Source organism: Halorussus halobius, from assembly GCF_004765805.1.
Taxonomy (GTDB): Archaea; Halobacteriota; Halobacteria; order Halobacteriales; family Haladaptataceae; genus Halorussus; species Halorussus halobius.
Window position 1 is genome coordinate 994,935 of record NZ_ML219773.1, and the last position, 51,628, is coordinate 1,046,562.

Sequence of the window (51,628 nt, forward strand, 5' to 3'; positions counted from 1 at the left end):
CGGGCTCACGGTCGAGGAGAACCTCCGGGTCGGACACCTCGGCGGCGGGGCGACCGACGACCGGCCCGACCCCGACGAGGTCCTCGAGGAGTTCGAGAACCTCCGGGAGCACCCCGACCGGCTCGGCGGCGCGCTGTCGGGCGGCGAACAGCAGATGCTCGCCATCGGCCGTGCGCTGGTGGCGGGCGCGGACCTGCTGTTGCTCGACGAACCCACCGAGGGGCTGGCCCCGTTCGTGGTCCGCCGGGTCGAGGAACTCGTCGCCGACCTCAACGACGGCGGCATCTCGGTCCTGCTGGTCGAGCAGAACGTGGAGGTGGCGCTCGAACTCGCCGACCGCCACTACGTGCTCGACCGGGGCGAAATCGTCTACCACGGAACGAGCGACCAGTTACGCGACGACGAGGACGTGATGGACCGCCACCTCGGCATCACCAAGTGAGTCGCTGGCGACCGAATCGCCCGCGCTCGGCGAAACTACCCACCTTTAATTCCTCGCGCCCCGTCGGTTCGCGCATGGACATCGCGTGGCGGCAACTGCTCTCGCAGTTCCTGATAATGATGCTCATCTACTTCGTGGGCGTCCTCGCGCTGGCGGCGGCGGGCGTCGAGGGGTTCGTCCCGCGCATGGTCGTCGCGCTCGGGGTCGCGTTCGGCTACCCCGCCGCGCTCCGGCGACTGGGTCGGGCACCCCCGGCGTGGCAGCGCCCGGAGTAGCGACGACCCGGCCGCCGTTCGGCCCGCCATCCCCGTCAGGTCGGGCCTACTCGCTCGCAGACGGCCCATAACAACGTGAGACCCCGACCCAGGGACGCGCATGCACCATCGAGCCGTGGCGCTGGCGGTCGTCGCGAGCGTCGGGGTCGTCGCGGCGAGTGCCGGCGTCGCCGCCGGGCCGACCCTCGCGGTCGCCCCCGCGACCGGCGATTCGGCGTCCCGAGCATCGCCCGACCTCCCCGAGCAGTGGCAGGGGAGCTACGGCGACGAGGGCGACGACGCGTTCGCCGACCTCGTCCGGACCGACGACGGCGGCTACCTCGCGGTCGGGTGGACCGAGCGCGAGGGCAGCGACGACGGCTGGCTGGTCGCGGTCGACGCCGACGGCGACCGGCGGTGGTCCCGGACGCTGGGCGGGGACGGCACCGACCGCCTGTACGCGGCGGTCCCGACCGACGACGGCTACCTGCTCGCGGGCCGGACCGACGAGGGCGGGACCCCGAACGGCTGGGTCGTCGCGGTCGACTCGGCGGGCGAGGTCGTCCGCGAGCGCGCGCTCGGCCCCGGAGCCGTCCGCACCGCAGTCCGGGCCGACGCGACGCGGGCGGACCCGACCGACCGGGCCGGCGCGAACTCCTCGGGGGACGCGACCGACCAGCCCGGAGACGCGGGCTACCTGCTCGCGGGCTACACCTACGGGGACGCCGGCACCGAAGGGTGGCTCCTGAAGCTCGACGCCGACCGCGACGAGTCGTGGCGGACCGGCGTCTCGCCGCCGGAGGGGTACGACGGCGGCACCCTCCGGGCGGTCGTCCCCGCCGACTCGGGCTACTACCTCGCGGGGAAAATCGAGGGCGATAGCGACGACGGCTGGGCGCTGAAGGTCGGCGGGTCGGGCGAGCGCGAGTGGGCGACCGTCGTGGGCGGCACCGACCGCGAGGACGTGTGGGCGGCCGCGCCCGCCGGCCCCGACCCCGAGCGCGACGGCTTCGTCCTCGCGGGCGAGACCGAGAGCGACAGCGACGGCCCGCGGGACGGCTGGCTGGTGGCGCTCGGTCCCGACGGCGACGTGGCGTGGGAGCGCTCGCCCGGCGGCGAGGGCACCCAGTGGCTCGACTCCGCGGCGCGGACCGACGACGGCTTCCTGTTCACCGGCGGGTCCGACGCGGGACCCCACGGGAGCGCCGACGGCTACGTGCTGGCGACCGACGCCGGGGGTCGGGTCGAGTCCGAGCGCTACTACGGCACGAGCGCGTGGGACAAGCCGTGGCCCGCCGTCCGCGCCCACGGCGGCGGCTACCTCCTCGCGGGCGAGACGGCGGGCGGCGACGCCGGCGGCGACGACGGCTGGCTCCTCAGAATCGGCGGCTCGGCCGGTGACGGGGCGAGCGAGGCGACAGACGCCGGCGTGTCGAGCGAGGGGACCGCCGGCGCGACGTCGACCGGGACCGGTGCCGTCGACTCGGCGACGACCGACGCCACCGACCGGGCCGTCCGGGCGGACACGCCGACGGCGACCGACGCGTCCGGCGGCGTCCCCGGGTTCGGCGTCGGCGCGGCGTTTCTCGCGCTCGCGGCGGCCCTGCTCGCGGCGAGACGGTGACCTGGCTCCGACACGCGGAACTCCCTTCGGCCGGCGTTCAGAGCGGGGCCTCTGACTCCCGGAGCAGCCGTCGGACGTGGCCAACCGAGTATGAGACGCCGTACTCGTGCTCGACGTGCTCCCGGACGAGTTCGGGCGTCCACGACGACGCCTCGAAGCCGTGGGCCCCCGGGGAGTCCGCGAGGGCGTCGAACAGTTCGCGCCGCTCGGCGTCGTCGAGCTCGGCGGGTCGGCCCGGACGGTCGTCGTCCTCGACGGCGTCGGCGATGGGTTCGTCGGCGATGCGGTCGAGCCAGTAGTACAGCGTCGACTCCGGAATCCCGTACCGGTCGGACAGCGTCGAGACCCGGACGCCGTCCTTGTAGGCGATGGCCACCATGAGCCGCTTGGTCGCCTTCGGACTCTCGACTGCGCCGAGTTGCTCTCTAAGAGCCGAACGCGACACGCCGTCGAGTTTGTCCATCGGGTTGAATTTTCACATTTCCGTCCCATAACTGTATCTGTTTCGGTCGGTTCGGCGGGTCGGGACGGGCCGACCGGGGCGCGCTCCCCGGCGGCGTCCGTCGCCGCTCGTCGACCGGCGGCGGACTATTGGAGCGCAGACGAAAGGTATAACATAACGGTCTATTTTGCAGTAAGTATGAGCGTCGAGCGGCTCGCGACCCTCGTCGGGAGCGCACTGCTGGCCGGACTACTCGGATATCTGATCAAGGAACGGCAGATGATGGACCTCGTCGCGGGCTACGACGCCGAGCAGTTCCGGGACGAGGAGGGGCTCGCGGCGTTCGTCGGAACCCACCTCTACTACGTCGCCGCGCTGACGCTCGTGATGAGCGCGGTGGACTACCTCGGGTTCCGTCTGGCGTGGATTCCGTACGCCGTCGTGTTGCTCGCGCTGGTGGTCCGGTTGCTCCGCGGCTCCCGTCAGTTCCGATAACCGACCGGTCCGCGGGCTTGGGGTCGCCCGCCGCCGAGTCGGACGACCGGGAGTCGTCGGTTTCCCCTACCCACACGCTGATACGTCCGGACTGCAACGCTCCCGCCATGACCGACCCCCTCGACCTCGACGACTTCTACGACCTGCGGCTGGTGTCCGAGCCCGCCGTCTCGCCGGCCGGCGACCGCGTCGCGTTCGTCGCCGACGAGTTCGACGCCGCCGACGAGCGCCGGCGCTCGCTGTTCGTGGTCCCGACCGACGGGAGCCACGAGCCGTACCGACTCACCCGGGTCGCGGACGCGAGCGACCCGACGTGGGGTCCCGACGGCTCGAAACTCGGCTTCCGGGCCGCCCGCGAGACCGACGCCGGAATCGCGGTCTCGCGGGCCCCGGACGACGAGTCGGCGGGCGACGAGGCGACGAGCGACGACCCCGAGACGCAGGTCTGGGCCTTCGACCTCGACCGGGGCGGCGACGCCCGTCAACTCACCGACTTCGAGGAGGGCGTCGAGGGGTTCGACTGGGGGCCCGACGGGGAGCGCATCGTGGTCGCCGCCCGCGACCCGACCGACGACCAGCGCGAATACCTCGACCGCCGCGAGGACGGCGCGCCCGTCGAGACCGAGCGCCTCCAGCACAAGTACGACGGGGTCGGCTGGCTCGACGACGTCCGAACCTACCTGTTCGTCGTCGACTGCGAGACCCGGACGGCGACCCGGCTCGACGACGCCTACGGCGGCGGCGCGCGCGAACCCGCCACGGGACTCGACCCGTCGTGGTCGCCCGCGCCGGTGCCGGGGGCCGACGGCCACCGCATCGCCTTCCTCTCGAACCGGACCGACCGTCCGGACGACAACTACGTGATGGACGTCTACACCGTCGCGCCCGACGGGTCGGACTGTCGGAAGCTGACCGACTCGACGCTCACGGCCTCGCGGCTCCGGTGGCACCCCGAGGGCGACCGGCTCGCGTTCGTCGCGCGCGACCCCGAGAACGCTCACGTTCCCTCCGAACCGTACGTCGCCGCGTTCGAGCCGGACGACCAGCCCACCGCCGGAACCGCGACCGTCGAGTCGCTAGCGGGCGACCTCGACCGCACGGTCGCTCGGTACGGCGACCCGGCGTGGCACGGCGACGACGTGGTGGCACCTATCGGCGACGAGGGGCTGACGCGACTCGCGCGCTTTCGGGGCGACGAGCCGCCGGTCCGGACCTTCGGCGAACAGGGCCGGGACCGAACCGTCGAGGGGTTCGACTGTCGCGGCGGGACGGTGGCGGTCGTCCTCTCGCACCCCCGAGACGGGACGGAGCTGTACGCCGTCGACGCCGAGTCGCTCGACACCGACGCGAGCGACTCCGAATCCCACGACCCCGCCGGAGAACCGACCCGGCTCACCGCCGCGACCGACGACCTCGTCGCCGACCACGAGACGCCCGAGTGTCGGCGGGTCACGGTCGAGTCGGCGGGCCACGAGGTCGAGGCGCTGGCGTACCTGCCCGAGGACTTCGACCCCGACGCCCCCGACTCGGAGCCCCGACCCGCGGTCGTCTCGGTCCACGGCGGCCCGGTGTCGTACGACGCGCCCACGTTCTCGTTCCTGTTCGCGTACCTGACCGGGCAGGGGTACGTGGTCGTCCGGCCCAACTACCGGGGCAGTTCCTCGTACGGCCGGGCGTTCAGCGAGGCGATTCGGGGCGACTGGGGCCCCCGCGAGACCGCCGACGTGCTGGCCAGCGTCGACGAGGTTGTCCAGCGAGGCTGGGCCGACCCCGACCGACTGTTCGCGACCGGCTTCTCGTACGGCGGCATCACCACGGCGTACCTCGTGGCCGAAACCGACCGGTTCGCGGCCGCCGCCGCCGAACACGGCGTCTACGACTTCCGGTCGGCGTTCGGCACCGACGACTCGCAGGTCTGGTGGGCCGACGACTTCGGCCTCCCGTGGGAAGCGCCCGAGCGCTACGAGGCGGCCGCCAGCATCGGCGACGTGGGCGAGATGGACACGCCGCTGCTCGTGACCGCCGGCGGCGAGGACTGGCGATGTCCGCCCTCACAGAGCGAGCAACTGTACGTCAGCCTCAAGAAGCGGGGCGTCCCGGCGCGGCTGGTGGTCTACCCCGACGAGCACCACGCTATCGAGGACCCCGACCGGGCGACCCACCGACTCGAGGAGCTCGCCGACTGGTTCGAGCGGTTCGACCCGGCGAGAAGCGAGTCGGGCGGGGCCTAACGCGGTGGGTCGGGTCGGCCGCGTCACGCCGACCGGGCGGCCGGGGACCGCGAGTCGCCGGACGCCTCGGTCGGTTCGAAGACGATGACCTCGCTGTCGCTCCGCACTTCCACCCGACAGCCGCGCAACTCGAAGCTGACCCGGCCGACCGGCCGCTCGGTCCCGTCGTGGCGGTCGTCGAACAGCCGGTCGAGCGCGTCGGGGTCCAGCACGTCGTAGAGCACCGGCCCGTCGTCGAGCGGGTCGGCGTCGGTTACCTCCGTGACCGCGAGGACGACCGCTGTACTCGGGTTCCAGTCGTTCGGTTCGACGCGATGGGCGGCGCGGTCGTCGCGGTCGAGCGACGGTGCGCGCTCCGTCAGTTCCTCCGTGTCGTGTGTCATAGGTTCGAACTGTAATGGCGACGGCCACAACCGATATACAGGGTCGAATCGCCGACGATACAAAAAATTCGGGGAACCGGAAATCCAAATCCATCGACGCGCCGGCTCGAATCCCCACCGCGGGGTCCGAATCACGGAGCGACCGACTCGAGCGCGGTCGTCACGGCGCTCGCCGCGTCGCCCTCGCCGTACGGCTGTGGCCTGTCGGCCGGCAGGTCGAACGCCCCCGTCAGGGCCTCCCGGATGCGGTCGGGGTCGCTGCCGACCAGCACGTTCCAGCCGGCCTCGACGGTCTCGGTCCACTCGGTGGTGTCCCGGAGCGTCACGCACGGCGTGTCGAGGAAAAAGGCCTCCTTCTGGACGCCGCCCGAGTCGGTCGCGACGGCGCGCGCGTCGGCGACCAGCGCCACGAAGTCGACGTAGCCCGCGGGGTCGACGAGCGTCAGTTCCTCGGCGGCGTCCTCGTACAGCCCGTACTCGCGCATCGCGTCGGTGGTTCGCGGGTGGGCCGGGAACACCACCTCGTCGTCGACCGCCGCGAGCGCGTCGAGGATGCCCGCGAGCCGGTCGGGGTCGTCGGTGTTGTGCGCGCGGTGGACCGTCGCGAGGACGTACTCGCCGGCCGCGACCCCGAGGTCGGCCAGCATCGTCGAGCGGGTCGCGGCCCGGTCGCGGACCAGCAACACCGCGTCGTACATCACGTCGCCGGTGACGAACACGCCGTCGGTAATCCCCTCCGCGCGGAGGTTCTCGGCCGCCGCCTCGCCGGGCGCGAGCAGGCAGTCGGCCGCGTGGTCGGTCAGCACGCGGTTGACCTCCTCGGGCATCCCGCGGTCGTCGCTCCGCAGCCCCGCCTCGACGTGGGCCAGCGGGATCTCGGTCTTCGAGGCGACGATTCCGGCCGCCAGCGTGGAGTTGGTGTCGCCGTAGCACAGCACGAGGTCGGGGTCTTCGTCGGCGAGTCGGTCCTCGATGCCGGCGATCATCGCGGCGGTCTGCTCGCCGTGGGGCCCCGAGCCGACGCCGAGGTGGTGGTCGGGCTCGGGGATGCCCAACTCGTCGAAGAACACGTCCGACAGCGCCTCGTCGTAGTGCTGTCCGGTGTGGACCAACACCTCCTCGTGGTCGCGCCGGAGTCGGCGCGAGACCGGGTAGGCCTTGACGAACTGGGGGCGCGCGCCGACGACCGTGAGTATCTTCATACCGCGAGCGTCGACGCGACGGCGTTTCGTTATCCGGCTCGTACCCGGCGTCAGTCGGTGCCTACTCGAGTTACGCCAGGGGCTCCAGCCCGTGCTCCTCGCGGAGCGCGGCGACGTACGCGCGGAAGCCGGCTTCGAGGTCGTACTCGGGGTCGTAGCCGAGGTCCGCTTGGGCGTCGGTCATGTCGAGCTTCTGGGTCCACGGGAGTTCGCCCTCGTCGCTGACCTCGACGTCGGCGTCGGGCACGATGTCCCGGATGGTCTCGACCGCCTCGCGGATGGACGCGACCTCGCCCCGGACGTTGTAGATGCGCTGGCTCAGGTCCTCCTCGGGGGCGAACGCGGCCTTGCGGAACGCCTGGGCCACGTCCTCGACGTACTGCCAGTCGATGACCTGGTCGCCGTACTCCACCGAGAACGACTCGCCGACGGCGGGCTTCTCGACGATGTTGGCGAGGAACGCCGACCCGCCGGTCTCCCGGTAGGGGCCGTACGCGACCGTGGGCCGGAGGCCGACGTGGCTCAGGTCGTGGTCCTCGAAGTAGACCTTCGCCTGGTGCTCGTTGTACTCCTTGGTCGCGCCGTACAGCGTGTCGGGGTAGACCAGGTCCTCCTCGTCGACCCACTCGGAGTCGTAGTTTGCCGGCGGGGCGTACACCGCCGCCGAGGAGGCCCACGCCACGCGCTCGACCTGGTCGTCGAGGGTCCGGGCGGCCTCGAACACGTTGTTCGTGCCCATCACGTTGACCTCGGCCGCGCCGCGCGGGTTGTCGCGCGCGAGGTTGGTCAACAGCGCCGCGAGGTGGACCACGCGGGTCGCGCCCGACTCCTTTATCGCCCGGACGACGCTGGTCGGGTCGGTGATGTCGCCGCGAACGATGTCGACGTCGTCGGCGACGCCGAGCTTCGACAGGATGCGGTCGTCGGTCGAGAGGTCGTATGCGACCACGTCGTGACCCTGTTCGACGAAGCCCCGCGACACGTACGACCCGATGAAGCCGGTGCCACCCGTGACCAGTACCGTCTCTGATTCGGCCATCGTGGGTGTGTGGGTCCGGAACCGTGAAAAAAGTGTGTCACGCCGAATCGTCGCCACCGGAGACTTACGATTCCCGAACCAGCAGGTACGCCAGCACCGCCGCCAGCGCCACCTCCGCGACGATGGCGAGGAACTCGACCGGACCGGCGAACAGGTGGTCGACGAACACGCTGACGAACGGCTCCTGGTGGGTGGTTCCCCGGCCGACGATGAATTGGGGTCGGTGCCCGCCCATGTGCCAGCCGAAGTAGCCCACGACGTAGGTGGCCATCAGCGCGATGCCCCCGGCGTACAGCGGCCGGCGGTAGCGCCCCTGGGCGGCCACCACGAGTCCCGCGAACAGCGCGAGTCCCGAGACGACGAACAGCGGCCACCGCAGGTCCCGGGGAATCAGGAAGCCGGCGTTCGCCCACCGGAACCAGTTGAACAGCCCCATCGAGAGGTGGACGACCGCGACCGCGACCGCGAGGTGGGCCGCGACCAGCGCGACCGGCGAGGGGAAGTCCGATTCCAGCGGCCCGGCCGGGGCGTCGCCCGACGCGTTCTGGGAGTCCATACTGGGGATTCGGGACGACCGCTTCAAGGGTGTCACGGTTCGCTCCGCGACGGTGACGGTCGCGAACGCACCGACGCCGAGCCGCGACGCCGGCGTCAGGGCGTGGTCAGCGAGGCCACGAGGTCGCGGAACCGTTCGCCGTCGAGGTGTCGCGACGCGCCGGCCCACGCGGCGTATCTGGTGCCCCGCTCCGACCAGACGGCCTCCCACGCGCCCCGGGACTCCGAGAGCGCGGCGTAGTGGACGGTCGTCCCGCGCAGGTCGACCGCCCGGCGCGTCTCGGCCGGCTGGTCGGCGGGCTCGGGCGGGAGGTCGGGCGCGAGCCGGCTCCCCTCGGCGGCCGCCACCAGCCAGAGGTGATCGCTCCCGCTCGCCCGGTTCCGGAAGACGGTCTCGACCGCGTCGTCGTCCGGGAACGCGAGTGCCGAGTCGAGCAGGAATCGTTCGCCGGGCGGCACGAGCGCGGGCACGGGCGACCCCTCCGCGAGCGCGAGCAGCGAGAGCGACAGGTTCTCCCCGTAGGGGTGCTCGGGCGCGTAGTCCCACAGCCCGTGCGGGACGACCGGCGGGCGACACCTGTAGCGGGGCCAGTAGGCGAGCCGGTGGAACGGGACCGCTCGCACCCGACCCGCACCCTCCGGGTCGGCCGGCGCGAGGTCGTCGAGGAGCCGGGTCAGCTCCGCGTCGTCGAACGCGCCGGCCAGCACCGAGAGTTCGACCTGCGTGCGCTCGCGCTGGACGCAGGCCCCGCGCCGGTCCTCGTAGTCGGTGCCCAACCAGCCCACCGCGTCGCCGCAGTCGAAGGCGGTCGGCTCGGGCGTGCCCCACAGCGGCGCGACGCTGGCGGCCGGCGGTGCCCAGTCGTAGAGGAACTGCTTGAGCCGGAGCCGACGCCCCTCGCCCGCGACGACGACCCGGACCGTGCAGGGGTTGCCCTCGCTGTGTGGCGTCTGGTCGACGTCGTCGGCGCTCACGTCCGGGGGCCGGCCCGGCGGGCGCTCGGGACGTCGCGTGACCGTCCTCACGCGGCAGTCCTCGGGGAGCCACCCGGGTTCGAAGACGACGAAGTTGACCGCGTCCTGCGCGTCGGCACACGTCGTCTCGCGGGGCGGCACGGCGTCGGCGGCGTCGGTCAGCGCGGCGTCCGGGTCGGCGGTCCGCCAGACCGTCATCGGCCGCTCCCGTCGCCCGGTCCCAGCCCGAAACCGGATTCCGGGCCGCGAGGCAGGTGCGCGCCCGGCCGCCGTTGTCGGTCGCGCCGGGTCCGGGCGTTCCGACGCCCGGCCGGTTCGACCCCGCTGTTCGGTCGGCTCGTGGAGCCGCTCGCCAGACGTGTCGTCATGAAAATCTGTTCGGATGGCTGCAACTAAAACGTTCGCTAAAACTAGTTTATGTACTATCGTTTTCACGTGGTCGAGGAGCCCCGCGAGGACCGCGTCGCCGCGACCGACGGGAACTTTATGCGGTCGCCGAAAACCGGTGGGGCGTGACCGACGACTCGTCGCTCTCCGGGCTGTCCCGTCGCCGCACGGTCGGGCTGGTCGGAGGTCTGTTCGTGCTCTCGGCGGCCGCCGGCGCGTACGAGATAGCGCCGGCGAGCGTCCTGCCGCTGATCCGGGACTCGCTTGGCGTGGGCGAGACGGCGGCCGGGTGGCTGGTGAGCGTGATGTACGCGACCGCCGTGGTCGCCAGCGTTCCCGTGGGCGTCGCGCTCGACCGGCTCCCGGTCCGGCCGGTCGTCGCGGGCGCGGCCGGCGCGTTGCTGGTGGCCGGTGCGTGGGGCTGGGTCGCGGCGGTGGCGGGCGCGTACTGGTGGCTGGTCGCCTCCCGGGTCGTGGGCGGCTTCTCGTACGTCGTCTTCTGGAACGCGGGCGCGAACCTCGTCGGGCGGTCGGTCGGTCCCCGCCACCGCGCGACCGCGGTCGGCGTCTTCACCGCGAGCGCGCCGGTCGGGTTCGCGCTCGGCCAGTTCGGCAGCCCGCTCGTCGCGAACCGGTACGGCTGGCCCGCCGCGTTCCCGGCGTTCACGGCGCTGGCGGCCGTCGGCGTCGCGGTGTTCCTGTTCGCGACCCGGGGCCGGAGCCTCGCGGTCGAGGCCGGCGCGCCCGACCGCGCGGCGTTCCGGCGGCTGTTCGCCAACCGCGCGGCGTGGACGCTCTCGCTCCTGAGCTTTCTGGCGTTCTCGCTGTACCTGTTTCTCAACAGCTGGTTGCCGAGCTACCTGACCGACCAGCTCGGGGTCTCGCTCGCGCTGGGCGGCGCGCTGACCGCGCTGTTCCCCGCGATGGGCGTGCTCTCGCGGACCGGCGGCGGGGTGCTCTCCGACCGGCTGTTCGGCGGCGCGCGCCGGCCGGTCGTCGTGGTGTCGTTCGCGGCGACCGCGCCCGCAGTCGGGGGGTTCGTGGCGTTCACCGACGTCCCGGTCGTGGTCGGGCTGCTCGTCGTCGCGGGCTTTTCGGTCCAGCTCGCCATCGGCCTGCTGTACACCTACCTCTCGGAGGTCGTCGAGCCGGCGGTCCGGGGGACGGCGGTGTCGCTGATGACCAGCGTCGGGCTGTTCGGCGCGTTCGCCGCTCCCCTCGTCGGCGGCGAGGTCATCGGACGGGCGGGCTACCGGCCGGCGTTCGTGCTGGCGACCGCCGTCGCGCTCGCGGGAATCGCGCTAGCGTGGTACGCGCCCGAGGCGGCGTAGCGCGCGAAACTGGCCGCGAAGCGACGAGGAGAGAAGATTTATGTGGATTATCGAATATCCCCCGGACATGCTCCGCCCCTCCCCGCCGTCCCGCACCGTCCTCCCCGCCGGAGGTGACTCCCGGTGAACTGGGAGTCCGACGCGAGCCTGCGTGTCCGGATGGTACTCACGTTGGCGTTCGTCGTGATTCTGCCCTTCGCGTTCGCGTACACCCTGCTGTACCTGCTGAACACGGTCGGACTCGACCTGCTGGAGATGCTCACCGGCGACCCGTGGAACGGCGAGTTCTACGTCCACCCCGGCCTGCTGGCGGCCGGGGTCGGGGTCGGCTTCCTCGCGCAGTTCGCCCTGGGCAAGCGGATGGCGCTCCGGTCGGCCGGCGCGCGCGAGGTCGATTCCGGCGAGTATCCCGAGCTTCACGCCACGGTCACTCGACTCGCCGCGCAGGTCGACCTGCCCGCGCCCGCCGTGGCGGTGAGTTCGAGCGCGGTCCCGAACGCGTTCACCGTGGGTCGGTCGCCCGACAGCGCCACGATAGTCGTGACCGAGGGACTGGTCGACCGCCTCGACGACGCCCAACTGGAGGCCGTCCTCGCGCACGAACTCGCCCACGTCAAGAACCGCGACGTGGCGGTGATGACGCTGGCGTACTTCCTGCCGTCGCTGACCTACTTCGTGGCGATGGCGGCCTACGTCGTGTTACAGGGCGTGTTCCACGTCTTCGGGAGCTTCCGGCACGTCGACGACGACGGCGCGAAGGGACTGGCGGTCGCCGTCGTCGTCCTCGTCGTGAGCGCGGTTCTCACCCTGGCGGTGTCCGCGGCCTTCTGGGTCGGGAGCTTCCTGTTCTTCCGGCTGCTGGCGCGCTACCGGGAGTACACCGCCGACCGGGGCGCGGTCGCGCTGACCGGCGACCCCGGCGCGCTCGCGACCGCGCTCCGGACGCTCGACGAGACCATGGCCGACCTGCCCGACGACGACCTCCGCGAGCAGGACGGCGGGCTCGAAGCCCTCTACGTCGCGCCCATCGACGCGCCCCAGTTCGGCGACGACCGCGAACTCCTCAGCCGGGACCTGTTCCCCGAGACCCATCCGCCGACCGACGAGCGCATCGACCGGCTCCGCGAGATGGACGCCGAACTCGAATCCCGATGACCGGGGACCGAACGCGGACCGACCGAACGACGACCGTCCTCTCGCGCCGGGGCCTGCTCGCGCTCGCGACCGCAGGTCTGGCCGGCCTCGCGGGCTGTGGCTATCGGCCGGGCGGCGGCGACGTCCGGTGGGAGATAGAGACGGGGACCGGCCCCTACAGCCCAGACGACCTGCTGGTCGTCGGCGACCGGCTCGTCACGGTGAACCGGTCGCGACGCGGGTTCGACTTCGAGGCCGAAACGTGGGGCGAGTCGGCCGAGATAGCGGCCTACGACGCCGCCACCGGCCGCGAGCGGTGGGCGGCGAGTGCGCCACCCTGCGGTCGGCCGGCGGTCGGCGACGACTCGCTGTATCTGGGCCACGAGGACGGCGGGGTCACGGCGCTCGACGCCGACGGGTCGACCCGCTGGCAGGGGTCGGTCGAGGGCTTCCCGCGCCGGCTCGCGGCGGCCGGCGACCGACTCTACGCGCTGACCGACGCCGACGACCTCGTCGCGCTCGCGGCGACCGAGAGCCCAGCGGCGTCCGCGGGCGACCGGCTCTGGCGGGCCTCGGTCGCCGCCGAGACCACGAGCGCGCTGGCCGCGACCGCCGATGGGGTGGTCGTCCGCGACGCCGAGGCCGCCGGGACGACGGTCCGGTCGATTCGCCGGGACGGCGAGGGGCGCTGGTCGACGGAGGTGCCGGGCGCGCCCGGCGACGTCCGCCCGGTCGTCGCGGACGGGACGGTGTACGTCCCCGCGGGCGACCGGCTGACCGCGCTCGCACTCGGCGACGGGACGGAACGCTGGTCGCGCGAGGCGGGCCGGCTCCGGGGGTCGCCCGCGGTCGGCGACGGCGCGGTGTACTACGTCGCCGACCGAACCCTCTCGGCGCGCGACGCCGAGGACGGGTCGGTGCTGTGGCAGTTCGACCCCTCGGACGGACGGGGATTCTCGGCCCCGCCGGCGGTCGCGGGCGAGCGCGTCTACGCGGCCGGGCGCGACACGCTGTACGCCCTGGCGGCCGCCGACGGGAGCGTCCGCTGGGCGGTCGAGGCCGATGGCGCGGACGCGGCCCCGCTGGTGGTCGGCCGGACGGTCGCAGTCCCAGTCGAGGACGGCGTCGTCCGGGGCCACCGGCGAGCGTAGTCCGGGGGTAGGTGGGCCCCGCTCGATTCGGTGGTGTTCTGAACGTTCGAGCGCAAGAATCGGGACGGAGACGGGCGAACCACCCGCCGATTGGAACAATCTTCTTTACGGATGGGTTCTTCCGCTACCCATGGATTGGCTCGCCGCGTACAATGGCGTACTCGTCCGCGTGGGTCTGTATCTGTTCGTTTTCTGGCCGACGGTCGGATACTACGTCTATCGGGACGCCACGAAGCGGGAGCTGTCTGCACCGATGCTCCGGGGCGTCGCCTACGGCGTTTTCGGGATAGTCGGGCTGGTGGTGTACGTGGTTCGGAACGAGAACTAACTCCGGGTTCCCGACGCGTCTCGGCAACTACTGGTCTCGAAGTTGTTAGTCGGGAACCGCCGAGGCCGGTCGCGTCTCCGTCGCCGGAAGGGCTTTTGGCGCTCCGGGCCGACTGGTACTCTGGTGGGGAACCATGGCAGAGACAGACAAACCGCATCAGAACCTGGCTATCATCGGCCACGTCGACCACGGTAAGAGTACGCTCGTGGGCCGACTCCTCTACGAGACGGGGTCGATTCCGGAACACATCATCGAGCAGCACCGCGAGGAAGCCGAGGAGAAGGGCAAAGGGGGCTTCGAGTTCGCCTACGTGATGGACAACCTCGCCGAGGAGCGCGAGCGCGGCGTGACGATAGACATCGCCCATCAGGAGTTCCAGACCGACGAGTACTACTTCACCATCGTCGACACGCCGGGCCACCGCGACTTCGTGAAGAACATGATAACCGGGGCGTCGCAGGCCGACAACGCGGTCCTCGTCGTCGCCGCGGACGACGGCGTCGCGCCCCAGACACAGGAGCACGTCTTCCTCGCCCGTACCCTGGGCATCAACGAGCTCATCGTCGGCGTCAACAAGATGGACCTCGTCGACTACGAGGAAAACCGGTACCGGGAGGTCGTCGCCGAGGTCGAGGACCTGCTCGAGCAGGTCCAGTTCGACACGGCCGACGCCAGCTTCATCCCCATCTCGGCGCTGGAGGGCGACAACGTGGTCGAGCCCAGCGACGGGATGCCGTGGTACGACGGGGAACTGCTGTTGGAGGCGCTCAACGGCCTGGTCGAACCCGAACCGCCGACCGACGCGCCGCTCCGGCTGCCCATCCAGGACGTGTACACCATCTCGGGCATCGGCACGGTGCCGGTGGGCCGGGTCGAGACGGGCGTCCTCAACGTCGGCGAGAACGTCTCGTTCCAGCCGTCCGACGTCGGCGGCGAGGTCAAGACCATCGAGATGCACCACGAGGAGGTCCCGCAGGCCGAACCCGGGGACAACGTCGGGTTCAACGTCCGGGGCATCGGGCAGGACGACGTCCGGCGGGGCGACGTCTGTGGGCCCGCCGCCGACCCGCCGAGCGTCGCCGAGACGTTCACCGCCCAGATCGTCGTGATGCAACACCCCTCGGTCATCACCGACGGTTACACGCCGGTCTTCCACGCCCACACCGCGCAGGTCGCCTGCACCATCGAGTCCATCGACCAGAAGATAGACCCGTCGTCGGGCGAGGTCGAGGAGGAAGACCCCGACTTCATCCAGTCGGGCGACGCCGCCGTGGTGACGGTCCGGCCCCAGAAGCCCCTCTCCATCGAGTCGGCCTCGGAGATTCCGGAACTCGGGAGCTTCGCCGTCCGCGACATGGGCCAGACCATCGCGGCGGGCCGCGTGCTGGAGATAACCGAGCGATAGTCGTCGGTGGTCGACCGCCGGCCGACACCGGACGTTTTTACTGTGCGGAACCCCTTCTGTCTAACATGGGTTTTGGTAGCTACGACGAGTCCGAACAACAGGACCAGGACAACGACTTCGACGAGGACGACGGCGTCACCGTCCACGAGAACACCCACGAGGGGAAGGTCTCGTTCGACTCCGACGCCTCCCAGGACGAGCTCCTCGACCAGCTCAACGACATCAAAGACAGCGACGACGAGTCGTAGACCGGTCCGTTCGGGGGGATTCGCGACGGTTTGCACGCCACGTTTTTTCGATGCTCTCGCCCGACCGCCAGTCGCCACGCCGTCCTAGCCGGGGCCCGCGAGTCAGCAGATGGGTTTCGGGTCCAGTCCCATCCCCGCCAGCGTCTCGGCGTAGTCGTCGTAGGCGACCTGCACGACCGCCTCGGCGGTCTCGCGGGCGCGCTCCCGGTCGGCCTCGCCCTCGCAACTGCGCTCCAGCAGTTCCGCGCCGGTCGAGACGGCCCCCTCGGTGTCCGCGCGCAGGTCCCTGAACAGGTCGGCCCGGCGCTCGTCGGCCTCGTTGACGAAGAAGTTCACCACCTGTAGCAGGGTCCGGTCGGCCACCAGCGACCGCCCGACCAGCCCCGCCGCGCGCTCGACGGTGGCGTCGAGGTCCCGAAGGCGCTCGTGCATCGGGTCGACCCCGTCGTCGGACACCGCCGCGACCTCGTCGTTTCCCCCGCCGCCGTCGAGTTCGGCGACCACGCGCTCGTAGTGGTCGGCCTCCCGGTCGGCCAGCGCGGCGAACGCCTCGCGGGCGGCGTCGTCGGACTCGGCGTCGGCCCAGCCGGCGAACGTCTCGCGGGCGGTCGCCTCGCTCCGGGCGGCGGCCCGCAGGACCCGCTCGGCGTCGAGGTCGGCGTCGGTCAGCGCCACGAGCGACTGCTGGGAGCCCAGCCGGTCGAGTTCGGTGGCTTTGGACTCCCTGACGGCGGCCGGGAAGCTGTCGGCGTCCATGGGTGCGGGTAGGTCGGCGCGGCGCTTGAAGGTTTGCGCGGTCGGCGGGACCCGGAACTGTCGGGTCGAGCGGCTGGCTCCTCAGCCGTACCGGTCGGCGTGGTCGTCGCAGAACTCGGGGTCCCGGAGTTGGGCCGCGACCACGCCCGGCTGTCGGTGGGGGTTCGAGAGCCGACAGCCCTCGACCGCACAGAAGCCCTCGCCGGTCAGCCAGCAGTGGACCGCCTGCAGGACGTAGCCCGCCAGCGCCTCGGTGGTCCGGGGGTCGTCTTCCACGAGGAACTCGCCGTCGACCTCGCTTTCGAGCACCTCGCGGGGCGGCGCGTCGCCCGACAGCAGGGCGTGTTTCTGCTGGGCCTCGTAGTACGCCTCGGGCCTGGCGGGCGCTTCGTACAGCCCGGGCACCGACACCAGCGCGGGCTGACCCAGGACGTTCACGCGCTTGTGCCACCGACCGTCGTGGTCGCCCCACGTCCCGAGCGCGCGGTCGAGCACCGCGACGTGGAGCCGGTCGAGGTCGCGCTCGTCGGCGGGCAGCGCGGCGTTCAGCGCGCGCTGGAGGGCCACGCCGTCGTAGAGGACGCCGCCGGCGCGCTCGGGGTCGTCGAGCGCGCGCTCCTCGTACCGGACGACGCCGAACATCGCGTTGCCGGTCTCGCGCTCGCGGGGCGAGCGCACCCGGGCCTCCGCGAACCGCTCGGCGAGGTCGGCGGTGCGGTGGACCCGCGGAAAGCGGTCCCGGACCTCGACTTCGACCCCGTCGGTGCCCGCGCCGTCGAGCCGCGCGCGGAGCCAGTCGGCAATCCCGTCGACGTCCGCGGCCGCGGTCGGCGCGCGGTACAGCGCGACCGTCGGCATCGTCGGTTCAGTCGTCGGCCGACGCCGTCCGCGTCGTCATCTCGACCGGGTCGGCGTCGACGCCGAGTTCGTCGATGGCACACTGGGCGGCGCGCTTGCCCGACACCAGCATCGCGCCGAACGTCGGCCCCATCCGGGGCAGGCCGTAGGTCGTCGCGGTCGCCATCCCGGTCGCGATCAGGCCGTCGTGGACCGGACCGGTGTGCTCGACCACGGCGTCCTCGCTCTCGCCGACCCACATCGAGTCGTGGCCGGGCGAGTCGTGGCCGGGCGCGCCGTAGGAGTCGTCGCCGGTCTGGTCCATGCCGGTCGCGTTCTCCTTGGCGTCGCCGATGCCCGGCGCGTCGAGGACGCCGCGCTCGTCGAGCTTCGAGACCGCCATCGCGTCGTGGCCCGTGGCGTCGATGACGAGGTCGGCCTCGACCGCGATGGGGTCGACGCAGGTTATCTCGCGGGGCAACGCGTGGACCGGCGTCCAGTTCATCACGATGCCGCCGACGCGGTGGTCCTCGCGGATGACGATGTCGGTGAACTCGGTCATGTTCTGCATCTTCGCGCCGGCGTCGCAGGCGGCCTTGATGAGCGCCGAGCAGGCGTGGGGGCCGTTGGCGACGTACAGCCCCTCCGAATCCTGCGAGCGCTTGAAGTCGACGTCGAGGTCGTCGAGGACGCGCTGGGCCGGGTCCCGGACCGTCACCTTGTTCATCAGGAAGCCGCCGAGCCAGAAGCCCCCGCCGAGGTAGTTGTTCTTCTCGACGACCATCGTCTGGACGCCCCGCTCGGAGAGTTCCTTGGCCGCCATCAGCCCGGAGGGACCGCCCCCGACGATGATGACGTCGCTGTCCGAGAAGTCCATGAACTCCTCGGTCCACTCCTGTCCGATGGCGCGCGTGACTTCGGCCTCGCCGACGTCGCTGAACTGGTCGAACTCGCTCATACCACTTAGTAGTAAAACGGAGTAGTTGAAAGGGGTTGCGGTACGGGCAGGCCGGTCGGCGACCCGACGCCCACCAGGGGCAACGCGCTCGGCGGTCGGAACGCTCACGGCAACCGCTAAATGCGTCGGATTGCTACTGCCGGACATGGACGACCGAGCGTGGAGCGCCAGCACGCTGTCGGTCCGCGAGACGCTTCGGGCGTCGCTCGACGGCGGCGACGCGGCGGTCGCCACCGTCTCGGGGGTCGAGGGGTCGGCCTACCGCCGGCCCGGCGCGAAGCGCGTCCTCGCCGGAGCCGACGCTGAGGACGGTGTCGGCGCGATAACCGCCGGCTGTCTCGACGAGCCGGTCGCCGACCTCGCGGCGGCGGCCCTCTCGTCGGGGCCGCTTCGGGAGACGTTCGACCTCACGGGCGAGGACGGCGCGTGGGGGTTCGGTCTCGGGTGCAACGGCGTCGTGGACGTGCTGGTCGAGCCGGTCGACGCGAGCGTCCGACCCGCGCTCGACCGACTCGCGGCGGGCGAGCGCGCCGCCCTGCTGACGGTGGTCGGCGGCGTCCGAGCCGACGACTCCGGGACGGCTCACCCGGAGGCGACCGTCGGCGCGCGAGCGCTCGTCGACGAGTCGGGCGACGCGACCGCGACCGACCCCCGGCCGCCGATACCCGACGCCGTGCTCGACGCCGTGCGCGAGACGGCCGCCGCGTTCGCCGAGACCGGACGGTCGGACACCCTCGCGGTAGGGACCGAACGCGGGACGGTCGAGGTGTTCGTCGACGGCCTCGAACCGGTGCCGGAGCTCCTGATTTTCGGGCACAGCCCGGACGTGCGGCCGGTCGCGCGGCTCGCACGGGACGCCGGCTTCCGGGTCACGGTCGCGGCCGCGCGAGGCGCGCGCGCAGACGCAGAACAGTTTCCCGACGCCCACGAGGTGGTCGCGACTCGACCGTCGGAGGTCGCCGAGGTCGTCTCCCGGCCGGCCGACACCTACGCGGTCGTGATGTCGCACAACTTCGTCGACGACCGGCTGGCGCTCGACGCGCTGCTGGACACCGCAGTTCCCTACGTCGGGCTGATGGGGCCCCGAAAGCGGTTCGAGCAGATGCGCGACGCGCTCGCCGACGAGGGGAGCCGGCTCTCGGCGGCCGACCGCGACCGCATCGCGACGCCGGTGGGGCTCGACCTCGGCGGCGGCGAGCCCACCCAGGTCGCGCTCTCGATAGTGAGCGAGGTGCTGGCGGCGTCGAACGGCCGCGACGGGGGTCGGCTCTCCCGCGGGGAGGGGCCGATTCACCCCCGCGAGTCGTCCGAGCGAGACAACTCGTCCTGATTCCGCCGGAGTGCCCGCAGGTCCCGCTCGGTGTCCACGTCGCGGTGGATTCCGGGGTCGGTCACGTCGACCCACGACACGGGTTCGGACTCGACCAGCCCGCGCCCGCCCCGGTCGCCGGTCACGGCCGCCAGCGCGTCGAAGTGCCGGGCGTCGAACAGCACGGGATTACCCCGCCGGCCCTCGTAGCGGGGCGCGACGATGCCGGGCGCGGGGTCGACGTCGCGGTACGCCGCGACGAGCGCGTCGACGGTCTCGACCGCGATACGGGGCATATCGCCGAGCGCGAACAGTACTGCCGACGCGTCGCGCTCGCGGGCGACCGCGACCCCGCGCCGGACGGAGGCGCTCTGGCCCGCCCCGTAGTCGGGGTTCGCGACGGCGTCGATTTCCTCCGGCAGGGCGTCGGCGACGCGCTCGCGGTCGTGGCCCACGACCGCGACCGACTCGTCCACGCGGGACTCGGTCAGGGTCCGGGCGGCGTGCGCCACCACTGGCCGGCCGTCGAGGGTCGCGAGCAGTTTGTTCGCGGAGTCGGCCCCGGAGTCCGCGAACCGCGACCCGTTCCCGGCCGCCAGCAGGACGCCGAGTATCACGTCCAGTGGGTCGCGGCCGACCGGCTAAAATCCTCGGCCGTGCGGTCGCTCACCCGGTCGAATCGCCGGTCGCGCTCGCGGGACGAGAGGAATCGCCGGTCGCTGTTCACAGGACGAGACGGAGCGCCGTCGTCAGGACGACGCTCGCGGCCTTCAGCGTCAGCAGGACGGATAGGACGGCTCCGAGGCCGAGAAGCCCCCGTTCCCATCGAAACGCGGCGACGAGGAGGATAGGGGTGAGAGCGATTGCCCCGAACAGCGCGCGCCGGTGGTCGTACAGGAGTCGGCTCACGAGTGGCGGTTCTGACAGCAGGAATATATTTTGCCGGGAACAGCGGACGCGACGAGACGCGCCGCTCAGTGCGTTGCTTCCGGAGAAGTGCGTCGGCGGGGGTGAGCGGGCCATCGGCCCGCGAACGTCGGAAGACGAGCGGAGCGAGTCTTCCGGAAATTTGAACCACGCCGAGACGTTCCTGCTCGCTACGCTGCGCGGGCGTGCGACTCGGCTACTTCGAATCCCCGCAGAACGATTTTGCCTCGCACGAAGGCGAGCGACATGGAAGTTGCTCGCCAGTTTGCGTCCGAGAGAAGTGCGCCGGCGGGGATTTGAACCGGGGCCAGACGGTCCGGGATGCTCGCTTCGCTGCGCTTCCGGGCTGCGACTGGCAGGGTTCAAATCCCCGCAAACAGCATTCACCGGAAGCAAGCGGCGCGGCGCGATGAAACGCGCCGCTCAGTGTGTTGCTTCCGGAGAAGTGCGCCGGCGGGGATTTGAACCCCGGTTGCGACCATGGCAAGGTCACGTGATACCACTACACTACCGGCGCGCGTCTGCATTCACCGATAACACCCGGCTACTAAATAAGGCTTCCGAAAGCGGTCGGAATCGGGGGACGGTACCACGGTCGAGGCGCGGTTCGAACCCCCGATTTCGGCCGGCACGGGCTTTGTGATGCCGTCGCACCCGTAGAACGGAAGCGGCACCCTTTTAAGACCGAAGCCGGTACGATTCGCTACAGTCTAGTGACGGGGCGTCGAAGCGTCACGGTATGACTGTCAGCGTGCTCGTGCCGTCATCCCTCGTCCGGGAAGCCGAGGACAAACGCGAGGCGACTCGCAAGCTCGGCTACGTCGCCCGCGCGGCGACCGTCTTCCGGGCCGACCGCCTCGTGGTCTTTCCGGACCGCGACGGCGAGGAGAAGTGGGGTGGCGGGTTCGTAAGTACCGTGCTGGAATACGCCGCGACGCCGCCCTACCTCCGAAAGGAGGTATTCGGCGTCCGGGACGAACTGGAGTACGCGGGCGTCCTGCCGCCGCTCCGCGCCCCGTCGCTGACCGGCTCCGAATCCGAGGGTTCGGGGTCGTTAAGACAGGGAATCGTGACCGAGGTCGGACCTGAAGGGCGCGTTCGGGTCAATTGCGGACTGCAACACCCGATCTCGCTCGTCGCCCCGCCCGAAATGGCGGTCGACGAGGGGGAGCGCGTTACCGTCAGGATCTCTTCGCGAAGTCCGGTCCGCGCGAAGCTCGTAGACGAGCCCCTCTCGGGCTTGTCGGTGACGCGCGCGGACCTCCCGGCGGCACTCGACCGCGACGACGCGGGCGTCCGAATCGCGACGTCCCGCCACGGGGTCGAGCTGACGACCCGGCGGCTGACCGACGTGGTCGGCCGCATCGAGCGCGACGGAGCGACCGTCGCGTTCGGCGCACCGGGTCGGGGCCTGCCGGAGATGCTCGACCTCCCGACCGAATCGCTGGCCCGCGAGTGGCCCAGCGACGACCGGGAGGCCGGGGCGGACGCGGAGTCCCGAGTCGAATCCGGCGCACCCGGCCGGTTCGACCTCTGGGTCAACGCGGTTCCGAATCAAGGCAGCGAGGTCGTGCGAACCGAAGAAGCGATGTTCGCCGCCCTCGCCTGCCTGAACCTCAAAAAGAAGTGATACGATGCCAGAGACAAGCAGACCACGCAAAGGTTCGCTAGGGTTCGGCCCCCGAACGCGCGCGACCAGCGAAGTCCCGCGCTTCAACTCGTGGCCCGACGGAGACGGCAGTCCGTCCCTGCAGGGCTTCGCGGGTTACAAGGTCGGCATGAGCCACGTGGTGATGGTCAACGACGAGTCCGACTCCCCCCGAGAAGGGATGGAGGAGACCGTCCCCGTCACCATCGTAGAGACGCCGCCCATGCGGGCAGTCGCGCTGCGAGCCTACGAAGACACGCCGTACGGCAAGAAGCCGCTCACGGAAGTATGGGGCGACGAGTTCCACGAGGAACTGGACCGGACGCTCGACCTCCCCGAGGACCCCGACTCGACGGCCGGCGCGGACGACCTCCGCGCGGCCGTCGAGGCCGGCGACGTCGCGGACCTCCGCGTCGTCACCCACACGGTCCCGAGCGAGATTCCGAGCGTCCCGAAGAAACAACCCGACGTGATGGAGACGCGGGTCGGTGGCGGGTCGCTCGACGACCGCCTCGACTTCGCGCTCGACCTCGTGGAGGACGGCGGCGTTCACGACATGAACGACGTGTTCCGCGCGGGCGAGTACGCCGACGTCGGCGGCGTCACCAAGGGCAAAGGGACCCAGGGTCCCGTCAAGCGCTGGGGCGTCCAGAAGCGGAAGGGCAAGCACGCCCGGCAGGGGTGGCGGCGACGGATCGGCAACCTCGGTCCGTGGAACCCCTCGCGCGTGCGCTCGACGGTGCCCCAGCAGGGCCAGACCGGCTACCACCAGCGCACCGAACTCAACAAGCGCCTCGTCGACATCGGCGAGGGCGACGACGTGAACGTGGACGGCGGCTTCGTCAACTACGGCGAGGTCGACGGCCCGTACGCGCTGGTCAAGGGGTCGGTTCCCGGCCCGGACAAGCGCCTCCTGCGCTTGCGCACCGCCATCCGACCGAACGACCAGCCGCGCCTCGACCCCGAGGTGCGGTACGTGAGCACCGAATCGAACCAGGGATAAATCATGCAGGCAACCATTCGAAACCTCGACGGCGAGTCCGAGGGCACGCTCGACCTGCCGGACGTCTTCGAGACGACCGTCCGGGAGGACCTCATCAAGCGGGCCGTACTCGCCGCGCAGGCAAACCGAACGCAGGACTACGGTGCCGACGACTACGCCGGGATGCGGACCTCGGCGGAGTCGCCCGGCAGCGGCCGCGGGATGGCACACGTCCCCCGGACGAACGGGCAGGCGGCCCGCGTCCCGCAGGCCGTCGGTGGCCGGAAGGCCCACCCGCCCAAAGAAGAGAAAGACCGAACGCTGGACATCAACACCAAGGAGCGCAAGCAGGCGGTCCGGTGCGCGGTCGCGGCGACCGCCGACGCCGACCGCGTGGCCGAGCGCGGCCACGAGTTCGACGACGACCTCGACCTGCCGCTCGTGGTGAGCGACGAGTTCGAGGACCTCGTGAAGACCAAGGAGGTCGTCGCGCTGCTCGAAGCGGTCGGCGCGCACGCCGACGTCGAGCGCGCGGAGGACAACAAGTCGGTTCGCGCGGGTCGGGGCACCACCCGTGGGCGCAAGTACAAGACGCCCAAGTCGGTGCTGTTCGTGACCAGCGACGAGCCCTCGACGGCCGCCCGCAACCTCGCGGGGGCCGACGTGGCGACGGCCGAGGAGGTCAACGCCGAGGACCTCGCGCCGGGCACCGATGCCGGCCGGCTGACCGTCTGGACCGAGAGCGCGATCGAGGAGGTGGCCGACCGATGAGTACGAGCGACGTCATCGACTACCCGTGGGTCACCGAGAAGGCGATGGACGAGATGGACTTCAAGAACAAGCTCCAGTTCATCGTCCACGTCGACGCCACGAAGGCGGAGGTCCAGGACGCCATCGAGGACCAGTACGAGGTCACCGTCGAGAAGGTGAATACGCAGGTGACGATGAACGGCGACAAGAAGGCGACCGTGACCCTCTCGGAGGACGACGACGCGCAGGAAGTCGCGTCGCGAATCGGGGTGTTCTGACACATGGGACGACGAATCCAAGGACAGCGACGCGGTCGCGGCACGCCGACGTTCCGCGCCCCGTCGCACCAGTACAAGGCGGACCTCACGCACAAGAAACCCGAGGACGTCGACACCGTCTCCGGGACGGTCGTCGACGTCGAACACGACCCGGCCCGGAGCGCGCCCGTCGCGGCCGTCGAGTTCGAGGACGGCGACCAGCGCCTCGTGCTCGCGCCCGAGGGCGTCGGGGTCGGCCAGGAGATTCAGGTCGGCGTCAGCGCCGAGATAAAGCAGGGCAACACCCTGCCGCTGGCCGAGATTCCGGAAGGAGTCCCGGTGTGTAACGTCGAATCGAGTCCGGGCGACGGCGGCAAGTTCGCCCGCGCGTCCGGCGTGAACGCGACGCTCGTCACGCACGACCGCGACGCGGCGGTCGTGGAACTGCCGAGCGGCGAGGTCAAGCGGCTCTCGCCCGACTGCCGGGCGACTATCGGCGTCGTGGCCGGCGGCGGCCGCACCGAGAAGCCGATGGTGAAGGCAGGCAACAAGTACCACAAGATGAAGTCTCGGGGCACCAAGTGGCCCAACGTGCGCGGCGTGGCCATGAACGCCGTCGACCACCCGTTCGGTGGCGGCGGCCGCCAGCACCCCGGCCGACCCAAGTCCGTCTCGCGGAACGCCCCGCCGGGACGCAAGGTCGGCGACATCTCGTCCCGGCGCACGGGACGGGGAGGTAACTGACATGAGCGACAGCGGCTACCGAACCGGGCGCGAGGGTGAGTTCACCTATCGCGGCCACACGCTCGACGAGCTGCAGGAGATGGACGTAGACGAGGTCGCGGAACTGCTTCCCGCCCGACAGCGGCGAACCATCGAGCGCGGTCTGTCCGCCCAGCAGCAGAAGCTGCTCGCGGAGGCCCGCGAGGCCGGCGAGGAGGAGACGGCCAACGACCCGCTCCGGACCCACCTCCGGAACATGCCCATCCTGCCGGCGTTCGTCGGCAAGACCTTCGAGGTGTACACCGGCCAGAGCTTCGAGCGGGTGTACGTCGAGCCCGAGATGCTGGGCCACTACCTCGGCGAGTTCCAGCTGACCCGCCAGTCGGTCGAGCACGGACAGGCCGGCATCGGCGCGACCCGCTCCTCGAAGTTCGTGCCACTCAAGTAAACCATGGGAATCAGCTACAGCGTCGAGACCGACCCGGACACCACCGCCAAGGGGATGCTCCGGGAGCGGCACATGAGCCACAAGCACAGCAAAGCCATCGCCCGCGAGATAAAGGGCAAGACCGCCGCCGAGGCCCGCGAGTACCTCCAGGCGGTCGTCGACGGCGAGCGGTCGGTGCCGTTCAAGCAGCACAACAGCGGCGTCGGCCACCGGAGCGACATCGACGGCTGGGACGCCGGTCGCTACCCCGAGAAGGCCAGCGAGGCGTTCCTCGACCTCATCGAGAACGTCCTCAACAACGCCGACCAGCAGGGGTTCGACGGCGAGGCGATGACGGTTCGCCACGTCGCCGCCCACAAGGTGGGCGAGTCCCAGGGCCGCAAGCCCCGAGCGATGGGTCGCGCGACCGACTGGAACTCGCCCGAGGTCGACGTCGAACTCGTCCTCGAAGACCAGGAGGAGGCCGAATAATGGCGGACGAACAGCAGTTCATCCACGACGGGTTGCAACGCTCCCAGATAGACGAGTTCTTCGCCGACGAACTCGGCCGCGCGGGCTACGGCGGCATGGAGGTCGCCAAGACCCCGATGGGCACCCAGATCGTGCTCAAGGCCGAGAAGCCCGGCATGGTCATCGGCAAGGGCGGGAAGAACATCCGGAAGATAACGTCGCAACTCGAAGAGCGGTTCGACCTCGACGACCCCCAGATCGACGTTCAGGAGGTCGACGAGCCGGACCTCAACGCCCGCATCGTCGCCGACCGACTGGCCAACGCGCTCGAGCGCGGCTGGTACTTCCGGAAGGCCGGCCACACCACCATCGACCGCATCATGGACGCCGGTGCCCTCGGTGCCGAAATCGTCCTGAGCGGGAAGGTCACGGGTGCGCGCTCGCGCGTCGAGAAGTTCAACCGTGGCTACATCAAGCACAACGGCGAGCCCGCCGAGGACATCGTCGACCACGGACAGGGCGTCGCGGTCCTCAAACTCGGCACCATCGGCGTGGACGTGAAGATAATCCCGCCGGGGGCGGACCTGCCCGACGACTTCGAGATTCAGGAGGGCGCGAACCCCGAGGAAATCGTTCCCGAGGCCGTCGAGGCCAACGAGCAGGCCGGCGTCGAGGAACTGCTCGAAGAGCCGACCGACGAGGAACTCGAAGACGACGAGGACGCGGGCGAGGTGCCCGCCGAATCCGACGACGAGTCCGTCGACGAGGAGGTCGTCGAGGAGGTCCTCGAAGAGGAAATCGAGTCCGAGGACGACGCCGAAGAGTCGGACGACGCCGAGGAGTCGGTCGAGGAGGAACTCGACGAACTCGAAGCGGAAGTCGAGCAGGAAGCCGAGGAGCTGATGGACGAGATGGACGGCGAGGAGGGTGACGAGTAATGGCCATCCTGCACACCGAGGAGATTCGGGACATGACGCCGGCCGAGCGCGAGGCCGAACTCGACGACCTCGAGACCGAACTCCTCAACGCGAAGGCGGTGAAGGCGGCCGGCGGTGCCCCCGAGGACCCCGGACGATTTCAGGAGCTTCGGCGGACCATCGCGCGGATAAAGACGATCCAGCGGGAAGAGGGAGACCTCGACGAAGCCGCAACAGAGGCGTAGACGACCATGCCACTGACACCCGAGACGCTGACCCGACACGAACTCAACGGGCTTCCGGTCCGCGTCGTCGACGCGGCCAACCCGGCCCTCGTCGGTATCGAGGGCCGGGTGGTCGCCGAGACGCGGGGGACGTTGAGCGTCGCGTCGGCCGACCGGGTGCGACAGGTGCAAAAGCAGGGCTCGACGTTCGAGTTCGCGCTCACAGATGAACCCGCCGACCGGGCCAACCGGTCGGGGACCGCGTCCGAACGCGGGTCGGAAACTGCCGGCGTCCGCGCCGGTCAGTCCGGGCCGTGCGATGGCGTGGCCTACGTTACGGTGGATGGCGCGCGACTGCTCTCACGACCCGCACTGCGCACCGAGAAGGCAGGTGACTCCACATGGCAATAGGATTAAACGTAGACGAACCGGAGGAGGCCTGCTCCGACGAGAACTGTCCGTTCCACGGAACGCTGTCCGTGCGCGGTCAGACGCTCGAAGGAGAGGTCGCCTCCACAGACATGGAAAAGACCGTCATCGTCGAGCGAGAGTACGACGTTCCGGTGCCGAAGTACGACCGACACATGAAGCGTCGGTCGCGCGTTCCGGCCCACCACCCGTCGTGCATCGACCTCGAAGTCGGCGATACGGTCCGCATCGCAGAGACCCGACCGCTCTCGAAGACCAAGAGCCACGTCGTCGTCGAGCAGTTCGAGACGACGCGCAGCTTCGGAGCCGGCGGCACCGACCACACCGAATCCACCGACGAGGAGTCGGTCAGCGACCTCGGAGGTGACGACTGATGGAAGCGCTGAAGGCCGACGTGACCCAGGGCCTCGAGAAGGGCTCGCTGCTGACGTGCGCCGACAACACCGGCGCGCGCGAGGTCAAGGTCATCAGCGTTTCGGGCTATTCGGGCACCAAGAGCCGTCATCCGAAGGCGGGCATCGGCGACAAGGTGACCGTCTCGGTCACCAAGGGCACGCCCGAGATGCGACGACAGGTGCTCGACGCCGTCGTCGTGCGACAGCGCAAGCCCATCCGCCGGCCCGACGGCACCCGCGTCAAGTTCGAGGACAACGCCGCCGTCGTCATCGACGACGTCGAGGAGCCTCGCGGGACCGAGATCAAGGGTCCCATCGCGCGGGAGGTCGCCGAGCGGTTCGGAAGCATCGCGAGCACCGCTACGATGATAGTATGACCGAACAACCACGCAAACAGCGAACCCAGACCGAGCGCGCCCCGCTCCACGAGCGCCACGAGCAGGTCAAAGCCACGCTGGCCGACGACCTGCGCGAGGAGTTCGACGCCCGGAGCGTCCGGGTCAACGCCGGCGACACCGTCGAGGTGCTGCGCGGTGACTTCGCGGGCGAAGAGGGCGAGGTCGTCGACGTCGACCTGCGCGACGCCGTGGTCCACGTCGAGGACGTCACGCTGGAGAAAGCCGACGGCGAGGAGGTCCCGCGACCCCTCGACGCGAGCAACCTCCGCGTGACCGACCTCGACCTCGACGACGACCGGCGCGAGGCGCGCCTCCGAGGTGACGAACAATGACGAAACACCAGAAGCGACTCTCCGTTCCGAAGTCCTGGCCGGTCGAGCGCAAGACCGAAACCTTCACCGTGAAGGCCGAGTCCGGCCCGCACGGCGAGGACGGCGTCCCCCTGCTCGTCCTGCTGCGGGACGTGCTGGGCTACGTCGGCTCCCGGAAGGAAGCCCGCTACGCGCTCGAACAGGGCAGCGTGCTGGTCAACGGCGACGCCAACGTCGCCGAGGACCGGCCCATCGGGATGTTCGACATCCTGGCGTTCACCGACCGCGAGGAGTTCTACCGGGTGTTCCCCGGCGAGGGCGGTCGGCTGGCGCTGACCCCCATCGACGCCGACGCCGCCGACAGCAAACTCGGCAAGATAGAGGACAAGACCAAGGTCGCCGGCGGCCGGACTCAGCTCAACCTCCACGACGGACAGAACGTCCTCGTGGACGAGGACGGCGAGTACGGCTCGGGCGACTCCGTCGTGGTCGCCACCGACGGCGACGACATCGTCGCGCACTTCCCCTACGAGGAGGGGAGCCTCGTGACCGCAGTTCGCGGTGCCCACTCGGGCGAGATCGGCGAGATAGCCGAGATTCAGGTCACGCCCGGCAGCGGCTCGAACAACGTCGTGGTCGAGCGCGTCGACGGCGAGGACACGTTCGAGACCGTCGAGGAGTACGTCGTCGTCATCGACGAGAACTTCACGGGCGAGACGGACGCCGTCTCGGCCGACGCGAGCGACGACGACGCCGCGTCCGACGAGGACGCCGACGGAGGTGAGGCCGAATGAGCGAAGCCGAGGCCGAGTTCCACGAGATGCGCGAGCCGACCGTCGAGAAGGTCGTCGTCCACATGGGCGTCGGCGAGGGCGGCCGCGAGCTCGCGGACGCCGAGGACATCCTCGAGAGCGTGACCGGCCAGCAGTCGGTCCGGACGCAGGCGAAAGCGACCAAGCCGGAGTTCGGCATCCGGCAGGGCGACCCCATCGGTGCGAAGGTCACCCTTCGCGAGGAGGCCGCAGAGGAGTTCCTGGCGAAGGCGCTCCCGCTGGCCGACGTCGCGGCGAGCCAGTTCGACGAGAACGGCAACTTCAGCTTCGGCGTCGAGGAACACACCGAGTTCCCGAGCCAGGAGTACGACCCGAACGTCGGCATCTACGGGCTCGACGTGACGGTCAACCTCGTCCGGCCGGGCTACCGCGTCAGCAAGCGAGACAAGGTGACGCGCTCGATTCCGTCGAGCCACCAGCTGACGGCCGACGACGCCGTCGCGTACATCGAATCCAACTTCGACGTGGAGATCGAACGATGAGCGAAAGCGAGACAGATTCCGAGGCGACCGGGGAGCACGCCGCCAAGCGCACCGGCCAGATAGAGGAGTGCCAGCGCTGTGGCCGCAAGCAGGGACTCGTCGGCAAGTACGACATCTACCTGTGTCGGCAGTGCTTCCGCGAGATCGCCCGGAGCATGGGCTTCAACAAGTATCGATAACTATGGCAGGAAACGATCCGCTGGCCAACGCGCTCTCGGGACTCGACAACGCCGAGGGCGTCGGCCATCTGGACCACACGGTACAGCCCGCCTCGAACGAGATCGGCAGCGTACTCGAGGTCTTCTACGACCGCGGGTACATCGACGGCTTCGAGTTCGTCGACGACGGGAAGGCCGGTCAGTTCGAGGTCGAACTGAAGGGCGCGATAAACGAGTGCGGCGCGGTCAAGCCCCGGTACTCGACCGGGGCCGACGACTTTGAGCGCTGGGAGAAGCGATACCTCCCGGCCCGCGACTACGGGGCGCTCGTCGTCACGACCAGCCGCGGCGTCATGAGCCACTACGAGGCCCGCGAACGCGGCGTCGGTGGCCAGATAATCGCGTACGTCTACTAACGATGGCACGAACAGAACTCGAAATTCCGGACGACGTAACTGCGGAGATGGACCACCTCGACCTCAGCGTCGAGGGGCCCGAGGGGTCGGTCACCCGACGCCTCTGGTACCCGGACGTGTCGGTGACCGTCGAGGACGGTTCCGTGGTCGTCGAGAGCGACGAGGACGACGCCAAGACGTCGGCGACCGTGGGGACCTTCGAGAGTCACGTCCGCAACATGTTCCACGGCGTGACCGAGGGCTGGGAGTACACCATGGAGGTGTTCTACTCCCACTTCCCGATGCAGGTCCGCGCGGAGGACGAGGAAGTCGTCATCGAGAACTTCCTCGGCGAGCGAGCGCCGCGCCGCACGCCGATTCACGGCGACACGAGCGTCGAGGTCGACGACGAGACGCTGGTCCTGAGCGGCCCGAGCATCGAAGACGTCGGCCAGACGGCCGCCGACATCGAACAGCTCACTCGCGTCCAGGGCAAGGACACGCGCGTCTTCCAGGACGGCGTCTACATCACCGAGAAACCCCAGACGGGAGGTGTCTAACGCATGGCTGACGACGACAACGAATCCGAGCAGCCCGAGTCGCTGGACGACATCAGCGGCGTGGGCGAGAGCAAGGCCGACGCGCTCCGCGAGGCCGGCTACGAGTCGGTCGCGGACGTGCAGGCGGCCAGTCAGGACGACCTCGCCGAGGTCGAAGGCATCGGGAACGCCCTCGCGGCCCGCGTGAAGGCCGACGTCGGCGGTCTCGAAGTCGAAGAGGAGACCGAGGCCGAGATCGAAGAGGACGAGCCCGAAGAGTCCGAGGAAGCCGCCGAGGACGAAGCGGACGTCGAGACCGAACTCCAGCCCCGCGGGCTGGTCGACAAGACGCCCGACCTCACCGACCGCGAGGCGGAACTGCTGGCCCAGCGCAAGCGGGTCGGCAAGCCGCAGTTCAACCGGCAGGACTACCACAAGAAAAAGCGCACGCCCTCCTCGTGGCGGCGTCCGAAGGGGACGCTGTCCAAGCAGCGCCGCGGCATCAAGGGCAAGGGCGACAAAGTCGAGGCCGGCTACCGCACGCCGGAAGCCGTCCGTGGCAAACACCCCAGCGGCTTCGAGGAAGTCCGAGTCCACAACGTCGACGACCTGGAGGGCGTGGACGGCGACCGCGAGGCGGTCCGCATCGCCTCGAAAGTCGGCGCGCGCAAGCGCGAGCGCATCGAGGAACAGGCAGAGGACGACGACATCCGGGTGCTCAACCCGACCTACGTCGAAGTGGAGGTCGAAGAATGAGCGACCTGAGCGCACAGAAGCGACTCGCATCGGACGTACTCGACGTCGGCGAGAGCCGCGTCTGGTTCGACCCGGACGCCCAGGGCGACATCGCGGAGGCGATTACCCGCGAGGACATCCGCGAACTCGTCGACGAGGGCACGATTCGAGCGAAAGACGCAAAGGGCAACTCCCGCGGTCGCGCACGCGAGCGCGACGCCAAGCGCGACTACGGTCACCAGACCGGTGCCGGCACCCGCAAGGGCAAGTCCGGCGGCCGCCAGCAGCGCAAGGAACAGTGGGAAGGAACGATTCGAGCGCAGCGACGGAAGCTGAAGGAGCTCCGCGCCGAAGGCGAGATCACCAGGTCGCAGTACCGCGACCTGTACGACAAAGCCAAAGGCGGGGAGTTCCGCAGCGTCCAGTACCTGCTGAACTACATCGAGAGCAACTACTAACAATGGCAAGTGGACCACGATACACGGTGCCGATGCGGCGTCGGCGCGAGGTCCGGACCGACTACCATCAGAGGTTGCGCCTGCTGAAATCGGGCAAGCCCCGGCTGGTGGCTCGCAAGAGCAACCGGCACGTCAGGGCGCAGCTGGTCACGATGGGTCCGGACGGTGACGAGACGGCAGCGAGCGCATTCTCCGGCGACCTCGAGGAGTACGGCTGGGAGGCCCCGACGGGCAATCTCCCGAGCGCGTACCTCACGGGGCTGCTGGCCGGCAAGCGAGCGCTCGACGCGGGCGTCGACGAGGCGGTGCTCGACATCGGCCTCAACACGGCGACGCCCGGCAGCAAGGTGTTTGCAGTACAGGAGGGCGCGATCGACGCCGGCCTCGACGTCCCGCACAACGACGCGGTGTTGGCCGACTGGTCGCGCACGCGCGGCGAGCACATCGCCGAGTACGCCGACCAGCGCGACGAGCCGCTGTACAGCGGTGACTTCGACGCCACCGAACTACCCGAGCACTTCGACGAAGTGCGCGAGACAATCATGGAGGACTAACACATGAGCGCAAACGACGGTTGGCAACCCCAGACCCGTCTCGGCCGCAAAGTCGCCGAGGGCGAGATCGACACGATGGCCGAGGCCCTCAACTCCGGGCTCCCGCTCAAGGAGTCCGAACTGGTCGACCAGCTGCTGCCGGGACTGGAGGACGAGGTGCTGGACATCAACATGGTCCAGCGCATGACCGACTCCGGTCGCCGAGTCAAGTTCCGCTGCGTCGTCGCCATCGGCAACCGCGACGGCTACGTCGGCTACGCCGAGGGCCGCGACGACCAGGTCGGCGGTGCCATCCAGAAGGCCATAGACGTCGCGAAGCTGAACATCATCGAGGTCAACCGCGGCGCGGGGTCGTGGGAGGACCGCAGCGAACGGCCCCACTCGCTGGCCCGCCGGACGACCGGCAAGGCCGGCAGCGTCGAGGTCGAACTGATGCCCGCCCCGACCGGACTGGGGCTGGCGGCGACCGACACCGTCCGCAAGATTCTGGAACTGGGCGGCGTCGAGAACGCGTGGACCAAGAGCCACGGCAACACCCGCACCACGCTCAACCTCGCCAAGGCGACCTACAACGCTCTGGAGAACGCCGCCGAGTCCCGGGCACCCCGGGGCCGGACGGACTTCAGCGAGGAGGTGGCCGACTGATGAAGGCGGTCGTCCAGATCCGCGGCGAGGTCGACATGGACGGGGTCACGCAGGACACCCTGGAGATGCTGAACCTCCACCGGGTGAACCACGCGACGCTGGTACCCGACACCGACACCTACCGCGGGATGATAACGAAGGTCAACGACTACACCGCCTACGGCGAGCCGAGCCGGGACGTCCTGGAGACGCTCATCGAGCGTCGTGGCGAGCCCCTGGAGGGTTCGGCGACCATCGACGACGAGTGGGTCGCCGACCAGACCGACTACGACGACGTGAGCGACCTCGCGGCCGCGTTGCTGAACGAGGAGACCACGCTCCGCGACGAGGGTCTCTCGCCGGTGCTCCGGCTCCACCCGCCGCGTGGCGGCCACGACGGCATCAAGCACCCGACCAAGGAGGGCGGCCAGCTCGGCAAGCACGACACCGAGGGGATAGACTCCCTGCTGGAGGCGATGCGATGACGGACAAGAAACGACGACAGCGCGGTTCCCGCACCCACGGCGGCGGCAGCCACAAGAACCGGCGCGGTGCCGGCCACCGCGGCGGCCGCGGTCGCGCGGGCCGCGACAAACACGAGTTCCACAACTACGAACCGCTGGGCAAGCACGGCTTCGACCGGCCGGAGAAGGTCAAAGACGAGGTCCTGACCATCACGGTCCAGAAGCTCGACGAGGACGCCGCCCTGCTGGCGGCCGACGGCGTGGCCGAGGAGACCGAGTTCGGCTACCGCGTCGACGCCCGCGACGTCGTCGAGGACGGCTGGGAGGCCGACGCCGTGAAGGTGCTGGGCGACGGCCAGGTGCGGAATCAGCTGGACGTGACAGCCGACGCGTTCTCGGCGAGCGCGGTCGAACTCATCGAGGAGGAGGGCGGCGACGCCGTCCTCAGCGAGCGTGGCGAGGAAGCCGACGCGGACGACGACGAGTAGTCGCGAGTCCCGATTTGGACGCGAGCTCCTGTTTTCCCGGCTTTCGTCCGTCGACCCGGTAGGGACGCGCTCTCTCGACGCCGCCGGGGCCTCGAGCGTCGACCCGCGTTCGGTCGAGCGACGGGCGGATGTAACACTTTTAAGCCCGGGGCTCATTGACGACGTATGACCTACGATACCGTCGTCTTCGACAACGACGGTGTCCTCGTCGGTCGCACGCACTTCGAGGTCCTCCGGGACGCGACCCGGGAGACGTTCACGGAGTTCGACGTGACCGACCCGGACCCCGACCACGTCGAGGACATGACTATCGGAGCGACCCCCGACACCGTGGAGACCGTCTGTGGCGCGTACGGCCTCGAACCGGAGACGTTCTGGCGCACGCGCGACCGCAACCTCTCGCAGGCCCAGCAGGTCGAGGCCCGCGAGGGGCGCAAGACGCCGTACGACGACATTCACACGCTCGCGGACCTCGACGCCGCGATGGGAATCGTCAGCTCGAACCAGCACGAGACGGTCGACTTCCTCGTCGACCACTTCGACGTCGACCACCTGTTCGACACCTACTACGGCCGCGAGGCCACCGTCGAGAGCCTCGACCGTCGCAAGCCGAACTCCCACTACATCGACCGCGCGCTGGCCGACCTCGACGCCGACTCGGCGCTGTTCGTCGGCGACAACGAGTCGGACGTGCGGGCGGCGAACAACGCCGGCATCGACTCGGCGTTCATCCGGCGTCCCCACCGGCGCGACTGGGACCTGAACGTCTGGCCCACGTGGGAGATAGAGGGGCTCGACGACCTCCACGACATCTGCAGCGCCTGAGCGCGACCGCCGGCCGCCACGGCGCTTTCGCCCCGCCCCTCGCCGCGGGCACGGCGAGGGCCGGCTATCCGTCGCCGGCCGGTTTCGGGCCGTCCTCGACGACCAACCGGTCGTCTTCGACGACGCCGAGTCGCTCGCCCGCGGTTTCGAGCGACCCCTCGGCTCGGCGAAGCCGCCCGGGGACGCCGAGACCGAACTCCGGCATGTTGTTGTACACGGTCTCGTAGTCGTCGGGGTCGACAGCGTACGTCTCGTGGAAGATGCCGACGTCGCCAGCGTCGGCGTTCGAGTCGTCGTACGCGGCCCACGCCGGTACGTGTTCGCTCTCGGCGTCGCGAGCGTACTTCCGGAGGCTCTCGAACGAGTCCCAGTACTGGACGGTGACGACCGTTCGCAGGTTGGCCACGGTCTCGTAGTTCAGGAGACCGGACTCCGGGTCGGCGTCGAGTTCGCGGAGCATTCGCGGCATCGCCACCGCCACCGGGAGCCACCGGTGCACCTTCCAGAGTCGGTTGACCCGCATCCCGACGACGAACACGACGAACGACTCGTCCATGCTTGCAGTCACGCGCTCGGTGCGTATCTGTTCGGACACGGGCGTAGTTTTATCGGGTTCGCGGATATCCGTTTCACCAACATGTTGGGTTCAGGGTCGAAACCGGGCGTCGCGGGCACGGTGTCGGGGCGGAGCGGCACGGCGCGGGAGGGGAGTCGGTGATTCGAGCGCGGTTCCGGATGACGCTTCCGCCGGGAACGTGGATTTCCGAGGTGTCGCGGTCGTTCCCGGAGGCGACGTTCAGACTGCTCACCGGCGTCCCCCTCGGAGAACGGGCGATGGAACTGGGCGAGATAGTCGGCGGGGACGCCGCGTCGGCCGCCGCGGCGATTCGGTCCCACGCCGACGTCGTCAGTTACGACTCGCTCTACGCCGGCGACCGGCGCGTGCTCGCTCAGTACGAGTCGACCGAACGGCGACTCTACGCGTTTCTGGGCCGGTCCTCGCTCCCGCCGGAGTTCCCGGTCGTCGTCGAGGACGGGCGGTTCGAGTTCGACCTGACCGCGACCCGCGAGCAGTTCGAGGCGGTCGGGGCCGCGCTGGACGACAGCGAGTTCGAGTACGAACTCCTCTCGGTGGTCGAGGGCGGCGACGGGAGTGCGGTCCTGACCGACCGCCAGCGGGAGTGCCTCGAGGTGGCGCTCCGCGAGGGGTACTTCGAGGTCCCACGCGAGGCCACGCTGGCCGAGGTCTCGGAGGCGGTTGGTATCGACAAGTCGACGGCGAGCGGGATACTCCGTCGCGGACAGAGCCGGGTTCTCAAGCGGTACCTCCTCGGCCCCGACTAGCCGGGTCTCGCCGGCCGGTCTGGCCGTCCGGGGCGTCGCCGGGGGCACTCGGGACTCAGGCGAGCGGTTCCGGCGGTCGCGGCACGTCGTAGGTGTCCCGGAGCGTGTCGGCGAACCGGCCGCCCTTCCGGAGCGCTATCGTGACCACGACGAACTCGCGGCTCTCGGGTCGAAGCACGAACACCTCCCGGGGAGCCGGGCCGTCCCGGTCGTTGACCTTCTCGACCAGCGGCTCGACGGGGCGCGCGCCGTCGCGGAACTCCTCGAACGTGCTGGTCGCGCCGCCGTCGGCGAACACGTACAGCACGCCGTTGACCTCGTTGTCGGTGTTGCGGGTCACGCGGCTGTTCATCGCGTCGCCGACCGCGCGGGCGTCCGACCACGCCTCTCGGGCGACCTCGAAGACGGGGTCGACGTCGTCGGCGAACGCGTACAGCGTCGGGCGGCGGACCGACAGCGACTCGACGGTCGGCTCGGCCGACGACCAGTCGAGGGCGGCGTCCACCAGGTAGCCCGGTCGAACGTCGTCTACGGGGGCATCGTGGCCGTCGTCGGCGGTGACGACCGGTTCGTACGTTGCCCGGTCGAGCACGCGGAGCCGTCCCGGCTCGGGCACGCCCAGCACCCGGTAGTGGGACCCCTCGCCGGGCGACCTGGCGTGGTCGGATGGCCGCTCGCCGGCGGGTCGGTCGGCCGCCGCTGACGGGCCGTCGTCCGGGGACGGATTGTCGTCCATGGTCGCGGTAGGTGCCCGAGACCGGAAAAGCACTCGCATCGCCGCTGGCGGTCGCTCGGCCGGTTGATGTCGCTCGGTCGGTCGACCCTGTCGAGGGTTTCGTTCGGCTCCCGTCGGCCGGAACGTAGTTCGAAGCGAAGCACATACAAGCCCCCGTCTGATGTATTCCGATACATGAGTTGGAAAGAGACGGCGGAACCGGTACTCACCCGGATGCCCTCCGTGCGACGACCGGAGGGCCACGTCCCCTTCAAGCGAAAGCTGGGGTGGACGGCGGGAATTCTGGTTCTGTATTTCTTCCTCACGAACATCTACCTGTACGGCGTCCAGGTCGGCGGTGACGACGCGTTCGGTCAGTTCCGTTCCATCCTGGCCGGCGGGCAGGGGACCATCCTCCAGCTCGGCATCGGGCCGATAGTCACCGCGAGCATCGTCCTCCAGTTGCTCGGCGGTGCGGACCTGCTCGGACTCGACACCGACGACCCCCGCGACCAGATACTCTATCAGGGCCTCCAGAAGGTGCTGGTGCTCGTGATGGTGTGTCTGACCGGTCTGCCGATGGTGTTCGCCGGCGGGTTCCTGACCGTCGACCAGCAGGTCGTCGGGAGCCTTCCCCTCGGCCAGACCGGCGTCCAGTGGCTCATCTTCGGCCAGATCGCCGTCGGGGGCATCCTCATCCTGTTCATGGACGAGATCGTGAGCAAGTGGGGCGTCGGGAGCGGTATCGGGCTGTTCATCATCGCGGGCGTGAGCCAGCGGCTCATCGGCGGCCTGTTCGCGTGGCCCGGCCTCGACGGCCCGACCGGCCTCCTCCCGACGTGGTTCGGCATTCTCACCGGGAGCGTCGACATACAGTCGCCGCTCACCCCCGGCGGCCTGCAGGCGCTGGTGCTCGGCGAGGGGCAGTTGCTGGCGCTCGTCACCACGGTCCTCATCTTCGCCATCGTCGTGTACGCCGAGAGCGTCCGGGTCGAGATTCCGCTGAGCCACGCCCGGGTCAAGGGCGCCCGTGGTCGATTCCCCGTGAAGCTCATCTACGCCAGCGTCCTGCCGATGATCCTCGTGCGGGCGCTCCAGCAGAACCTCCAGTTCCTCGGCCAGATACTCTACAGCCAGCTCGGCAACGGGATGCCCGGCTGGCTCGGGTCCTACGGCACGAACGGCAATCCGACCGGCGGGCTGTTCTACTACACCGCACCCATCCAGTCGCCCGGCCAGTGGATGTGGTGGGCCGAGGCGACCGGCCAGGAGCCGTGGCAGATCATGATTCGCGTCGGAGTCGACCTCGCGTTCATGGTCATCGGCGGGGCCATCTTCGCCATCTTCTGGGTGGAGACGACCGACATGGGCCCGGAGGCGACCGCCAAGCAGATACAGAACTCCGGGATGCAGATTCCGGGCTTCCGGCAGAACACCGGCGTCATCGAGAAGGTGATGGAGCGGTACATCCCGCAGGTCACCGTCATCGGCGGCGCGCTGGTCGGCCTGCTCGCCGTGATGGCCAACATGCTCGGCACCGTCGGGAACGTCACCGGGACGGGGCTGCTGCTGACGGTTTCGATCACGTACAAGATTTACGAGGAGATCGCCGAGGAGCAGCTGATGGAGATGCACCCGATGATGCGGGACATGTTCGGATAACGGCGGGTCACCCGGGCTCCGCCGACGATTCTCGCGTCGACTACGTTTCGTTCACCGTCAGACAGTGCGTTCGGGGAGCGTCTCAACCGGCGAGCTAGTTACTGGTCATTCGTCCCGTACTCCTCGAACCACGATTCGACGGCTCCGCCGAGCGCGCCGGTCGTGCTCCCGAGGTTGAGCAGTTGGTACCCCGCCTCGGCCTTCTCGTTCACGTCGTCCATCCCGAAGCCGAGGCCACCGACCGGAACGCCGGCGTCGCGGCTCGCCGCCAGAATTTCCTCGACCGCGTCCTGCACGTCGGGATGGTCGGGCTCGCCGGGATGGCCCAGCGACACCGCGAGGTCGAGCGGGCCGAGGAACACGAAACCGAGTTCGGGCACGGCCAGAATCTCGTCGAGGTTCTCGATCGCGGTCTCGGTCTCGATAGTCACGCCGACCAGCGTCTCGTCGTCCTCGGTCGCCACGTAGTCGTCGGTCGTCCCCCACCGACTCGCTCGCGGATTGGCGAACCCACGGTCGCCGGCCTCGCCGTCGTACCGGAACCGGGAGGCCCGAACCGCGCGCTCGGCTTCCGAGGCCGTCTCGACCCGGGAGACGAAGACGTTCCGGACGCCCGCGTCGAGGGCCTTCCGGACGAGCGCCGGGTCGGGTTCGGGCAGGCGGACCAGCAACTCGGTGTCGGTGCCGTCGGTCGCCCGGAGCAGGTCGGCGAGCCGGTCGCCGTCCCACGGGCTGGGCCCGCCGTGTTCGAGGTCGGCCCACACGAACTCGAGCCCGAGTTCGGCGTACAACTCCACCAGGGTCGGGCTGTACGCGTCGTCGAGGACCCCCAGCGCGACCCCGTCGTCGTCGAGCGTGCGCCGCAGTTCGTTGGTGCGCGGTGACTGCGCCATGGCGGACCCACGCCGAGCAGTTCGATAAGTCTGTTTGCGGCTCGGCGGGTCGCGGCGGCCCCCACTCGGCGAGGAGCTTCTTTGGACTCGCTCCCGTGGGTGCGGTCGTGACGGGGTTCGACCTCATCGTTCTGGGCGGCGGGACCGGCAACGTGGTCGCCTCGGCGGCAGCCGACGAGGGCGCGGACGTGGCGCTGGTCGAGCGCGGCAGGCTCGGCGGCACCTGTCTCAACCGGGGGTGTAACCCCTCGAAGAAGCTGCTCCACCGGGCGAACGTGGTCGAGACCGTCCGGAACGCCGACCGGTTCGGCGTCGAGGCGTCGGTCGAGTCCGTCGCGTACGACGCCATCGTCGACGAGGTGACGGAGACGGTCCGGGCCGAGGCCGAGGCGAAGGCCGAGCGCGCCCGCGAGCGCGACCGCATCAGCCTCTACCGCGGCGAGGGCCGATTCGTCGACGAGCGGACCGTCGCGGTCGACCGCGGCGACGAAACCGAGGAGCTGACCGCCGGGCGCATCGTCCTCGCGGGCGGTTCGCGGCCCGCGATTCCCGACGCCATCGAGGGACTCGACGAGGTCGAGTTCCTGACGAGCGCCGACGCGCTCGAACTCCGCGAGCGCCCGGACCGGCTCGTCGTGGTCGGGGGCGGCTACGTCGCGGTCGAGTTGGCACACTTCTTCGGCGCGATGGGGACCGACGTGGCCGTGGTCGGCCGAAACGACGTCCTCGCCGGGCGCGAGGACCGGGACGTCGCCGAGCGCCTGACCGCCGCCTACGCCGAGAAGCACGAGGTTCACACCGGCTACGAGGTGACTCACCTCTCGGAAGTCGACGACGGTCGGACGGCGATTCGGGCCGAGTCCGAGGACGGCGACGACCTCGAACTTCGGGGCGACGAGGTCCTGCTCGCGGTCGGCCGCGAACCCGCCGCCGACTCGTGGGACGCCGACGCCGCCGGCATCGACACCGACGAGCGGGGGTCCGTGGAGACCGACGAGTACCTCGAAACCTCGGTCGACGGCGTGTGGGCAATCGGCGACGTCGCCGCGCCGAGCGCGGGCGGCGACCGGACGCCGCCCGGCGACAGCGCGGCCGACTACATGTTCAAGCACTCGGGCGACAGGGAGGCCGAGTACGCGGTCCGGAACGCGGTCCGGGGCGAGCGCGCGCCCGTCGAGTACCCCGGGATGGCCCACGCCATCTTCGGTTCGCCGGAGGTCGGGAGTCTGGGCGCGACCGAGGGCGACCTCGACCGCGAGGACTACGCGGTCGGCACCTTCGAGTACGCCGACACCGCGCTCGGCTCGGCGCTCGACCCCGACGTCGGGTTCGCCAAGGCGATCGCCGCGTCCGACGGCGGGGTACTGGGGTTCCACGTCGTCGGTCCCCACGCGTCGATGCTGGTCCACGAGGTGAGTACGGCGGTCGCGGCGGGCGCGGACGCCGACCGCATCGCCGAGACGATTCACGTTCACCCGGCGCTCTCGGAGGTCGTGCAGGGGGCGTTTCTGGACTGCTGTGGTGCCGCGCCGTCGGGCATCTGAGCAGTCGAGCGCCGCGCCGGCCGTCGAGTCGGACTCAGATTCGGTAGAGCCGCGTCGTCCAGAACGACCGGAACGCGTCGGCGAGCGCGTCCTCGGGGTCGCCGGTCGCGTCGACCGCGCGGGTGGCGTCGGCCCGGCCGGCGAACTCACCGAGGAGGGTGGCCTCGCCCGTCACGTAGAGCCGGTCGACCTCCGCGAGCGCGTCGTCGAGGGCGTCCTCGCACTTCCCGAGGTGTTCGTCTATCTGGGCGTCCCGGCGGCGCTCGAACCGGCCCTGCGAGAAGCCGCCCTTCGAGTGGTCGGCCTTCACGTCGCTGTCGAACCCCTCGAAGCCGACCCGCTCGCGGCCCTCGTACGTGCCCAGCGCGAACAGGTCCGACCGCACTACCGCCAGCGCGAACGTCCCGGTGGGCAGGAACCACTCGCGGTCGAGGTCGAACCCGTCGTCCCACGCGACGAACTCCTCGGGCGCGACCGGCGGGGCGAGCGCCGCGCTCACGAGGCCGGCGTCGTCGGTCACCGCGAGGCAGGGCGCAGCGCGGTCGACCAGCACCGCGCGGTCGCCGAACGCCTCGGCGACCGGTTCGGGCAGGTCGCGGTCGTCGCGGACCATCGCTGTCAGCGCGGCCTCGGAGCCGGTCGAGACGGAGTCGAGGCGGTCGAGGACGGCTTCGAGCCGGTCGCCCCGGAGGGTCTCGACGCCCCGGAACTCGCGGGCGGAGCCGTCGCCGTCGCTCGCGGTACGCTCGACGCGGTCCTCCAGTTCGGTGATGCGGTCCTCCAGCCGATTGACCCGCTGTTCGGCCGCCTGGCGGGCGGTCGCGGCCTCGGCCCGGCGCTCCTGCTCGGCGTCGAGTTGGCGCTCGAGGTGGCGCTTGTCCTCCTGGAGGTCGTCGATGCGCTCTTTCAGCTCCGCGCGCCCGAGCAACTGGTCGAGCATTCGGCCGAAAGCGCGGCCGGAGGGTCAAAGTAGTTTCCCCTTACTTCGCAGTAGTACCGAATAGATTGGTTCGACCCTGCGTGTAGGTCGGTATCTCGCCCCGCCTCATGTCGGATATTTTATTTAGTGGCTACAGAGCGTACAGGTACGAAAACTTAACATTTCACATTAATCGATGCTAATAGATATCGTCTAATTATTCCAAAAAATTAATATTTTTGACTCAGACTTATATTTATATGTAGGGGGCATGTCATTAGATGTATATTATTTTACTAATTTATATAATCTTTATAATGAAAGGCTTGTATTTAGAATCAGATATTAGAGTATGATGGAGACAGTATGACCAATGAATTTGTCTAAAAGACGGCTGGGGGCCTCACTCTCGATAGGGCTTGTTACAAGCGGGTTCCTGTTGTACTTTCACGCGCCGTTGCTCACGGCTCTTGGATGGTCTGGTGGTTTTCGATTCGTCACGAGACTTAGCTCCGTCTACCTCGCGGTCGGGGCCGTGCTATTCGGCGTCTTTTTGTTTCGGCATGGTCTCGATGTCCGTACTGCCGTCAGCACCGCCATTGGCAGTCTTCCGATTCTCTTCGCCGTAGTCGCCGCTTCCCCAACTGGAGTAGTGTTCACTTCCAGCGAAACAGTCTTGCTCTATGGGCCAGTGACACTCGCACTTCCACTCGGCGTCGCACACGCTACATCTCATCGTACAGTGGTCTACTCGTTAGTCGCTTGCATTTGTGTCGTCTGGGTGGGGCTACTGGGACTCGTTCTCCACTCATCGTCTCGGGGGCCAATTGGTCTCTATCTACTGTGGAACTTAGGAATCGCAATCCTCCTTGCTACTCCTCTCTATCTTGTCGGCCGGGTGACGGCAGAGCCAGAACGAACCTAAGCGATTTCGAGTACCACTGCCGCGTCCGAAGTCGACGTACGTTTGCGTCTCCGAAATCGGCTCTACAGTATCTATCTAAGATCCGGTCGTTTAGACTGTAGACGGTCCGTCGTCGGTTTTCTCCTCGTCTCGCTGCGAATCCCGTCTATCTCGTCCGTCACTGTTCGCGGGTGAACTGCTTTCTCCTGTCTCGAAACGTTCACCGTGCCACTCCCGGCCGAAGTATCCCCGGAGCGCCATCGTCGTGCCGACGTACGAGGCCGCGACGAGAACGGCGAACCCGAGGAGGAATTGGAGGAACATCTCGTCTCGAACGACCGAGCAGCGCCACCGTAAATCTGGCGTCGTCGGCCCGGCGTCGCGCTCGCGCCGGTCCGCCGCGACCGGAACGATTATATTAGCGTAGCCTAATATTAGGATGTGCTAAAATGAGTGGGCAACAGACGGACGGTCGGGCCGCCGACGCACGGGACGCCGGGGCGGTCGGCTGCTGTTCGGCCGGTCACTCGCTGACGGAATCGGCACTCGCCGAGGACGTGGAGACGCTCGCGACGCTCGGGAACGACACTCGCTACGAGGCGCTTCGGCTAATCGCCGGGAGCGACGAGGACGTCTGCGTCTGCGAACTGGAGCCCGCGCTCGGCGTGAGTCAGGGCGCAGTCAGTCAGGCGCTGTCGCGGCTCTTCAGTGCCGGGCTGGTCGAGCGCCGCAAGGAGGGCCGGTGGCGCTACTACAGCGCGACGCCGCGCGCGCAACGGCTCCTCAGCGTCCTCGACGACACGAGGCCGACCGCCGACGAACGAGAGGGGCGACGAGATGACTGACGCCGCTTCCGACGCCGACGACGGTCTCGACGCCTCGGAGCGCCGGACCGCCGTCCGCGACCGATACGCGGACGTCGCCGCCGGGTCGTCGTGTTGCGGGGACGACTCGACGCCCGGCGTGTCCGCCGACGAGTCGCGGAAACTCGGCTACTCGGACGAGGACCTCGACGCCGTCGACGGGGACGCGAACATGGGGCTCGGCTGCGGCAATCCGACCGCCATCGCCGGTCTCGACGAGGGCGAGACGGTCCTCGACCTCGGCTCCGGCGGCGGGTTCGACTGCTTCCTCGCGGCGCGGGAGGTCGGGCCGACCGGCAGGGTCGTCGGCGTCGACATGACCCCGGAGATGGTCGAGACGGCGCGCGAGAACGCCGAGACCAACGACGCGCGGAACGTCGAGTTCCGACTCGGCGAGATCGAACACCTCCCGGTCGCGGACGCGTCCGTGGACGTGATACTCTCGAACTGCGTCGTCAACCTTTCGCCCGACAAACCGCAGGTGTTCCGCGAGGCCCATCGCGTGCTCCGGCCCGGCGGACGCCTCGCGATTTCGGACGTCGTCCTGACCGACGACCTCCCCGAGGAGGTCCGGGCCGACCCGGCGTCGGTCACCGACTGCGTCGCAGGCGCGGCGTCGATTCCCGCGCTCGACGGAATGCTGGCGGACGCCGGATTCGCGGACGTGTCCATCGAGCCGAAGGACGACAGCGACGAGTTCGTCCGCGAGTGGGACCCGGAGCGCGACCCGAGCGACTACGTCATCGCGGCGACCATCGAGGCCGAGAAACCGCCGACCGAACCGACCCGCGAGAGCGCGACGAACGACGGACACGCAGGATAATCCATGTCTCGACCACCGCTCGACCCGCGATATCGAAGCGCACTCACGAATCCCACGTGGCGGCACGTCCTCGCGAGTTACGCCATGATGGTCGGGGTCCCGGTCCTCGTCTGGGCCGCGAGTCGCCCGCTTGCCGGCGTCGCCGTCGTCGCCGCCCTCGTCGGGACGGCGGCCGGCACGCGACGGGCCTCCGGTCTCGTCCAGTGCTTTCGCAACTGCGAGGGGTTCGCGTTCGACGTCGGCGACACGGCCCGGGTCACGGTCACGCGGAGTCCCGTGGATGACCCGAACTAGCCGGCGTCGGGGGTCGCGTCCCCGTCGGCCACGCGACCCCACCGACTCGTGACCCGTCCGTCGATAACGCTTCGAAGCGCGGGGGCGGACGAGTTGACCGAGGTCGAATCGCTGTTGGCGGAGAACGGGCTCCCGTACCGGGACGTGCGAGCCAAGCCCGACCGGTTCTTCGTCGCCCGCGCGGACGGGCTCGACGACGAGGGGAGCCGCGTCGGCATCGGCGGCCTCGAAACCGACGGGGCGGTCGGACTCCTCCGCTCGGTCGTCGTCACCGAACCGAATCGCGGGCGCGGCTACGGAACCGCGCTGTGCGACGCGCTTGAGGACCGGGCGCGGACGAACGGCGTGGAGACGCTCTACCTGCTGACCACGACCGCGACGGCGTTCTTCCGCCGCCGGGGATACGAGTCGGTGGCCCGCGAGGACGCGCCCGCGAGCGTTCGGCGGACGACCGAGTTCGCCGAGCTATGCCCGGAGTCGGCGACCTGCATGCGGAACGAGATTCGGTAGGAGCGCCGCGCCATCGACCGGAAGAACGGGAGCGAGTCGTCAGTCGGCCGAGACGGGCGTTCGACGCGAGTCGCCGGTCATCGCCAGTACGTCGTCGAAGAAGTCGAGGCTGTCGTGGGGTCCCGGATTCGCTTCGGGGTGGTACTGGCGCGTGATGACGTCGAGGTCGTCGCTTTCGAGTCCCTCGGCGGTGTCGTCGTTGACGTTGACCTGCGTCACGTCGAGTTCCGGGCCGGGGTCGGCGACGGTGTAGCCGTGGTTCTGGGTCGTCATCACCACGCGGTCCGAATCGAGGTCGAGGACCGGCTGGTTGACGCCCCGGTGGCCGAAGTCCATCTTGGCGGTCTCGCCGCCGAGCGCCCGCGCGACTATCTGCTGGCCGAGACAGATGCCCGCCAGCGGGAGGTCGCCGGCGAACTCCGAGACCAGCGTCTGGGCGGCCTCGAAGTTCGCGGGGTCGCCCGGCCCGTTCGAGACGAACAACACGTCGGGGTCGAGGTCGGCGACGTCCCCGGGCGAGACGTCGTAGGGCAGGACGTGGACGGTCGCGCCCCGCGCCAGCAGCGACTCCCGGATGCTGCCCTTCGCGCCGCAGTCGACCAGCGCCACGTCGGGGCCGTCGGCGGCTCCCTCGGGTTCGTAGGTCTCGGCGGCCGCGACGCTGACCTGCGCGCCGATGTCGTCGTGGTCGCTCATCCCCGGACAGTCCGCGAGCGCCGCCTTCGCGGCCTCGGGCGAGGCGTCCGGCCCCGCCGAGATGCCACACTTCATCGCACCGCCCTCCCGAATCTGGCCCACGAGGTCGCGGGTGTCGAGGTGGTCGACGGCGGGCACGCCCTCGTCGGCGAGCCATTCGGCCACGTCGTCGGTGAGTTCCCGGGCGACGACCGCGTTGGGGTGGACGGTCCCGTCCTCGAATCGCTCGGCTCGCACGCCGTAGTTCCCGATGAGCGGGTACGAGAAGGTCAGGACCTGCTCCTCGTAGGACGGGTCGGTCAGGCTCTCCTCGTAGCCGGTGTACGCGGTCGTGAACACCAGTTCGCCGTGGGCCGTACCCGGAGCGCGACAGCGAGCATCGACCACGCTGCCACCCTCCAGCGCGACGTATCCGGACTCCATTACGAGATTCATACGAAATCCCCGACTATAAACCTTGCTTTCGTAGCTGAATTACGATTTTCGTAATCATCAAGTGGGGTCCGCGTCTACGTACGCATCTCAATGGACGAACTGGACCGCGACATCCTGTCCATCCTGCGACGGGACGCACGCAAGCCGTACACCGAGATCGCCGAGGAGGTCGGCACCAGCGAGGGAACCGTGCGCAACCGCGTCGAGCGCCTGACCGACGACGGCGTCATCGAGCGGTTCACCGTCTCGACCCGGACCGGCAACGTGAAGGCGATGATAGAACTCGACGTGGCGGTCGACGTCGACACCGCGAGCCTCTCGGCGCGCGCGGCCGAGTGGGAGCAAGTGGACTTCGTCTGGCAGGTCAGCGGCGAGGAGGACATCGTCCTCGTCGTGGACGCCGCCGACACCCAGAGCGTGAACCAGATGATAACGCGGGCGCGGGAACTGGAGGAGGTCGTCAACACCAAGACCCGGCTGATTCTGGACGAGAAGCTGGGGTGAGGAGTTGGATCCGGGTCGAATGGGTTCGAGTCGAATGAGTTCGAGTTCCCCGCGCGAACGGGGCCGTGACCGGATTTTTCGGCGGTTTCGGTTCGTCTCGCTTGGCATCTCGGTTTTCCGCGCTCCGTCCAGTGGCGTGCGCTTCTCCTCGCTTCGGCCAGTGGCATACGCTTCTCTTCGCTTTGTCCAGTGGCGTGCGCTGGCGCGACCTCCGTGTCGCGCCCAAGCGCGCGAGGGCGAGCATCGCAGACCGAAGGTCGAGAAGCGCAAGCGGTTGGGGAGGGACGAGGCTCCTGCTGTGCGGTCGCGGTGCGGTGCGGGGTGGTCGCGGTGCGGGTGCGGTCGTGGTGCGGTCGTGGTGCGGTGTGGTTGCGGTGGGGTGCGGGTGCGGTCACTCATAGGCTTCGGCAGTAGCTAGCTTCGAAGGTTGTTCGTCGGAGACAGACGACAGCGTGACGCTAGCTACTGCCGAGACAAATGAGAACCGCACCCGCATTCGCACAGCACCCGCACCACGACCGCACCCCGACCGCGAGCCTCACACCTCCCCAACCGCTTGCGTTGCTCCCTCCGGTGCGCTACTCAGCCCTCGCACGACTCGGCGCGAGATGAACTCGCGCCGCCGCGCGCCACCGTCCAGCAGTCGTCCCGTCTGCTGGTAGAGAATCACCTCGTCCATCGCAGTAACCCGCCCGCGAACGAACCTCGGAGTTCATTTCGGCGGTTCACCCACGCCCGGCGTCTCCAGCCACTCCGGGCGGTCGAGATACCCCTTCTCCTCGTGGACGCGCCGATACAGTTGCCGGACCGTCCGATTGAGTCGCCCGTAGTCCACCCGCGGTTCGACCCGCCCGTCCCGGATGGCGTCGACCACGGCTCGCGGCGTCAGTTCCTCGGCGTCGATTCGCGTGAACGCCCGGCCCACCTCGACCGGGTAGTGAGCGTCGCTCCCGCCGACCAGCGGCAGTCCGCGGTCGTCGGCGAGTCGCCGGACCCACTCCTCGGTCCGGGGGTGCTTGCCGTTGACCTCGATGGCGTCGAACGCGGCGTCGACGTTCCGGAGCGTGCTGTTTCGGTACGGGTGGGCGACGATTGCCGCACAGTCCCGGTCGTGGGCGAGGTCGACCGCCGCCTCGGGCGTGAGGCCGCCGCGCTCGGTCCGGCGTGGCGGGTCCGGGCCGACCACGAGGACGTGGCCCTGCGTCGTCGTGATCTCGATGCCGGGAATCGTCGCCGCGAACCAGTCGCTCCCCTCGATGTCGGATTCGTCGGGTCTAGACGACCGCCCGCCGAGGTCGAACGCCCGATAGTAGTCGTGGTTGGTGAGCGCGACCGCGTCGAGGCCCCGCAGTCGCGCCGCCCCCGCGAGCAGCCGGACCCCGACTGGGTCGAAGTAGTCGGCGGCCCGCTCGTGACCGTGGAAGAACCGGGTGTGAGCGTGCAGGTCGACGGTGTACACCCCCGAACCTACGAGCCAGCAGGCCTTTGGCCTTCTGCCCTGAACCACTACCGGCATGGGTTTCGAGGGGGCCGGGGCGCGGACGGACGGAGGGACAGGGACGCCAGCGACCGGCGGCGGGGCCACCGACTCGCGCCCGCCCGAAATCGACCGCGCGCTCGTTCTCAATCCGGCCAGCGGCGACGGGAGCCACCGCGAGCAGGTCCGCGAGCTGGCCGACCGAGACGGGTTCGTCGTGTTGGAGACCCAAGCCGAGGCCGAGGCGGCCCGGTTCGCGCGACTCGTCGCCGAGGCCGGCGCGGACCTCGTGGCGGCGGCAGGCGGCGACGGCACGCTCAACCGGGTGGTCCGCGGGCTCGACGCCGCCGACGCGCTCGACGAGGTGACCGTCGGCGTCGTGCCCTGTGGCACCGGCAACAACTTCGCGAGCAACGTCGGCGTCGAGAGCATCGACCACGCGTTCGAGGTGCTGGCGGACGGCGAGCGACGGCGCATCGACGTGGCGACCGCCGACGGGCGACTGTTTCTCAACTCCTGCATCGCGGGGGTGACAGCCGACGCGAGCGCGTCGACCACGCCGGGGCTCAAAGACCGGCTGGGCGTGCTGGCCTACGTCGTCACGGGCCTGCGGGCCGCCGCCGATTTCGACGCCCTCCCGCTCGCGGTCGAGGCGACCGGCTCGGCGGCCTCGGAGTCGTGGTCCGGCGAAGCGCTGATGGTGCTGGTCGGGAACGCCCGGCGGTTCCCCTCCGAGGGGCGCTCGCAGGCCAACTGCGAGGACGGCCTGCTCGACGTGACCGTCGTCGAGCGCATGCCGACAGCGGACCTGTTAGAGGAAGCCGCGATACACCGGCTGTTCGGCGACGGAACCGACCACGTCACGCACCTCCGACCGTCGGAGCTCCGCGTCGAGGTGCGCAGGGACGAGCCGGTCGAGTTCAGCTTCGACGGCGAGATGGGCAGCTACGAGTCGCTGACGATGCGGACGAGCCAGCGCGTGCTGGAGCTGTGCGTCGGCGAGAACTACGTTCCGGACCCCGACTGAGCGGCCCGGGTCGACTTTCGGTCGCGGGGCGGGCGGGACCGACTCAGGTCTCCAACCGGTATCGGTACGGCGACGACCGGATGACCTGCACGTCGTCCCGTCGGGCGGCCCGACCGAGGACCGTGGCGACTCGGTGGGGGCTGTCGAACTGCTCGCCGCGGGCTTCGAGCAACTGGTGTATCTCGCGCGCGGTCAACGGCTCGTCGGGGTCGGCCTCGGCGAGGACCGTGCGAATCCGGTCGTACTCCCTCGCGCTCGGAGCCATTCGTCGGTCGTACGATACGTTCGACTCCGACTTAATCTTCAGTCAGACGGGTGTCGGACGCCGGCCCCGCGACCGATATCCGGGTCCGTCGTCAGACCGCCCGGTCGTGTGGTCCCGAGAAGTCACGCTCCTCGCGGTACTGGTCGACGAACGTCGGCACGTCGAAGTCCAGCATGGCCTCCTCGAACTGGGTGGTGGCGTCGTCGTCCTCGGCGTGACTGACGGCGTGTTCCATCAACTCGACGAGGAGTTCGACCACGATTTCGTGGAGCCGCCGCGAATCGAAGTCGGTCACCCACACGAGCGCGTAGCCGACGTCCGAGTCCTCCTCGACGTTCTCGCTGACGACCTCGTCGGGGAACTCCTCTAACACCACGCCCATGATGTGGGGCGTACCGAACTCCCCGAGGTCGTCGTCGGTGTCGACGGTCTCGCGAAGCACCTCGACCAGGAACTCGGGGACGAACCGGGAGGGCGGGTGGACGTCGGTCACGACCGCGTGGCTCGCCCCGCACGCGCAGTCGTACTCCCGCATCCCCATGTCGAGGTCGTGGACGCCGACCGACTCGCCACAGGGGAGGTCGAGCTCCGCCCCGCGACCGCCCGGAACGCGCGGTTCTGCCATGCGACCGGGTTGGGTTTTCGACCGTTTAAAGCTCGCGACTCGCGGAATCGGGCGTTCCCCCGCCCGGCCGGTCGAGTTCGCGCGTCGGCGGAGTCGGGTCTCAGGGCCAGTCGTCGCGCCCGTCGTCCTCGTCGTCGTCGACTTGCTCGTCGGTCTCGCCCGCGAGCGTCCACTCGGCGGCCTCGGCCGCCTCGGTCACGTCGAGGAACTCCCAGTCGTTCTCCTCGGCGATCTCGCGGTCCTCGTCGGTCGTCGCCACGAAGACGTGGCGGTCGGTGTCGAACTGCTGGCGGACGCTCGTCAGGCTCTCGCCTTTCCCCTTCGGTCCGGAGAAGAAGTCCTGCCGGATGCGGTTCTTGCGGGTGAAGTTAGTCACGACGTAGGTCGGCTTGTCCGAGACCACGCCGACGTACTGGCTCCACCGCCGGGCGTCCTCGAACACCGCGCCGGGGTCGGCCAACTCCTGTAGCGCGGACAGTTCGAAGGCGAGGGTCATGTCGCCGCTTCCGTTCATACCGCCCATTCGGCGCGTGCGGGGCAAAACGGCTTCGGTCCCGCGTCGGCGTGGCCGGCTCGGGCCGCGAGCCGAGCGCCGTTCCCGCGCGACTCAGACCAGTTCGACGTGCAGGTACTCGGAGAACACGACTACCGGCTCCTCGGCGAACGCCGACGCCGTCTCGGGCGTGACCGCGACGGTCCCAGGATGGTCGAGATCGGCGAGCAACTGCTGGGCCCGCTCGGGTAACTCGTCGAAGTGTCGAACCGGGGCGTGGGCCGGCGCGTCCGTTCGCCGGCGAACGCGGAGGGTTCGCCCGTGGGTTCCGGGAGTCGTGTTCGAAGACATCGTGGTACATGCTAACAAATAACTTGAAATAGCTTAAACCTTCCGGCGGGCACAATCAAGCGGCGACCCCAGCGCTGCGGCTATCCGACGTCTCGAACGCGGGGTGACGACCGGCGACGACCGAACGGGGACTGCGAGCGTTAGAACCGATACCCGTCGTCGTCGCCGCCGAGCGACCGCTCGGTCGTCTCCATCATCTCGTCGGCGAACTCCATCTCGTCGCGCTCCTTGGAGTCCATCGTGGTCTGGTACTCCTTGATGCCGAGCGATAGAATCTCTTCGAGCGCCTCCTGGCGGTCGACGAACTCCTCCTGGGAGACCAGCTGGTCTATCTGCATGTCCACGTCGTCCGACAGAGCGATCTCTAGCTGGGGCATACTTCGG

The 51,628-nt window shown here is 69.5% G+C and carries 68 protein-coding genes and 1 tRNA gene (1 of these 69 running past the window's edge); 46 read left to right on the forward strand and 23 right to left on the reverse strand.

From position 1 onward, the window contains the following. The 3 genes from EPL03_RS05040 to EPL03_RS05050 all read left to right on the forward strand — a co-directional run. A protein-coding gene (locus tag EPL03_RS05040) for an ABC transporter ATP-binding protein (protein WP_135828226.1) crosses the window boundary here: on the forward strand, positions 1 to 442 show its 3' portion. Its footprint begins 317 nt before the window's first position; the window shows 442 of its 759 coding nt (coding positions 318-759); its start codon lies off the left edge, out of view; it ends in the stop codon at positions 440 to 442. 74 nt (positions 443 to 516) lie between these two features. Continuing rightward, positions 517 to 717, forward strand: coding sequence for a hypothetical protein (locus EPL03_RS05045; RefSeq protein WP_135828227.1), 201 nt, complete (start codon positions 517 to 519; stop codon positions 715 to 717). A 100-nt stretch (positions 718 to 817) separates the two neighbouring features. Then, entirely contained in the window at positions 818 to 2,320 is a 1,503-nt protein-coding gene (locus EPL03_RS05050) for a hypothetical protein (RefSeq protein WP_135828228.1), read from the forward strand. 37 nt (positions 2,321 to 2,357) lie between these two features. On the opposite strand, the gene EPL03_RS05055 is transcribed toward EPL03_RS05050, so the two are convergent. Then, positions 2,358 to 2,783, reverse strand: coding sequence for a helix-turn-helix domain-containing protein (locus EPL03_RS05055; protein WP_135828229.1), 426 nt, complete (start codon positions 2,781 to 2,783; stop codon positions 2,358 to 2,360). A 177-nt stretch (positions 2,784 to 2,960) separates the two neighbouring features. On the opposite strand from EPL03_RS05055, the gene EPL03_RS05060 reads away from it, so the two are divergent. Continuing rightward, on the forward strand, positions 2,961 to 3,257 hold the full coding sequence (locus EPL03_RS05060) for a DUF3784 domain-containing protein (RefSeq protein WP_135828230.1): 297 nt from the start codon (positions 2,961 to 2,963) through the stop codon (positions 3,255 to 3,257). Positions 3,258 to 3,364: 107 nt separating this feature from the next. Further along, positions 3,365 to 5,488: a S9 family peptidase gene (locus EPL03_RS05065; RefSeq protein ID WP_135828231.1), complete on the forward strand. Its 2,124-nt coding sequence runs from the start codon at positions 3,365 to 3,367 to the stop codon at positions 5,486 to 5,488. Positions 5,489 to 5,511: 23 nt separating this feature from the next. Here EPL03_RS05065 and EPL03_RS05070 read toward each other — a convergent pair whose 3' ends face one another. The 5 genes from EPL03_RS05070 to EPL03_RS05090 all read right to left on the reverse strand — a co-directional run bounded on the left by EPL03_RS05070 (position 5,512) and on the right by EPL03_RS05090 (position 9,840). Next, entirely contained in the window at positions 5,512 to 5,871 is a 360-nt protein-coding gene (locus tag EPL03_RS05070) for a HalOD1 output domain-containing protein (protein WP_135828232.1), read from the reverse strand. 131 nt (positions 5,872 to 6,002) lie between these two features. Beyond that, a complete protein-coding gene (wecB, locus tag EPL03_RS05075) occupies positions 6,003 to 7,073 on the reverse strand; it encodes a non-hydrolyzing UDP-N-acetylglucosamine 2-epimerase (RefSeq protein ID WP_135828233.1) in 1,071 nt (356 codons plus the stop codon). 70 nt (positions 7,074 to 7,143) lie between these two features. Then, the gene (locus tag EPL03_RS05080; protein WP_135828234.1) at positions 7,144 to 8,112 is read right to left on the reverse strand and encodes an NAD-dependent epimerase/dehydratase family protein; all 969 of its coding nucleotides are present in this window, start codon (positions 8,110 to 8,112) and stop codon (positions 7,144 to 7,146) included. A gap of 64 nt (positions 8,113 to 8,176) precedes the next feature. After that, a complete protein-coding gene (locus EPL03_RS05085; protein ID WP_135828235.1) occupies positions 8,177 to 8,668 on the reverse strand; it encodes a hypothetical protein in 492 nt (163 codons plus the stop codon). Positions 8,669 to 8,763: 95 nt separating this feature from the next. Next, positions 8,764 to 9,840, reverse strand: coding sequence for a hypothetical protein (locus EPL03_RS05090; protein WP_135828236.1), 1,077 nt, complete (start codon positions 9,838 to 9,840; stop codon positions 8,764 to 8,766). Between the two features lie 314 nt (positions 9,841 to 10,154). Between EPL03_RS05090 and EPL03_RS05095 the strand changes: the two genes are divergently transcribed. The 6 genes from EPL03_RS05095 to EPL03_RS05120 all read left to right on the forward strand — a co-directional run bounded on the left by EPL03_RS05095 (position 10,155) and on the right by EPL03_RS05120 (position 15,626). Next, positions 10,155 to 11,360, forward strand: a complete 1,206-nt coding sequence (locus tag EPL03_RS05095) for an MFS transporter (protein ID WP_135828237.1) — start codon at positions 10,155 to 10,157, stop codon at positions 11,358 to 11,360. 123 nt (positions 11,361 to 11,483) lie between these two features. Continuing rightward, complete coding sequence (locus EPL03_RS05100) at positions 11,484 to 12,515, forward strand: M48 family metalloprotease (protein WP_244605197.1); 1,032 nt, start codon at positions 11,484 to 11,486, stop codon at positions 12,513 to 12,515. Beyond that, positions 12,512 to 13,645, forward strand: a complete 1,134-nt coding sequence (locus EPL03_RS05105; RefSeq protein WP_135828238.1) for an outer membrane protein assembly factor BamB family protein — start codon at positions 12,512 to 12,514, stop codon at positions 13,643 to 13,645. The genes EPL03_RS05100 and EPL03_RS05105 overlap by 4 nt, the downstream gene beginning before the upstream one ends. Positions 13,646 to 13,775: 130 nt before the next feature. After that, positions 13,776 to 13,973: a hypothetical protein gene (locus tag EPL03_RS05110; protein WP_135828239.1), complete on the forward strand. Its 198-nt coding sequence runs from the start codon at positions 13,776 to 13,778 to the stop codon at positions 13,971 to 13,973. Positions 13,974 to 14,106: 133 nt separating this feature from the next. Further along, positions 14,107 to 15,378, forward strand: coding sequence for a translation elongation factor EF-1 subunit alpha (tuf, locus tag EPL03_RS05115; protein WP_135828240.1), 1,272 nt, complete (start codon positions 14,107 to 14,109; stop codon positions 15,376 to 15,378). Positions 15,379 to 15,443: 65 nt separating this feature from the next. Next, the gene (locus EPL03_RS05120; protein ID WP_135828241.1) at positions 15,444 to 15,626 is read left to right on the forward strand and encodes a DUF5786 family protein; all 183 of its coding nucleotides are present in this window, start codon (positions 15,444 to 15,446) and stop codon (positions 15,624 to 15,626) included. A gap of 102 nt (positions 15,627 to 15,728) precedes the next feature. On the opposite strand, the gene EPL03_RS05125 is transcribed toward EPL03_RS05120, so the two are convergent. The 3 genes from EPL03_RS05125 to EPL03_RS05135 all read right to left on the reverse strand — a co-directional run bounded on the left by EPL03_RS05125 (position 15,729) and on the right by EPL03_RS05135 (position 18,177). Continuing rightward, a complete protein-coding gene (locus EPL03_RS05125; protein WP_135828242.1) occupies positions 15,729 to 16,382 on the reverse strand; it encodes a rubrerythrin family protein in 654 nt (217 codons plus the stop codon). A gap of 81 nt (positions 16,383 to 16,463) precedes the next feature. Beyond that, positions 16,464 to 17,240, reverse strand: a complete 777-nt coding sequence (locus tag EPL03_RS05130; RefSeq protein WP_135828243.1) for a DUF7001 family protein — start codon at positions 17,238 to 17,240, stop codon at positions 16,464 to 16,466. Positions 17,241 to 17,247: 7 nt separating this feature from the next. Further along, positions 17,248 to 18,177, reverse strand: a complete 930-nt coding sequence (locus tag EPL03_RS05135; protein WP_135828244.1) for a sulfide-dependent adenosine diphosphate thiazole synthase — start codon at positions 18,175 to 18,177, stop codon at positions 17,248 to 17,250. Positions 18,178 to 18,322: 145 nt separating this feature from the next. Here EPL03_RS05135 and EPL03_RS05140 point away from each other — a divergent pair, with 145 nt between their 5' ends. Continuing rightward, positions 18,323 to 19,507, forward strand: coding sequence for an XdhC family protein (locus EPL03_RS05140; RefSeq protein ID WP_210424900.1), 1,185 nt, complete (start codon positions 18,323 to 18,325; stop codon positions 19,505 to 19,507). Here EPL03_RS05140 and EPL03_RS05145 read toward each other — a convergent pair. From EPL03_RS05145 to EPL03_RS05155, 3 genes are all read right to left on the reverse strand, one after another. After that, positions 19,468 to 20,103 carry a nucleotidyltransferase family protein gene (locus EPL03_RS05145; RefSeq protein WP_135828245.1) on the reverse strand — a complete coding sequence of 212 codons (636 nt, stop codon included), beginning with the start codon at positions 20,101 to 20,103 and terminating at the stop codon, positions 19,468 to 19,470. The genes EPL03_RS05140 and EPL03_RS05145 overlap by 40 nt on opposite strands. A gap of 106 nt (positions 20,104 to 20,209) precedes the next feature. Next, positions 20,210 to 20,395: a hypothetical protein gene (locus EPL03_RS05150; protein ID WP_135828246.1), complete on the reverse strand. Its 186-nt coding sequence runs from the start codon at positions 20,393 to 20,395 to the stop codon at positions 20,210 to 20,212. Between the two features lie 464 nt (positions 20,396 to 20,859). Further along, positions 20,860 to 20,930: transfer RNA gene (locus EPL03_RS05155), tRNA-Gly, on the reverse strand. Between the two features lie 222 nt (positions 20,931 to 21,152). On the opposite strand from EPL03_RS05155, the gene EPL03_RS05160 reads away from it, so the two are divergent. From EPL03_RS05160 to EPL03_RS05280, 25 genes are all read left to right on the forward strand, one after another. After that, complete coding sequence (locus tag EPL03_RS05160) at positions 21,153 to 22,043, forward strand: putative RNA uridine N3 methyltransferase (RefSeq protein ID WP_135828247.1); 891 nt, start codon at positions 21,153 to 21,155, stop codon at positions 22,041 to 22,043. A 4-nt stretch (positions 22,044 to 22,047) separates the two neighbouring features. Beyond that, positions 22,048 to 23,064 carry a 50S ribosomal protein L3 gene (locus EPL03_RS05165; RefSeq protein ID WP_135828248.1) on the forward strand — a complete coding sequence of 339 codons (1,017 nt, stop codon included), beginning with the start codon at positions 22,048 to 22,050 and terminating at the stop codon, positions 23,062 to 23,064. A 3-nt stretch (positions 23,065 to 23,067) separates the two neighbouring features. Then, positions 23,068 to 23,814: a 50S ribosomal protein L4 gene (gene rpl4p, locus EPL03_RS05170; RefSeq protein WP_135828249.1), complete on the forward strand. Its 747-nt coding sequence runs from the start codon at positions 23,068 to 23,070 to the stop codon at positions 23,812 to 23,814. Then, positions 23,811 to 24,071: a 50S ribosomal protein L23 gene (locus tag EPL03_RS05175; RefSeq protein WP_135828250.1), complete on the forward strand. Its 261-nt coding sequence runs from the start codon at positions 23,811 to 23,813 to the stop codon at positions 24,069 to 24,071. Before rpl4p ends, EPL03_RS05175 begins: the two co-directional genes overlap by 4 nt. Positions 24,072 to 24,074: 3 nt before the next feature. After that, entirely contained in the window at positions 24,075 to 24,794 is a 720-nt protein-coding gene (locus EPL03_RS05180; protein WP_135828251.1) for a 50S ribosomal protein L2, read from the forward strand. Position 24,795: 1 nt separating this feature from the next. Further along, entirely contained in the window at positions 24,796 to 25,221 is a 426-nt protein-coding gene (locus EPL03_RS05185) for a 30S ribosomal protein S19 (protein ID WP_135828252.1), read from the forward strand. A gap of 3 nt (positions 25,222 to 25,224) precedes the next feature. Then, positions 25,225 to 25,692 carry a 50S ribosomal protein L22 gene (locus tag EPL03_RS05190; RefSeq protein WP_135828253.1) on the forward strand — a complete coding sequence of 156 codons (468 nt, stop codon included), beginning with the start codon at positions 25,225 to 25,227 and terminating at the stop codon, positions 25,690 to 25,692. Then, positions 25,692 to 26,609: a 30S ribosomal protein S3 gene (locus EPL03_RS05195; RefSeq protein WP_135828254.1), complete on the forward strand. Its 918-nt coding sequence runs from the start codon at positions 25,692 to 25,694 to the stop codon at positions 26,607 to 26,609. Before EPL03_RS05190 ends, EPL03_RS05195 begins: the two co-directional genes overlap by 1 nt. Continuing rightward, complete coding sequence (rpmC, locus tag EPL03_RS05200) at positions 26,609 to 26,833, forward strand: 50S ribosomal protein L29 (RefSeq protein ID WP_135828255.1); 225 nt, start codon at positions 26,609 to 26,611, stop codon at positions 26,831 to 26,833. Before EPL03_RS05195 ends, rpmC begins: the two co-directional genes overlap by 1 nt. A 6-nt stretch (positions 26,834 to 26,839) precedes the next feature. Continuing rightward, complete coding sequence (locus tag EPL03_RS05205) at positions 26,840 to 27,223, forward strand: ribonuclease P protein component 1 (protein ID WP_135828256.1); 384 nt, start codon at positions 26,840 to 26,842, stop codon at positions 27,221 to 27,223. Continuing rightward, complete coding sequence (locus tag EPL03_RS05210; RefSeq protein ID WP_135828257.1) at positions 27,214 to 27,615, forward strand: 30S ribosomal protein S17; 402 nt, start codon at positions 27,214 to 27,216, stop codon at positions 27,613 to 27,615. Before EPL03_RS05205 ends, EPL03_RS05210 begins: the two co-directional genes overlap by 10 nt. Further along, positions 27,615 to 28,013, forward strand: coding sequence for a 50S ribosomal protein L14 (locus EPL03_RS05215; RefSeq protein WP_135828258.1), 399 nt, complete (start codon positions 27,615 to 27,617; stop codon positions 28,011 to 28,013). The genes EPL03_RS05210 and EPL03_RS05215 overlap by 1 nt, the downstream gene beginning before the upstream one ends. Next, positions 28,010 to 28,366 (forward strand): 50S ribosomal protein L24, encoded by a 357-nt coding sequence (rplX, locus tag EPL03_RS05220; protein ID WP_135828259.1) that lies wholly within the window; start codon positions 28,010 to 28,012, stop codon positions 28,364 to 28,366. Before EPL03_RS05215 ends, rplX begins: the two co-directional genes overlap by 4 nt. Beyond that, a complete protein-coding gene (locus tag EPL03_RS05225; RefSeq protein ID WP_135828260.1) occupies positions 28,363 to 29,139 on the forward strand; it encodes a 30S ribosomal protein S4e in 777 nt (258 codons plus the stop codon). Before rplX ends, EPL03_RS05225 begins: the two co-directional genes overlap by 4 nt. Beyond that, on the forward strand, positions 29,136 to 29,660 hold the full coding sequence (locus EPL03_RS05230) for a 50S ribosomal protein L5 (RefSeq protein ID WP_135828261.1): 525 nt from the start codon (positions 29,136 to 29,138) through the stop codon (positions 29,658 to 29,660). The genes EPL03_RS05225 and EPL03_RS05230 overlap by 4 nt, the downstream gene beginning before the upstream one ends. Next, on the forward strand, positions 29,657 to 29,839 hold the full coding sequence (locus tag EPL03_RS05235) for a 30S ribosomal protein S14 (protein WP_135828262.1): 183 nt from the start codon (positions 29,657 to 29,659) through the stop codon (positions 29,837 to 29,839). The genes EPL03_RS05230 and EPL03_RS05235 overlap by 4 nt, the downstream gene beginning before the upstream one ends. Before the next feature lie 2 nt (positions 29,840 to 29,841). Next, the gene (locus EPL03_RS05240) at positions 29,842 to 30,234 is read left to right on the forward strand and encodes a 30S ribosomal protein S8 (protein ID WP_135828263.1); all 393 of its coding nucleotides are present in this window, start codon (positions 29,842 to 29,844) and stop codon (positions 30,232 to 30,234) included. A gap of 2 nt (positions 30,235 to 30,236) precedes the next feature. Next, entirely contained in the window at positions 30,237 to 30,773 is a 537-nt protein-coding gene (locus tag EPL03_RS05245) for a 50S ribosomal protein L6 (protein ID WP_135828264.1), read from the forward strand. A gap of 3 nt (positions 30,774 to 30,776) precedes the next feature. Beyond that, positions 30,777 to 31,508, forward strand: a complete 732-nt coding sequence (locus EPL03_RS05250) for a 50S ribosomal protein L32e (protein ID WP_135828265.1) — start codon at positions 30,777 to 30,779, stop codon at positions 31,506 to 31,508. Continuing rightward, positions 31,505 to 31,945: a 50S ribosomal protein L19e gene (locus EPL03_RS05255; RefSeq protein ID WP_135828266.1), complete on the forward strand. Its 441-nt coding sequence runs from the start codon at positions 31,505 to 31,507 to the stop codon at positions 31,943 to 31,945. The genes EPL03_RS05250 and EPL03_RS05255 overlap by 4 nt, the downstream gene beginning before the upstream one ends. Positions 31,946 to 31,947: 2 nt before the next feature. Then, entirely contained in the window at positions 31,948 to 32,499 is a 552-nt protein-coding gene (locus EPL03_RS05260) for a 50S ribosomal protein L18 (protein ID WP_135828267.1), read from the forward strand. Positions 32,500 to 32,502: 3 nt separating this feature from the next. Continuing rightward, the gene (locus EPL03_RS05265; RefSeq protein ID WP_135828268.1) at positions 32,503 to 33,144 is read left to right on the forward strand and encodes a 30S ribosomal protein S5; all 642 of its coding nucleotides are present in this window, start codon (positions 32,503 to 32,505) and stop codon (positions 33,142 to 33,144) included. After that, positions 33,144 to 33,608: a 50S ribosomal protein L30 gene (gene rpmD, locus EPL03_RS05270; RefSeq protein WP_135828269.1), complete on the forward strand. Its 465-nt coding sequence runs from the start codon at positions 33,144 to 33,146 to the stop codon at positions 33,606 to 33,608. The genes EPL03_RS05265 and rpmD overlap by 1 nt, the downstream gene beginning before the upstream one ends. After that, positions 33,605 to 34,075: an uL15m family ribosomal protein gene (locus EPL03_RS05275; protein WP_135828270.1), complete on the forward strand. Its 471-nt coding sequence runs from the start codon at positions 33,605 to 33,607 to the stop codon at positions 34,073 to 34,075. Before rpmD ends, EPL03_RS05275 begins: the two co-directional genes overlap by 4 nt. Before the next feature lie 165 nt (positions 34,076 to 34,240). Continuing rightward, on the forward strand, positions 34,241 to 34,900 hold the full coding sequence (locus EPL03_RS05280; RefSeq protein ID WP_135828271.1) for an HAD family hydrolase: 660 nt from the start codon (positions 34,241 to 34,243) through the stop codon (positions 34,898 to 34,900). Between the two features lie 64 nt (positions 34,901 to 34,964). Here the strand turns inward: EPL03_RS05280 and EPL03_RS05285 are convergent, their stop codons facing one another. Then, on the reverse strand, positions 34,965 to 35,495 hold the full coding sequence (locus tag EPL03_RS05285) for a DUF4188 domain-containing protein (protein ID WP_210424901.1): 531 nt from the start codon (positions 35,493 to 35,495) through the stop codon (positions 34,965 to 34,967). Positions 35,496 to 35,614: 119 nt separating this feature from the next. Here EPL03_RS05285 and EPL03_RS05290 point away from each other — a divergent pair, with 119 nt between their 5' ends. Further along, positions 35,615 to 36,244, forward strand: coding sequence for a helix-turn-helix domain-containing protein (locus EPL03_RS05290; protein ID WP_135828272.1), 630 nt, complete (start codon positions 35,615 to 35,617; stop codon positions 36,242 to 36,244). Between the two features lie 55 nt (positions 36,245 to 36,299). On the opposite strand, the gene EPL03_RS05295 is transcribed toward EPL03_RS05290, so the two are convergent. Then, positions 36,300 to 36,980, reverse strand: coding sequence for a DUF6663 family protein (locus EPL03_RS05295; RefSeq protein WP_244605198.1), 681 nt, complete (start codon positions 36,978 to 36,980; stop codon positions 36,300 to 36,302). A 174-nt stretch (positions 36,981 to 37,154) separates the two neighbouring features. Between EPL03_RS05295 and secY the strand changes: the two genes are divergently transcribed. Beyond that, entirely contained in the window at positions 37,155 to 38,621 is a 1,467-nt protein-coding gene (gene secY, locus EPL03_RS05300; RefSeq protein WP_135828273.1) for a preprotein translocase subunit SecY, read from the forward strand. A 98-nt stretch (positions 38,622 to 38,719) separates the two neighbouring features. Here secY and EPL03_RS05305 read toward each other — a convergent pair whose 3' ends face one another. Beyond that, positions 38,720 to 39,514 carry an HpcH/HpaI aldolase family protein gene (locus EPL03_RS05305; RefSeq protein ID WP_135828274.1) on the reverse strand — a complete coding sequence of 265 codons (795 nt, stop codon included), beginning with the start codon at positions 39,512 to 39,514 and terminating at the stop codon, positions 38,720 to 38,722. 107 nt (positions 39,515 to 39,621) lie between these two features. On the opposite strand from EPL03_RS05305, the gene EPL03_RS05310 reads away from it, so the two are divergent. Beyond that, positions 39,622 to 41,058: a dihydrolipoyl dehydrogenase family protein gene (locus EPL03_RS05310; RefSeq protein WP_135828275.1), complete on the forward strand. Its 1,437-nt coding sequence runs from the start codon at positions 39,622 to 39,624 to the stop codon at positions 41,056 to 41,058. A 34-nt stretch (positions 41,059 to 41,092) separates the two neighbouring features. Here EPL03_RS05310 and EPL03_RS05315 read toward each other — a convergent pair whose 3' ends face one another. Next, the gene (locus EPL03_RS05315) at positions 41,093 to 41,998 is read right to left on the reverse strand and encodes a Vms1/Ankzf1 family peptidyl-tRNA hydrolase (protein ID WP_135828276.1); all 906 of its coding nucleotides are present in this window, start codon (positions 41,996 to 41,998) and stop codon (positions 41,093 to 41,095) included. Between the two features lie 1,332 nt (positions 41,999 to 43,330). On the opposite strand from EPL03_RS05315, the gene EPL03_RS05320 reads away from it, so the two are divergent. The 4 genes from EPL03_RS05320 (at position 43,331) to arsN2 (ending at position 45,371) form a co-directional block, all read left to right on the forward strand. Further along, entirely contained in the window at positions 43,331 to 43,726 is a 396-nt protein-coding gene (locus EPL03_RS05320) for an ArsR/SmtB family transcription factor (RefSeq protein WP_135828277.1), read from the forward strand. Then, the gene (locus tag EPL03_RS05325; RefSeq protein WP_135828278.1) at positions 43,719 to 44,567 is read left to right on the forward strand and encodes an arsenite methyltransferase; all 849 of its coding nucleotides are present in this window, start codon (positions 43,719 to 43,721) and stop codon (positions 44,565 to 44,567) included. The genes EPL03_RS05320 and EPL03_RS05325 overlap by 8 nt, the downstream gene beginning before the upstream one ends. 3 nt (positions 44,568 to 44,570) lie before the next feature. Continuing rightward, positions 44,571 to 44,861 carry a hypothetical protein gene (locus EPL03_RS05330; RefSeq protein WP_135828279.1) on the forward strand — a complete coding sequence of 97 codons (291 nt, stop codon included), beginning with the start codon at positions 44,571 to 44,573 and terminating at the stop codon, positions 44,859 to 44,861. Positions 44,862 to 44,954: 93 nt separating this feature from the next. Next, positions 44,955 to 45,371: an arsenic resistance N-acetyltransferase ArsN2 gene (gene arsN2, locus EPL03_RS05335; RefSeq protein ID WP_210424902.1), complete on the forward strand. Its 417-nt coding sequence runs from the start codon at positions 44,955 to 44,957 to the stop codon at positions 45,369 to 45,371. Between the two features lie 39 nt (positions 45,372 to 45,410). On the opposite strand, the gene carA is transcribed toward arsN2, so the two are convergent. After that, positions 45,411 to 46,490 carry a glutamine-hydrolyzing carbamoyl-phosphate synthase small subunit gene (gene carA / locus EPL03_RS05340; protein ID WP_135828281.1) on the reverse strand — a complete coding sequence of 360 codons (1,080 nt, stop codon included), beginning with the start codon at positions 46,488 to 46,490 and terminating at the stop codon, positions 45,411 to 45,413. Positions 46,491 to 46,592: 102 nt separating this feature from the next. Here carA and EPL03_RS05345 point away from each other — a divergent pair, with 102 nt between their 5' ends. Continuing rightward, entirely contained in the window at positions 46,593 to 47,006 is a 414-nt protein-coding gene (locus tag EPL03_RS05345) for an Lrp/AsnC family transcriptional regulator (protein WP_135828282.1), read from the forward strand. A 712-nt stretch (positions 47,007 to 47,718) separates the two neighbouring features. Here the strand turns inward: EPL03_RS05345 and EPL03_RS05350 are convergent. Then, positions 47,719 to 48,465 (reverse strand): PHP-associated domain-containing protein, encoded by a 747-nt coding sequence (locus EPL03_RS05350; RefSeq protein WP_135828283.1) that lies wholly within the window; start codon positions 48,463 to 48,465, stop codon positions 47,719 to 47,721. A 55-nt stretch (positions 48,466 to 48,520) separates the two neighbouring features. Between EPL03_RS05350 and EPL03_RS05355 the strand changes: the two genes are divergently transcribed. Beyond that, positions 48,521 to 49,510 carry a diacylglycerol/lipid kinase family protein gene (locus EPL03_RS05355; protein ID WP_135828284.1) on the forward strand — a complete coding sequence of 330 codons (990 nt, stop codon included), beginning with the start codon at positions 48,521 to 48,523 and terminating at the stop codon, positions 49,508 to 49,510. Between the two features lie 43 nt (positions 49,511 to 49,553). On the opposite strand, the gene EPL03_RS05360 is transcribed toward EPL03_RS05355, so the two are convergent. The 5 genes from EPL03_RS05360 to EPL03_RS05380 all read right to left on the reverse strand — a co-directional run bounded on the left by EPL03_RS05360 (position 49,554) and on the right by EPL03_RS05380 (position 51,621). Further along, a complete protein-coding gene (locus EPL03_RS05360) occupies positions 49,554 to 49,775 on the reverse strand; it encodes a hypothetical protein (RefSeq protein WP_135828285.1) in 222 nt (73 codons plus the stop codon). 91 nt (positions 49,776 to 49,866) lie between these two features. Beyond that, positions 49,867 to 50,400: a DUF5815 family protein gene (locus tag EPL03_RS05365; RefSeq protein WP_135828286.1), complete on the reverse strand. Its 534-nt coding sequence runs from the start codon at positions 50,398 to 50,400 to the stop codon at positions 49,867 to 49,869. Between the two features lie 100 nt (positions 50,401 to 50,500). Beyond that, positions 50,501 to 50,896 (reverse strand): DUF7124 domain-containing protein, encoded by a 396-nt coding sequence (locus EPL03_RS05370; RefSeq protein WP_368277067.1) that lies wholly within the window; start codon positions 50,894 to 50,896, stop codon positions 50,501 to 50,503. A 111-nt stretch (positions 50,897 to 51,007) separates the two neighbouring features. Further along, positions 51,008 to 51,244 (reverse strand): hypothetical protein, encoded by a 237-nt coding sequence (locus EPL03_RS05375; protein WP_135828288.1) that lies wholly within the window; start codon positions 51,242 to 51,244, stop codon positions 51,008 to 51,010. A gap of 140 nt (positions 51,245 to 51,384) precedes the next feature. Next, positions 51,385 to 51,621, reverse strand: coding sequence for a DUF7120 family protein (locus EPL03_RS05380; RefSeq protein WP_135828289.1), 237 nt, complete (start codon positions 51,619 to 51,621; stop codon positions 51,385 to 51,387). Between the last annotated feature and the right edge of the window lie 7 nt (positions 51,622 to 51,628).

Excerpts from the sequence above, each read along its gene's own strand:
- EPL03_RS05045 (WP_135828227.1), top strand. The coding sequence starts at position 517 with ATGGACATCGCGTGGCGGCAACTGCTCTCGCAGTTCCTGATAATGATG.
- EPL03_RS05050 (WP_135828228.1), top strand. The coding sequence starts at position 818 with ATGCACCATCGAGCCGTGGCGCTGGCGGTCGTCGCGAGCGTCGGGGTC.
- EPL03_RS05055 (WP_135828229.1), bottom strand. The coding sequence starts at position 2,783 with ATGGACAAACTCGACGGCGTGTCGCGTTCGGCTCTTAGAGAGCAACTC.
- EPL03_RS05060 (WP_135828230.1), top strand. The coding sequence starts at position 2,961 with ATGAGCGTCGAGCGGCTCGCGACCCTCGTCGGGAGCGCACTGCTGGCC.
- EPL03_RS05065 (WP_135828231.1), top strand. The coding sequence starts at position 3,365 with ATGACCGACCCCCTCGACCTCGACGACTTCTACGACCTGCGGCTGGTG.
- EPL03_RS05070 (WP_135828232.1), bottom strand. The coding sequence starts at position 5,871 with ATGACACACGACACGGAGGAACTGACGGAGCGCGCACCGTCGCTCGAC.
- wecB (WP_135828233.1), bottom strand. The coding sequence starts at position 7,073 with ATGAAGATACTCACGGTCGTCGGCGCGCGCCCCCAGTTCGTCAAGGCC.
- EPL03_RS05080 (WP_135828234.1), bottom strand. The coding sequence starts at position 8,112 with ATGGCCGAATCAGAGACGGTACTGGTCACGGGTGGCACCGGCTTCATC.
- EPL03_RS05085 (WP_135828235.1), bottom strand. The coding sequence starts at position 8,668 with ATGGACTCCCAGAACGCGTCGGGCGACGCCCCGGCCGGGCCGCTGGAA.
- EPL03_RS05090 (WP_135828236.1), bottom strand. The coding sequence starts at position 9,840 with ATGACGGTCTGGCGGACCGCCGACCCGGACGCCGCGCTGACCGACGCC.
- EPL03_RS05105 (WP_135828238.1), top strand. The coding sequence starts at position 12,512 with ATGACCGGGGACCGAACGCGGACCGACCGAACGACGACCGTCCTCTCG.
- EPL03_RS05110 (WP_135828239.1), top strand. The coding sequence starts at position 13,776 with ATGGATTGGCTCGCCGCGTACAATGGCGTACTCGTCCGCGTGGGTCTG.
- tuf (WP_135828240.1), top strand. The coding sequence starts at position 14,107 with ATGGCAGAGACAGACAAACCGCATCAGAACCTGGCTATCATCGGCCAC.
- EPL03_RS05120 (WP_135828241.1), top strand. The coding sequence starts at position 15,444 with ATGGGTTTTGGTAGCTACGACGAGTCCGAACAACAGGACCAGGACAAC.
- EPL03_RS05125 (WP_135828242.1), bottom strand. The coding sequence starts at position 16,382 with ATGGACGCCGACAGCTTCCCGGCCGCCGTCAGGGAGTCCAAAGCCACC.
- EPL03_RS05130 (WP_135828243.1), bottom strand. The coding sequence starts at position 17,240 with ATGCCGACGGTCGCGCTGTACCGCGCGCCGACCGCGGCCGCGGACGTC.
- EPL03_RS05135 (WP_135828244.1), bottom strand. The coding sequence starts at position 18,177 with ATGAGCGAGTTCGACCAGTTCAGCGACGTCGGCGAGGCCGAAGTCACG.
- EPL03_RS05140 (WP_210424900.1), top strand. The coding sequence starts at position 18,323 with ATGGACGACCGAGCGTGGAGCGCCAGCACGCTGTCGGTCCGCGAGACG.
- EPL03_RS05160 (WP_135828247.1), top strand. The coding sequence starts at position 21,153 with ATGACTGTCAGCGTGCTCGTGCCGTCATCCCTCGTCCGGGAAGCCGAG.
- EPL03_RS05165 (WP_135828248.1), top strand. The coding sequence starts at position 22,048 with ATGCCAGAGACAAGCAGACCACGCAAAGGTTCGCTAGGGTTCGGCCCC.
- rpl4p (WP_135828249.1), top strand. The coding sequence starts at position 23,068 with ATGCAGGCAACCATTCGAAACCTCGACGGCGAGTCCGAGGGCACGCTC.
- EPL03_RS05175 (WP_135828250.1), top strand. The coding sequence starts at position 23,811 with ATGAGTACGAGCGACGTCATCGACTACCCGTGGGTCACCGAGAAGGCG.
- EPL03_RS05180 (WP_135828251.1), top strand. The coding sequence starts at position 24,075 with ATGGGACGACGAATCCAAGGACAGCGACGCGGTCGCGGCACGCCGACG.
- EPL03_RS05185 (WP_135828252.1), top strand. The coding sequence starts at position 24,796 with ATGAGCGACAGCGGCTACCGAACCGGGCGCGAGGGTGAGTTCACCTAT.
- EPL03_RS05190 (WP_135828253.1), top strand. The coding sequence starts at position 25,225 with ATGGGAATCAGCTACAGCGTCGAGACCGACCCGGACACCACCGCCAAG.
- EPL03_RS05195 (WP_135828254.1), top strand. The coding sequence starts at position 25,692 with ATGGCGGACGAACAGCAGTTCATCCACGACGGGTTGCAACGCTCCCAG.
- rpmC (WP_135828255.1), top strand. The coding sequence starts at position 26,609 with ATGGCCATCCTGCACACCGAGGAGATTCGGGACATGACGCCGGCCGAG.
- EPL03_RS05205 (WP_135828256.1), top strand. The coding sequence starts at position 26,840 with ATGCCACTGACACCCGAGACGCTGACCCGACACGAACTCAACGGGCTT.
- EPL03_RS05210 (WP_135828257.1), top strand. The coding sequence starts at position 27,214 with ATGGCAATAGGATTAAACGTAGACGAACCGGAGGAGGCCTGCTCCGAC.
- EPL03_RS05215 (WP_135828258.1), top strand. The coding sequence starts at position 27,615 with ATGGAAGCGCTGAAGGCCGACGTGACCCAGGGCCTCGAGAAGGGCTCG.
- rplX (WP_135828259.1), top strand. The coding sequence starts at position 28,010 with ATGACCGAACAACCACGCAAACAGCGAACCCAGACCGAGCGCGCCCCG.
- EPL03_RS05225 (WP_135828260.1), top strand. The coding sequence starts at position 28,363 with ATGACGAAACACCAGAAGCGACTCTCCGTTCCGAAGTCCTGGCCGGTC.
- EPL03_RS05230 (WP_135828261.1), top strand. The coding sequence starts at position 29,136 with ATGAGCGAAGCCGAGGCCGAGTTCCACGAGATGCGCGAGCCGACCGTC.
- EPL03_RS05235 (WP_135828262.1), top strand. The coding sequence starts at position 29,657 with ATGAGCGAAAGCGAGACAGATTCCGAGGCGACCGGGGAGCACGCCGCC.
- EPL03_RS05240 (WP_135828263.1), top strand. The coding sequence starts at position 29,842 with ATGGCAGGAAACGATCCGCTGGCCAACGCGCTCTCGGGACTCGACAAC.
- EPL03_RS05245 (WP_135828264.1), top strand. The coding sequence starts at position 30,237 with ATGGCACGAACAGAACTCGAAATTCCGGACGACGTAACTGCGGAGATG.
- EPL03_RS05250 (WP_135828265.1), top strand. The coding sequence starts at position 30,777 with ATGGCTGACGACGACAACGAATCCGAGCAGCCCGAGTCGCTGGACGAC.
- EPL03_RS05255 (WP_135828266.1), top strand. The coding sequence starts at position 31,505 with ATGAGCGACCTGAGCGCACAGAAGCGACTCGCATCGGACGTACTCGAC.
- EPL03_RS05260 (WP_135828267.1), top strand. The coding sequence starts at position 31,948 with ATGGCAAGTGGACCACGATACACGGTGCCGATGCGGCGTCGGCGCGAG.
- EPL03_RS05265 (WP_135828268.1), top strand. The coding sequence starts at position 32,503 with ATGAGCGCAAACGACGGTTGGCAACCCCAGACCCGTCTCGGCCGCAAA.
- rpmD (WP_135828269.1), top strand. The coding sequence starts at position 33,144 with ATGAAGGCGGTCGTCCAGATCCGCGGCGAGGTCGACATGGACGGGGTC.
- EPL03_RS05275 (WP_135828270.1), top strand. The coding sequence starts at position 33,605 with ATGACGGACAAGAAACGACGACAGCGCGGTTCCCGCACCCACGGCGGC.
- EPL03_RS05280 (WP_135828271.1), top strand. The coding sequence starts at position 34,241 with ATGACCTACGATACCGTCGTCTTCGACAACGACGGTGTCCTCGTCGGT.
- EPL03_RS05295 (WP_244605198.1), bottom strand. The coding sequence starts at position 36,980 with ATGGACGACAATCCGTCCCCGGACGACGGCCCGTCAGCGGCGGCCGAC.
- secY (WP_135828273.1), top strand. The coding sequence starts at position 37,155 with ATGAGTTGGAAAGAGACGGCGGAACCGGTACTCACCCGGATGCCCTCC.
- EPL03_RS05305 (WP_135828274.1), bottom strand. The coding sequence starts at position 39,514 with ATGGCGCAGTCACCGCGCACCAACGAACTGCGGCGCACGCTCGACGAC.
- EPL03_RS05315 (WP_135828276.1), bottom strand. The coding sequence starts at position 41,998 with ATGCTCGACCAGTTGCTCGGGCGCGCGGAGCTGAAAGAGCGCATCGAC.
- EPL03_RS05320 (WP_135828277.1), top strand. The coding sequence starts at position 43,331 with ATGAGTGGGCAACAGACGGACGGTCGGGCCGCCGACGCACGGGACGCC.
- EPL03_RS05325 (WP_135828278.1), top strand. The coding sequence starts at position 43,719 with ATGACTGACGCCGCTTCCGACGCCGACGACGGTCTCGACGCCTCGGAG.
- EPL03_RS05330 (WP_135828279.1), top strand. The coding sequence starts at position 44,571 with ATGTCTCGACCACCGCTCGACCCGCGATATCGAAGCGCACTCACGAAT.
- carA (WP_135828281.1), bottom strand. The coding sequence starts at position 46,490 with ATGGAGTCCGGATACGTCGCGCTGGAGGGTGGCAGCGTGGTCGATGCT.
- EPL03_RS05345 (WP_135828282.1), top strand. The coding sequence starts at position 46,593 with ATGGACGAACTGGACCGCGACATCCTGTCCATCCTGCGACGGGACGCA.
- EPL03_RS05355 (WP_135828284.1), top strand. The coding sequence starts at position 48,521 with ATGGGTTTCGAGGGGGCCGGGGCGCGGACGGACGGAGGGACAGGGACG.
- EPL03_RS05360 (WP_135828285.1), bottom strand. The coding sequence starts at position 49,775 with ATGGCTCCGAGCGCGAGGGAGTACGACCGGATTCGCACGGTCCTCGCC.
- EPL03_RS05365 (WP_135828286.1), bottom strand. The coding sequence starts at position 50,400 with ATGGCAGAACCGCGCGTTCCGGGCGGTCGCGGGGCGGAGCTCGACCTC.
- EPL03_RS05370 (WP_368277067.1), bottom strand. The coding sequence starts at position 50,896 with ATGACCCTCGCCTTCGAACTGTCCGCGCTACAGGAGTTGGCCGACCCC.
- EPL03_RS05375 (WP_135828288.1), bottom strand. The coding sequence starts at position 51,244 with ATGTCTTCGAACACGACTCCCGGAACCCACGGGCGAACCCTCCGCGTT.
- EPL03_RS05380 (WP_135828289.1), bottom strand. The coding sequence starts at position 51,621 with ATGCCCCAGCTAGAGATCGCTCTGTCGGACGACGTGGACATGCAGATA.